The following is a 56111-nucleotide window of genomic DNA, read 5'->3' as shown; positions in this document are numbered from 1 at the left end:
TGCCGGACGGTCGCGGCGGGCTGGGCGCGGCCCGTGCTGACCGCTTCGAGCCGGGCCAGGGTGGAGATCAGCGACACGCCGCCTCCAGTGCCTCGGCGCGCAGGGCCGCCGCCCGCCTGAGGGCCGCCACCGCCGGATCGTCGGGGTCGCCGGCCTCCCCGCGGGCCGCCGCCAGGACGTCCTCCACGGTCGTCAGCCCGCCCAGCTCCGCCCGCACCGGCCGCCCGAGCGAGGTCACCGCGCCCGCCTCGCGGGAGCTGCCCCGGCAGTGGAAGGCCAGCTCGCACGCGGACAGGCACTCCGGCGCGTACGTCGCCGGGACCGACTCCACGTGGGCCGTCAGCTCGTCGGCGGGCAGCTCGGGGGAGAAGCACGTGCCCTCGGGGAGCGTCTCGGCGATGTCCTCGATGCGGGTCAGCCGGGTCAGCTGGCGGGCCGTCACCGCGCGCTGCTTGCGGATGTCGACGGCGGACGCGGCCGGCAGGTTGGAGAAGTCCCTGGGGCAGACGAGCAGGATCCGGTGCCGCACGCGCGGGGAGGGATCCAGACGGGCCGCGACCTCCTCCAGCGCCAGCACGTACACCGCAGCCTGCCGGGCCGCCGCCCCGACCTTCGCCGGGTCCGCCGAACCGTCCAGCAGCGGGAACGACTTGATCTCGACCACCGTCCAGCTGCCGTCCGGATGCACCACGACGGCGTCCGGCTCCAGGAACGCGGGGGAGCCCGCGACATCGAGCGCGAGCATCGGGTGGTCGAGCAGCGTCCACGCGCCCGGGTGCGCGGCGGCCTCCCGCAGCTCCAGCGCCGTACGGGCCGTACGCCCCTGGGGGCCGGTCGCGGTCAGGTCGGGCACGCGCGCCTCGGCGGGCGGCTCGGCCGTCCGGTCCAGCTTCTCGTGCACCAGCCGCAGCAGCTCCGCGCCGCCGTCGGCCTTGACCTTCGCCTCGAACGCGTTGCCCCGTGTGAGCGCGAACTGGGACTGCCCGAAGGCCGACGGCGAGCCCAGCGCGCTCGCCAGCGCCGCCTTGTTCACCCCGGCCCCGTCGAGGATCGCTCTGCGCGCACAACCGGGGTTGGCGGCCAGCGCCGCCAACGCGCGCGCGTCCAGGGCCTTCGCCGGTACGTCGGGACCGCGCAGCTCAGCGAGCCGGTGCCGGAGCGCCGTCCCCCGCGTCCTTGGGGGAGGCACCCGGCTCGGCTCCCGCTCCGAACCGCGACTCGCGCTGCCGTGGAATTCGCTCACCCGCGGAAGTCTGGCATCCGGCACTGACAATCGAGGAACCCGCGGCGGGAGATGCCGTCGTGACCGGTGCCGCCCGCGGCACGACACGCGCCTTGACCCGGTCCGCCGCGCGCAGCACGACCGGTGCCAGCAGCAGCCCGACGCCCATGACGGCCGCGCCCGCGACCGCGTCGAGGAAGTAGTGGTTGGCGGTTCCCATGACCACGATCGTCGTGATCAGCGGGTAGGCGACCCCGGCGGCCTTCGCCATGCGCGTACCGCCGTAGCGCCACAGCATCACCCCGCACCACAGGGCCCAGCCCACGTGCAGACTCGGCATCGCCGCGTACTGGTTGGTCATTCCGCCCATGCCGCGCGGGGCGCTCGCAGCGCCGCCCCACCAGCCGTACGAGCTGTACTGGGCCATCGTGTCCACGAAGCCGTGACTGGCGTCGAGGAGCCGGGGCGGGCAGGTCGGCAGCAGGGTGAAACCGATCAGGCCGATGAGGGTGGACGTCATCAGCCAGGTGCGCGCGGCGCGGTACCGCACCGCGCGGGAGCGGAAGAGCCACACGAGGATCGCCGGCGTGACCAGGTAGTGCAGCGACGCGTACCAGAAGTCCGCCGGGACGCCTATCCAGGCCTCCTGGGTGAAGAGGCGGTTGAGCGGGTGCTCGGCGTTGAGATACAGCGCCTTCTCGATGCGCAGGATCGCCAGACCGTGGTCGACCGCACCGGACACGTCGCCCCGGGCGAGGAGCCGGCCCGCCGTGTAGCACGCGTACACCAGCAGGATCAGCGGCAGCTCCGTCCACCAGCGGAGCCGGAGCGCAGGGGCCGCCCCGGTGCCCGGTGTCTCGGTGTGCGGCATCCGATCGCCCTCCCCCTTCGTCTCCACGCGGCATCCGGCCGGTCGTGCCACTTTACGGCGTACGTGCGCCCCCTGGAGGCGCCCTCCGGACCTCAAAGACGCAGAGATCGCCCCCCGGGTTGCCCGCGACCAGCGTGCGCGATGATGGTGGAGTTCCGCTCGCGATTTCCTCCCGGAAAGGTCCCCCATGGCTCCGCGCATCCTGCTGGCCCGGCACGGACAGACCGAGTGGTCGCTGTCCGGCAAGCACACCGGCAGGACCGACGTACCGCTGCTGGAGGAGGGCCGGCGCGGGGCCAAGCTGCTCGGGGAGCGCCTGCACCGGGCGCCGTACGACGGCCTGCCCGGCGTCGAGGTGCGCACCAGCCCGCTGGTACGCGCGCGTGAGACCTGCGAACTGGCCGGCTTCGGTGACCGCGCGCGGGCGTGGGACGCGTTGCTGGAGTGGGACTACGGGGCCTATGAGGGCATGACCCCGGCGGACATCCAGGCCGTCCGGCCCGGCTGGTTCATCTGGCGCGACGGTGTCCCCGAGGGCGAGACCCTCGCCGGGATCACGGCCCGGGCGGACCAGGTGGTCTCCTGGGCGCGTGCCGAGGACCGGGACGTCCTGATCTTCGCCCACGGGCACATCCTGCGCTCCATCGGGGCGCGATGGCTGGGCCTGCCGGTCGACTTCGCGGCGCGGATACGGCTGAATCCGACGTCGCTGTCGGTGCTCGGGTGGGCTTACGGGGAGCCGGCGATCGAGAGCTGGAACGACGTGGGGCACCTCGTCTAGCGGGCTGAGACGGTTCACACCATCCTCGGCATCGACGCATGCCTCTCCAGAAACGCCGACACCCCCGACGCCCGCCGGTGCGGCGAGAGCACCCGGGCCGTGGCCGCCAGCATCGTCTGGATCCGGGACGACTGGACCTCCTCCAGCAGATCCAGCACCCGCATCCCCGCCACGGCGGCCTCGTCCGGCCGGCCGCCGCGCGCGAGGTCGTCCGCCAGCTCCGCCGTGTACAGCGCGATGTTCCGCGTGAAGTGCGGATCCTGGAGCTCCGCCGCCCGCCGCGCGTGCCGTGCCGCCCGGCGCCAGTCACCGAGCGTGGACCAGCACTGCGCCTCGAGGCCTTCCAGTTCGGCCTCCCCGTAGAAGCTCATCCACTCGGGGTCGGCGTCCGAGGGGCCCCGTTCGAAGAGGGCCTGCGCCCGGGCCAGTGCCTGCTCACAGCCGACGCGGTCGGCGAGGCCGGCCCAGCCGCCCGCCTCGCGCAGCGCGAGCAGCGACATCAGCCGGGCCGAGCCGACCGGCCGGGCGACGCGCTGTGCGGCCTGGGCGGCCCGGACCGCCTCGCGCGGCCGGCCCGCGTCGCGCGCGAGGAAGGCCGTGTTGCAGAAGGCGTGCGCCTCCAGGCCCGGGTCGGCGGTCATCCGGGCGGTCGCCAGCGCCTCCGCGTAGTGGGAGCGGGCGTCGTCGAAGCGTCCCGAGTCGTGGGCCAGCCAGCCCACGGAGATGGCCAGTTCACCGGCGCCCGAGTAGAGCCGGTCCGCCGTCGTCTGCCGGGTCGTACCGGCGTCCAGCAGGGCGTAGGCGGCACGCAGCGGGGCCGCCGCACGGCGGTAGAGGCCGTCGGCCCCGTGCCGGTCGTCGAGCAGCCGGATGCGGCGGACGGCTTCTTCCAGGGCACCCGCGTCACTCGCCCCGGCGCGGCGCACGGGGCGCTGTGCCGCCGCGGCGTCGAGGGCGAGGCCGACGGGCCCCAGCGAGGCGGCGGCCACCGTGGCGCCCCCGCCGGTCATGAATGCGCGACGTAGCACGTCGCTCTCCTCGTAGGTGTCGTGCGGGTGGTACGGGTCGTACGGGTTCTGCGTTTCATACGGCTCGCACGCCCCGCTGGTCTCACTCGTGGCGTTCGCCGGGTTCGGGTTGCACGTCGGGGGCGTGTCCTCGGTGTCGCGCGCCCGGCGTCCGCGTACCGATGAGCGGGGCGCGAAGCCCAGGTCGGTGAGCGTGCGGCCAGGGAACATGTGCAGGAACACCCGTTCGTACGCGTAGTTGGGGCAGCGGATCTCGCCCGCCTCGACCCGGCCGATGTACCGGGCGTCGCAGCTGACCTGCTGGCCGATCTCCAGGGCCGCCCGGCGGATCGCCGCGGCGAACTCGGCCGGCGAGCGCTGTCCGCGCAGGTGCCGGAAGGCGAGGTTGGGCCGTGGTGGCCGGTTGGGTTGAGACGAGGTCACCGTTGACGACGCCATGGCCGGGTCCTCTCGTGCGAACCGTCGAACCATGCCGGGTTCGGGGCGAGTTGTACGTGTTGTCCCGTATGGTCTTCCCCGTGTCCGGCGGGCAAGAACGTACCTGCTGTGCCGGAGTCCTCACGCTGGGTTTGGCTACAAACCGGATATCTCATCCGTGATCTGCCATGAAGTGCCATCCTTTGCGGCTCACTTCCGCCGTAGCCGTTGACGGTCTGCCGCGTTGAACCCTGTGGACCGGGAGGCCCCCGACTCCCGACCGCTCGTCCAAGCAGGGGTTCCGTCGTGGAGGCCGGGATGGAGACCAGCCAGATCAACGATCCTCGTACACCGCCGGGTACGCCGCCGAGCACACCGTCGGCCGAATGTGATGTCGTGACGGTGCCGGCGCGGCAGGGGTTGGAGGCGGTCGACATCCTGCGGCGCGGGGCCGGGGAAGCGGTCGGGCCCGTCCTGCACGACGACGGCGGTGACACGCTGGGCTTCCTGGTGCCGCCGGGGACGGCCGCCGCGTGGGACGTGCCGGGGAGCACGTGCACTCGGACCGACGGACGCGGACCGACCCTGGCCCCCGAACCTCCGGTGGAGGGCTCGGACTGGCTGCTGCCGCCCGGCGAGGCGGACCTCGCGACGGACCCCACGGTGCTGCGCAAGGCCCTGGGGGAGGCGGCCCGGACGATCAGGGCGGCGGACAGCTGCCGCTAGACGCCGACGCGCTGACGTCCGGCGAGGCACTGGTCCCCCTGACGCCCGGCAGGGTGCCGGCGCCTGTCCGGGCACCGGCGCCCGGGGAGCGCACGTCCTGCTTAAGCGCACGTCCTGCTTAACAGCCCGCCCCTGATAATGACCCCATGGGAAAGTCCAGGAGCGGGAGGCGCAGGCAGGCCGGTGGGGAAGCCGTCGTCGAGAGCGTCGACGGCGGGCTCGCCGAGCTCATCCCCGACCGGGACCGGGCCCGGGGCTGGACCCTGGTGATCGACGGGGCCCCGCAGTCGCACGTCGACCTGGACGACCCGGCGTACCTCTCCTTCGAGTACCAGCGCCGGCTCGGGCATGTCATCGACCTCGTCGCCCCGCCGGGCCGGCCCGTGCATGCGGTGCACCTCGGCGGTGGCGCGCTCACCCTCGCCCGGTACGTCGCAGCCACCCGGCCGCGCTCCACCCAGCAGGTCGTCGAACGGGACGCCGGCCTCGTCCAACTGGTCCGCCGGGAATTGCCGTTGGACGCGAACGCGCGCATCAGGGTGCGGTCCGTCGACGCCCGCGAGGGGCTCGCCAAGGTGCCGGACGGCTGGGCCGACCTGGTCATCACCGATGTGTTCAGCGGGGCCCGGACCCCGGCCCATCTGACCTCGACCGAGTTCCTCGACGACGTACGCAGGGCCCTCAAGCCCGGCGGGATCTACGCCGCCAACCTCGCCGACGGACCGCCGCTCGCCCACCTGCGCGGCCAGATCGCCACAGCCGCCGCCCGATTCGAACAGCTCGCGCTGGTCGCCGACCCGACGGTGCTGCGCGGCAAACGCTTCGGGAACGCCGTCCTGGTCGCCTCCGACCAGCCGCTGCCCGTCGCCGAACTGACCCGCCGTGCCGCCTCCGACCCGCATCCGGGCCGGGTCGAGCACGGCAGGACGCTCACCGACTTCACCGGCGGGGCCACGCCTGTCACGGACATCGCGGCCGTGGCGTCGCCCGCGCCGCCCGCCTCGGTGTTCCGCTGAGCCCGCACGGCACTCAGTAGGTCCCGATCTCCACGCGCGGCGGTCCGTCGTGCCAGGTGCACACCGATACCCGGTCCGCGCCCGTGAGCCGCAGGGGCCACCGCGGGCCGGTGCGGCGCCGGCGGCGGGGCCGGCTGGTCGCTGCGTACAACCGCGCCCGGTCTCTCTGACCGCGTCCCGTCTCATCGACCGGCCCGCCCCTCCCAGGACGACCCGTGTTCACGGGACGGTCACATTTCGACAAATGAAGTCGACGGCTCTTGACGCATGACCGGACATACGGCTGTTATTGCGCCACCGTGTTCGGTCAAGTTGATTTCTGGTCGATTAAGACTGGATTTCACGCCACACCCTCGTGGCCGAACCCTGCCTCAGGAGCCGTTCATGCACGACCTCTCTCCTTCCGGACTCTCCCTTCCCGCTCCCAGCCGCCGCTCTCTCCTGCGCGGCATGGGCGGCGCGGCCCTGCTCGGCGCCGGCATACCCCTGCTGAGCGCATGCGGCGGCAGCGGCGCGGCCGCCGACACGAAGACGGTCAGCCTCGGCTCGAACTCCTCGGACGCGGTGCCGAAGAAGGCGTTCGCCGAGATCTACGCCGCCTTCACGAAGAAGTCCGGCATCAAGGTCGACGTGAACACCAAGGACCACAACACGTTCCAGGAGCAGATCAACTCCTATCTGCAGGGCACGCCGGACGACGTGTTCACCTGGTTCGCCGGCTACCGGATGCAGTTCTTCGCGGCGAAGAAGCTGGCCACGCCCATCGACGACGTGTGGGCGAAGATCGGGGGCAACTTCCCCGACGCGATGAAGAAGCTCAGCAAGGGCGAGGACGGCAAGTACTACTTCGTGCCGCTGTACACGTACCCGTGGGCGGTCTTCTACCGCAAGAGCGTCTTCGCCCAGCACGGCTACAAGGTCCCCACCACCTGGGACGACTTCGTCGCCCTGTGCAAGCGGATGCAGAAGGACGGGCTGGTCCCGATCGCCTTCGGCGACAAGGACGCCTGGCCGGCGATGGGCACCTTCGACCAGATCAACTTCCGCACCAACGGCTACGACTTCCACGTCGAGCTGATGGCGGGCAAGGCATCCTGGACCGACCCCAAGGTGCGCAAGGTCTTCGACCACTGGTCGGAGATCCTCCCCTACCACCAGGACGGCGCGGTGGGCCGCACCTGGCAGGACGCGGCCCAGACCCTGGTGGCGAAGAAGGCCGGCATGTATCTGCTGGGCACCTTCGTCGGCCAGCAGTTCACCAACAAGGCCGACCTGGACGACCTCGACTTCTTCGCCTTCCCGGAGATCGACCCGCAGTTCGGCCAGGACACCGTCGAGGCGCCCACCGACGGCTTCATGCTCTCCAAGGCTCCGAAGAACCGCGACGGCGCCGCCAAGCTGCTGGAGTACCTGGGCACCCCCGAGGCCGAGCAGATCTACCTCAAGGCCGACTCGAGCGTGGTGGCCGCCTCCACCAAGGCCGACACCTCCTCCTACACCGCGCTCCAGAAGAAGTCCTTCGAGATGATCTCCGGCGCGAAGAGCCTGACGCAGTTCATGGACCGCGACTCCCGCCCGGACTTCACCTCGACGGTGATGCAGCCCGCGCTGCAGAACTTCGTCCGCAACCCCAAGAACGTCGACAGCATCCTCTCGTCGATCGAGCGTCAGAAGAAGACGATCTTCGCGTCCTCATGAGCACCGACACCTCCACCGAGAACCCGGAGACGGCCCCCGCGCCGTCTCCGGGCGCCGCTCCCGCGAAGAGCTCTACGGGCCACCGCCGCCTGCTGACCCGCCGCGACCGCATCACGCTCGGCCTGATGGCGGGCGTGCCGACGATCCTGCACGTCGCCCTGGTGTGGCTGACGGCCCTCGCCTCCATCGCGCTGGCCTTCACCAGCTGGGACGGCATCGGCTTCGACTCGATCCACTGGGTCGGTCTGCAGAACTTCCAGCAGCTGTTCACCAGCAACCCGCAGTTCTGGCCCGCCGTCGAGCACAACGTCATCTGGTTCGTCGTGCTCATCCTGCTGCCCACGCCCTTCGGCCTGTTCCTGGCCGTGCAACTGGACAAGAAGATCCGCTTCAGCCGCGTCTACCAGACCGCGTTCTTCCTGCCGGTGGTGGTGTCGCTGGCGGTCACCGGATTCGTCTGGCAGCTCGTCTACAACCCCGACACCGGCCTGATCAACAGCCTCATCGGAGCCAACAAGCCCGGCCACTACATCGACTGGATCGGCGACCCGGACCTCAACCTCTGGGCCGTCCTGGTCGCCGCCTCCTGGCGGCACGCCGGCTACATGATGATCCTCTACCTGGCCGGCCTGAAGGGCGTCGACCCCGCCCTGCGGGAGGCGTCCTCGCTGGACGGCGCGAACGAGTGGCAGACGTTCAAGAACGTCGTCTTCCCGACCCTGCGGCCCACCAACACCGTCGTCCTGGTCGTCACGATCATCGAGGCCCTGCGCGCCTTCGACCTGGTCTTCGTCTTCAACAAGGGCGCCCAGGGCACCGAACTGCTGTCGATCCTGGTCACCAACAACATCATCGGCGAGTCCAGCCGGATCGGATACGGCTCCGCCATCGCCGTCGTCCTGCTGGTCATCTCGCTCGCGGTGATCATCCCGTACCTGATCGCCACCTTCCGGAAGGAGCGGCGCGCATGAGCCACGCCCTGGCGAGCAAGCAGCGCACCCCCGTCCGCCCGGCCCGGATCCTGCTGCACACCTTCCTCGTCGTCACGGCGCTGGCCTGGCTGGCGCCCCTGCTGTGGGCGCTGCTCGCGGCGATGCGGCCCTACTCGGAGACCAGCACGAAGGGCTATGTCTCCTGGCCCGAAAAACTCGGCTTCGACAACTTCACGAACGCCTTCCAGCAGTCGGACATGCTGCACTACTTCGGCAACACGCTGATCGTCGCCGTGCCGGCCGTGCTGCTGACGCTGCTGCTGTCGTCCATGGTCGCCTTCTACGTCGCCCGCTTCGACTTCCGCCTCAACCTGGCGCTGCTGCTGGTCTTCACGGCGGGCAACCTGCTGCCCCAGCAGGTCATCATCACCCCGCTGTACCGCCTGTACCTGCTGATCGACCTGCCCGGCATCACGATGAGCGGCAAGCTCTACGACTCCGCGCTCGGCCTGGTGCTGATCCACGTGGCGTTCCAGTCCGGCTTCTGCGCGTTCGTGCTGAGCAACTACATGCGCTCGCTGCCGCACGAACTGACCGAGGCCGCCCTGGTCGACGGCGCCTCCGTGTGGCGCCTGTACTGGCAGATCGTGCTGCCGCTGTGCAAGCCCGCGATGGCCGCCCTCGCCACCCTGCTGTCCATCTGGATCTACAACGACTTCTTCTGGGCCATCGTCCTGATCTCCACCGGCGAGAACATGCCGATCACCTCGGCGCTCAACAACCTCTCCGGCCAGTACTTCACCGACCCCAACCTGGTCGCGGCCGGAGCCCTGCTCACGGCCATCCCCACCCTCATCGTCTACTTCGTGCTCCAGCGCCAGTTCGTCAGCGGCCTGACGCTGGGCGCCAACAAGGGCTGACCCTTCCCGAAAGAGATCACCGTGCAGCACCCCTTCACGCCGCTGGCCTCCGTGCCCGTCGACCTCCGCCGCGCCCGAGTCCACGAGGAGGGCTGGCAGTCCTGGAGCCCCAGCGGCGCCTACGCCCTGGGCGCGGCGCCCCACCGTCCGGCCAACGCCAACTGGGCCACGGTCTGCTACCGGCCCGGCGTCACCGTCCCCGCGGGCGTCTTCCAGGGCGAGGGCCTGCTCGCGCTCGACCCCGGCGACGGCTCGCCGGTCCGCCTCTGGGCGGCGGCCGAGCCGACGCACGAGGTGCCGTCGATCCGGCTCGCCGTAGGGGGCGGGGTCGCACAGGTCGGTGCCGACGGCCCGGTGAAGGAGTGGACCGGCGAGGACATCCAGTCGGTGCTCGGCGACTGGGCCTCCGGTCTCGGCATCGCGGCCCCGCGCCCGGCGCCCACCGTCTGGTGCTCCTGGTACGAGTACTTCACGGAGGTCACCGAGGACGACATCCACGAGAACCTCCGCGCGATGGACACCCTCGACCTGCCCGTCGACGTCGTTCAGATCGACGACGGCTACCAGCGGGCCCTCGGCGACTGGCTCACTCTCTCCGGACGCTTCCGCTCCCGCGCCGGAATCGCCGAGAAGATCCGCTCCCGCGGCCGCCGCGCCGGCATCTGGACGGCTCCCTTCCTCGTCGACCCGGCGAGCGACCTGGCCGCCGAGCACCCCGACTGGCTGGTCCGCGACACCGCCGGCGGCTTCGCCCACGCCGGCCGCAACTGGGGCCACGACCTGCGCGTCCTGGACACCACCCACCCGGACGCGGCGGCGTACCTGACCGAGGTCTTCACCACCCTGCGCGCGGAGGGCTACGACTACTTCAAGACCGACTTCCTCTACGCGGGCGCCCTGGACGGCATCCGCCACGCGGACGCCGGCCCCCTCACGGCGTACCGCGCCGGCATCCGCCTGATCCGCGAGGCGATCGGCCCGGACTCCTACCTCCTGGGCTGCGGCGCCCCGATGCTCCCCTCCATCGGCCTGTTCGACGCCATGCGCGTCAGCCCCGACACGGCACCCCACCGCCGCCCCGAGGCCGACGACTACTCCCAGCCGGGCCAGGACCCGGCCGAGTTCACGGGCGCGGCCCGCCAGTGGCAGCACTCCCGGCTCTGGACCAACGACCCCGACTGCCTGATGGCCCGCCCGGCCGTCGAGACCCGCGAACAGTGGGCGGCACACGTGGAGTCCACAGGAGGCCTGATGGCCTCCAGCGACCGCCTGCTGTCGCTGGACGAGTGGGGCGTGACGACGACCCGCCGGCTGCTGACGCCACGCGGCGTCTCCTGACATGCCGGGGCGCGGCACTCCCCTATTAGTGCCGCGCCCCGTCCCCCCGCCTCCGCAGTGGCTAGACGGCCTCCACCTCCGGCAGCGTGCCCGTGCGGGCCGCGCGCGCGTACCAGTGGGCGCTGGACTTCGGGGTGCGTTCGAGCGTCGCGTAGTCCACGTACACCGCGCCGAAGCGCTTGCCGTAGCCGTACGACCACTCGAAGTTGTCCATCAGGGACCACAGGAAGTAACCGCGGACGTCCGCGCCGTCGGCGATCGCGCGCCGGACCGCCGACAGATGCCCGTGCAGGTAGGCGACGCGCTCCGGGTCGTGCACCCGGCCGTCCGAGTCGACCTTGTCGTCGTAGGCCGCGCCGTTCTCGGTGATGTACAGCGGCAGGCCCGGCGCCTCCCGGGTGTAGCGCATGATCAGCTCGTGCAGGCCGGTCGGGTCGATCGTCCAGCCCATCTCCGTGCGGTCGCCGGGCGTCTGGTGGAAGGCGACGTCGTCCGCGGCCGGCCAGGGCGAGTGCTCGCTGGAGCCGTGGCCGTCGGCGCGTGGCCCCTTCGCCGCCGGGTCGGCGGCCGAGACCAGCGCGGGCGTGTAGTAGTTGAGGCCCAGCGCGTCCAGCGGCTGGTTGATCAGCGCCAGGTCGCCGTCGAGGACGTAGTTCCAGTCCGTGAGCCCCGCCGTCGCCACGTACAGCGACTCCGGGTACGCGCCGTGCAGGACCGGGCCGTGGAAGACGCCGTTGGCCAGATCGTCGATCTTCCGGGCCGCCGCCAGGTCCGCCGGGCTCTGCGAAAGGGGCCTGACCACCGAGGAGTTGAGGCTGATCGCGACCGTGTTGCGGGCCGGCATCACCGACCGCAGGGCCGACGCGCCCAGCCCGTGCGCCAGGTTCAGATGGTGCGCGGCACGCAGCGACGCCGCGGGATCCGTCCGGCCCGGGGCGTGCACCCCGGAGGCATAGCCCAGGAACGCGCTGCACCACGGCTCGTTGAGCGTCATCCACTGCTCGACCCGGTCGCCCAGCGCCTCGCCGACGATCTGCGCGTACTCCGCGAAACGGTACGCCGTGTCCCGCTCCGGCCAGCCGCCCGCGTCCTCCAGCTCCTGCGGCAAGTCCCAGTGGTAGAGCGTGACGGCCGGCTTGATGCCCTTGGACAGCAGCTCGTCGACCAGTCGGCGGTAGAAGTCCAGGCCCTTCTGGACGGCCGGACCCCGCCCGGTCGGCTGCACCCGCGACCACGAGACGGAGAAGCGGTAGGCGCCCAGGCCCAGCTCCGCCATCAGCGCCACGTCCTCGCGGTACCGGTGGTAGTGGTCGACAGCGATGTCACCGGTGTCGCCACCGGCCGTCTTGCCCGGCGTATGGCTGAAGGTGTCCCAGATCGACGGCGTACGGCCGTCCTCCCGCACCGCGCCCTCGATCTGGTACGCGGAGGTCGCCGCGCCCCAGAGGAAGGCGGGAGGGAAGGTCACCGCAGTGGCCGGGTTCTCGGAGTCAGGCATGGAAGCGCTCCCATTGGAGGTCGTGGAGACCGACGGTGGAGGGGGAGGGGGAGGAAAGGGGGAGAACAGGGGCCGGAGCAGCGCCGGCCCGGCCCCTGGAGACAGGGCGTCAGCCCTTGACGGCGCCCTGCATGATGCCGCCCACGATCTGCTTGCCGAAGATCGCGAAGACCAGCAGCAGCGGCAGCGTACCCAGCAGCGCGCCCGCCATGATCAGGGACTGGTCGGGCGTGTAGCCGCGCCCCAGCCCGGCGACCGCGACCTGCACGGTCGGGTTGCCCATCTGGGTCAGCACCAGGAACGGCCACATGAAGTCGTTCCAGGTCTGCACGAACGTCAGCATCCCGAGCACGGCCATCGCCGGCCGCGCCGCCGGGAACACCACGTGCCACACCACACGCCAGCTGCTCGCCCCGTCGACCCGGGCGGCCTCGATGATCTCGTCCGGCAGCGCCTGGATCAGGTACTGCCGCATGAAGAACACACCGAACGCGCTCACCAGCGACGGCAGGATCACCGCCTGCAGCTGGTCCGTCCAGTCGAGCTTGGCGACCATCATGTACAGCGGGATCACGCTCAGCTGCGGCGGCACCATCATCGTGCCGACCACGATCAGCATCAGCGCGCCACGGCCCCTGAACCGCAGCTTGGCGAAGGCGAAACCGGCGATCGTCGACAGGAAGACGATGGTCGCCGCCGAAACCCCCGCCACGATCGTGGTGTTGAAGAACGCCTCACCCAGATTGGCGTCCTTCCAGGCGATCTCCAGCTTGTCGAACAGACCCGAGCCGAACCAGAACGGCGGCGGCGTCTGCGCGAGCCGCTGGTTGTCACGCGAGGCGGCGATCGCCGTCCACACCAGCGGGAACAGCGAGACGATCGTGAACACGATGAGGATCGCGTACGCGATCGGACCGCCGTGCAACGTCCCGCCGGCCCGCGCGGACTTCGGCAGGCGGGGGCGTTTGGACTCCTTCGCGGGCGCCGCGCCGGGCGGCGGGGCGTCCTGGGGCGTCACAGTCGTCGTCACGGCCGGAACTCCTAACTACTGGCGCGCAGCCGGCGCGAGATGACGTAGTTGACGATGCCGATGACGATCAGCATGAGGAACATCGTCCAGGCGATCGCCGAGGCACGGCCCAGGTGCTGGGCGACCCAGCCCTGCTCGTACAGATACAGACCGAGCGTCTGGAACTGGTGCTCCGCGCCGCCGGAGGTGCCCTTGTTGGCGTCGAACAGCAGCGGCTCGCCGAAGACCTGGCTCGCGCCGATCGTCGACACGACACAGGTGAACAGGATCGTCGGGCGCAGCGCCGGCAGCGTCACATGGATGAACTGCTGCCAGCGGTTGGCCCCGTCCAGCGCCGCCGACTCGTACAGGTCCTGCGGGATCGCCTGCATCGCGGCCAGGTAGATCAGCGCGTTGTAGCCGGTCCAGCGCCAGATGATGATCGACGAGACGGCGATCTGCGAGAACCACTTGTCGTTCTGCCAGTCGACCGGGTTGATGCCGACCATGTCGAGCAGCCAGTTGATCATGCCGTAGTCACGGCCGAAGAGCAGCACGAACACCAGCGAGGCGGCGGCGATCGACGTCGCGTACGGGGCGAGCATCGCGACCCGGAAGAAGGTCGAGGCCCGCAGCTTGTAGTTGAGGATGTGGGCGATGCCCATCGCCATCAGCAACTGCGGAACGGTGGAGATGATGCCGATGGTCAGGGTGTTCTTCGCCGCGTTCCAGAAGAACTCGTCGTCGAAGATCCGGGTGTAGTTGCGCAGCCCGACCCAGTTCATGTCGGTCGGCGCGGTCAGCTCCACCTGGTGCAGCGAGGCCCAGCCCGTGTAGATCAGCGGGAACAGGCCGAACGCGATGAACAGCAGGAAGAACGGCGAGACGAAGGCGTACGGGCTCCAGCGGATGTCCCGCTGCCAGCGGCGGGACAGCCGGTCCCGGCGCCGCCGCTCCTTCTCCGAGGCCGCGTCCCCGGGCGGGCGGCCCCGGGGCCGCGCCCCCCTCCACGGGGGGCGCGGCGGTGTCGTGACGGGTGGCCATACGGGTCACTGGTCCAGCTTGTTGTCGATGGTCTTGGTGGCGGAGTCCCAGGCCTCCTTGGCCGACTTGCCCTTCGTCGCCAGGATCACGCCGTTGTCCGTCAGGCCCTGCATGATGATCTGGTCCTTCGGGCCGATCACCTGGACCGGGGCGGCCTTGGCGGCCTCCGCGAAGATCGGGCCGATCTTCTGGTCACCGGTCATCTCGTTCGTCGCGCCGGTCACTTCGGGCATGGTGTAGGTGGACGGGGCGCTCGGGAAGCTGGCCTGCACCTTGAACAGCTTCGCCTGCTGCTCCGGCGCGGTCAGCCAGGTCACGAACTTCTGTGCTTCCTTCACGTGCTTGCCGCTCTTCGGCACGGTGAGGAAGGTGCCGCCCCAGTTGCCGCCCTTGGGCGCGGTGGCCACGGCCCACTTGCCTGCCGCGTCCGGCTTCGAGTAGCCCTTGATCGTGCCCAGCATCCACGGCGGGCAGGCGATGGCGGCGAACTTGTTGTTGGCGATCGAGGAGTTCCAGCCCGGCTGGAACTGCGTCTCGGACTGGACGAGGCCCTTCTTGGCGGCCTCCGCCGTCAGGTCGAAGGCGGCCTTGACGGCCGGGTTGGTCTTGTAGATGACGTTCCCGGAGGTGTCGTAGAACTTCTTCTCCTCGCTGCCCAGGACCGCCTGGATCAGACCGCCGGGGGAGTCCATGAAGAAGGTGCCCTTGGGGGCCTTCGACTTGTAGCGCTCGCCGACCTCGACGAGCTTGGCCCAGTCACCGGCCCACAGCTTGCCCACCTCGGCGGGGTCGGTGGGCAGACCGGCCTGCTTGAAGAGGTCCGTGCGGTAACAGATCGCCATCGGGCCGACGTCGGTGCCGAGGCCGATCGTCTTGCCGTCCTTGGTGGTGGCCTGCTGCCACTTCCAGCCCAGCCACTTGCTCTTGTCCACGCCCGAGACCTTGGACATGTCCTCGAGCTTGTCGGCCTGGGTGGCCGTGACCTCGGCGATGTTGGCCACTTCGACGGCCTGGACGTCCAGCAGACCGCTGTTGGTGGTGAGGTGGTTCAGCAGCGCCGGGTAGTAGTTCTCGTTCCGCTGGACGACGTTCTCGGCGATCTTGATCTTCGGGTTGAGCTTCTCGTACTCGGCGTAGAGGCCGGCTTCCTTGAAGCCCATGGTGCCGAAGAGCCCCACCGAGATCGTCGTCTTGCCCTTGCCGTCACCGTCCGACGAGCCGGAGTTGTCGTCGCCGCCGTCGTCGGCACAGCCGGCCAGCAGCCCGGCGCCCAGCGACGCGACGGCCGCGAGGACCATCGCCTTGCGGGCGGTTCGGATGCGTGCTCGCATGTCGTCCTCCTGTTGCCCTGACGTGCCGACCCCCCGGCCAACTGCATGGTTGGACCCGTTTTCACTCGCTGCGGCTCGGGCGGGGAACGTGCGGGTTGTGTATGTGTCAGGTACTGTGGGAGCGCTCCCACCAGTGATGTGTTGAAGGTTCTCCGGTCGGGGCGGGGGTGTCAAGGGACCGGACAGGGAGAGATGCGTTCAGTTATCGGGCTGTTAACTGGACCCGGGCCGCGGTCCCTTGCGGCCACGGACGGCGATATCGAGCCAGTCGGACCGGCCCGCGGGCCCAGGGCGGGTCCTAAGCGGAAGGCCGGGGGCGGCGGGCCCCGGTAGCGGTCACTACAGCTGACGAGCCTGTTAAATTCCAGGCCAGCCGCAGAGTGCGGGTGTGGACGGGAAGGCGGAGCCCATGGCAAGCCACGGAGCGCGGGGCCGAAGCGGTGGCCGGCCCACCCTCGAAGAGGTGGCGGCGCGCGCCGGTGTCGGCCGCGGCACGGTGTCCCGGGTGATCAACGGCTCGCCCCGGGTCAGCGACGCGACCCGCGCGGCCGTGGAGGCGGCGGTCGCCGAGCTCGGCTACGTCCCGAACACCGCGGCCCGCGCCCTGGCCGCCAACCGCACGGACGCGATCGCCCTGGTCGTGCCCGAGCCGGAGACCCGGTTCTTCGCGGAGCCGTACTTCTCGGACATGCTGAAGGGCGTCGGCGCGGCGTTGTCCGACACGGAGATGCAGCTGCTGCTGATCTTCGCGGGCAGCGACAAGGAACGCCGCCGTCTTGCCCAGTACCTGGCCGCCCACCGCGTGGACGGCGTCCTGCTCGTCTCGGTCCACGCGGACGACCCGTTGCCCGACCTGCTGTCCCAGCTGGACATCCCGGCGGTGATCAGCGGCCCGCGATCGGCGCAGGAGACACTGGCGTCGGTCGACTCGGACAACTACGGCGGCGCCCGTCAGGCCGTGGAGCACCTGCTGTCCCGCGGCCGCCGCCGGGTGGCACACATCACCGGCCGCCTCGATGTCTACGGCGCCCAGCGCCGCGTCGACGGCTACCGCGACGCGCTGAGCGACGCGGGCCACGAGGCGGACGAGGCGCTGATCGAGCCGGGCGACTTCACGGAGGAGGGCGGCAGCCGTGCCATGGCGGCCCTGCTGGAGCGCCGGCCCGACCTGGACGCGGTCTTCGCCGCCTCCGACGTCACCGCCGCCGGCGCCCGCCACGCGCTGCGCGAGGCGGGGCGCCGCATCCCCGACGACGTGGCGCTCGTCGGCTACGACGACTCCGCCATCGCCCGCCACATGGAACCGCCCCTCACCAGCGTCCGCCAGCCCATCGAGGAGATGGGCCGCCGCATGATCGACCTCCTCCTCACGGAGGTCGCCGACCGCCGCCCGCTGGCGTCCCGGGGACTGGACCGACGGCAGGTGGTCCTGGCGACGGAACTGGTGCCCCGGTCGTCGTCGTGACGCCGCATCCTCTGCTGGACGTCGCCGAGGTCGCTCGGACCGAGTCGTATCTGCGCACGGTGGGCGAGGTCTTCCGGGCCTTTCGTGACCAGGACTCGGGCTGTGTGTCGTACGGGGTCCGGCTCGCCGACGGGGAACGCTGGTTCGTGAAGGAGGCGACGACCGACGCCGCCCAGCACTCGCTGAACCGCGCCCGGGCCTTCCACCGGGCGGCACGGCATCAGTGCGGTTTCGTGCCGAACCAGCCAGGACAGGGCCAGCCGAAGCGGTACCCCTGGCACTTGGTCCTCGACGCCGCGCAGGACCTCGCCGGAAACTGATCAGCCGCAACGACATCCCGTTGGCGGCCGGCCGCCGGGGCATGCCGTCACCGGGCACCCGGCATGAGTTCGATGCGTACGTCGTCGGATTCGCGGAATACATACGTCGAGTCGGTGTCGTGCCGCCATCCCGTGGGCACGGCGTAGTAGCGCCCGCCGCGCTCGATGACGAGCCTCAGCTCGGTGTACCGATAGCGATAGTGCATCTGCTGCCCGAGGTCCTTCACCTTCAGGCCGCGGCCGGTCATGCTCAGTCGGTCGGTGCTGAAGACGACGACCGCCGTTCTGCCGACCAGGTGATCGGCGTCGCGCTCCGCATCGCGCAGACCGCGTTCGTGTGCGGCCAGGGCGACAGCCCAGAGCAGGCACAGACACACCGCCGCGAGCGGAGCGCCTCGTGCCCGGATGCCGCCCGAGCGGCTGCCGTCGCCGGCGGCGGGCGGCTGACCGCACAGGATGCCGACGGCCAGGAGAACGGGCACGAGCCATCCGTACGGCTGGATACGGCTCCAGCAGAAGAGCATGGCCACCGCCACGCCCAGAACGAGCAGGTGGAGACGGGCCAGGCCCCGGGCGACCCGTCGGAGCCGGCCGATCAGGGTGGGCGGAAGGAGACGCGAAAGCGAGCGGCTCGGCAGCTGCGGATCCCGTAGTACGACCACGGCCACCACGGCGGTAAGCACCACGGGAGCCGTCACCAGCCGCAGACTGCGCATGACGAACTCGGCGAAACTCAGGCCGAGCGCCAGCACGTCGATGTGGAAGTACTCGAAGTACGCCCGGGTGTGGACCGCTCCGGCATAGAACAGCAGCGCCGCGAGGAGCGACACGAGGGTGGCCAGGTCGGCCGGGAAGCCGGCGCCCGGAAGGCGGGAGACGGGCGGCTCCGGGGCACCGGTGCCGGATACGCGACGCAGGACCCGACGGCGCCGACGCCGGGCCCCGGCCTGCCGCGGACGACGTTCCGGCGGTGGCGCGGACGCGCGGGAGCGGGGAGCGGGAACGGCAGGCGGGTCGCTCATGACGGGGACGCCCCCGGGGACTCCGTCCCGGCCGGTGATGCCGTGGACGTGGAACCGCAGGAGGCCGAAGGGCTGCCGGGCGAGGGACCGGGAGACGCGGAGGGGCCCGGGGACGGATCGGGGGACGCGGAGGGGCCGGTGGACGGGCCGGGGGACGTGGACGGGCCGGGGGACGCGGAGGTGCCGGCGGACGGACCGGAGGGACACGCGGGTGCCGCGGGGTCCGGCAGCAGTTGGTCGCTGGGAGCCGGGCCCGGGGCGCGCGGTGGCGGCGGCACAGGGTCGACGGGGTCTCCACCGACGGACAGATCGGGCGAGGGCGTGCTCGACCCGTCTGCCGACTGCGAGGGAGCCGGCCTGCTCACGGGGGCGCTCGGCTCACCGTGCCCGGGGGGTCCGTCCGGAACGACAGGCCCCCGACTGGTGGTGGGCGAGTCGGCCGGGGCGCTCACGGACGCGCGCGGTGCTTCCGGGGTGGATTCCTGCACGGTCGACGAAGAGCAGCCTGCGGACGAGCCGAGCGAGGCGGCCACCGCGAGCACGAGGCATTGCGGTCTCAGATGCCGTGCCCGTGAACGCCCCATGTGCTGTCGTGCCCGCCCTGTCGCCCGATCCAGGCCCGACAGTCTGCCGGAGGCACGGGCTCCGGCAGGCCGATAGATCACTAATGACGATCTCTGCCCCCCGCCTGATCACAGGTGACGGAAGCGCGGCAGGCGTCATCCGGGTCAGGGGCGCCGCCCCACCAGCCGCCACCTGACCTCCCCGTCCTGCTCCTCCTCCGTCGCGGCGAGCCCGGCCCCCGCGGCCACCGCCGCCGAGGCCAGGTGGTCCGGATGGATGTGGGCTGTGATCGTTTGCACGCCCTGGCCCCGCAGCCAGGCGACGAGGCCCCGCGCCGCCTCGGAGGCGAACCCGCGCCCCTGCCACGGGCTGCCGACCACCCAGGCGAACTCGGCGCACCGGTCCTCGGCGACCGTGGCCTGGACCGTCCCCACGAGGCACGGCCCGGCGCGCGGCCGCAGTACCCAGTTGCACCAGGAGACGGCCGGGTCGGGGGACCCGGCGACGAGCCGCTCGTAATTCTCTTCTCCAACCCGGGCGGCCCGGGCGGCACCGGACTCGCCAGTACCCTCGCGCTCCGCCCGGCCGTGCGCTGCTCACCGGCCGGGCCGCAGCCCGCGCCCGGCGAGTCGACGTCCCCGCGCCAGGACTTCGAGAGGTCCGTGCGCGCCGCCCGGGATCTCGCCGAGCGCTGCCGTCCGGCGGCCGGCCTCCTGCCGCACGCCTCGATCCGTAACGTCGCCCGCGACCTGGACGCGATCCGCGCCGCGCTGGGCGAGCGCAGGATGTCGTACTACGGCGCCTCCTACGGCGCGGACCTGGGCGCCGTGTACACCCAACTCTTCCCCCGCCGCGTGGTCCTCGACTCCTCGACGGACCCGGCCCGCATCCAGTACGACCTGTTCCGCAGCGCGGGCGCGGCCCTGGAGGCGGGCCTCGACGAATGGGCCGGCTGAGCCGCCCGGCACCACGCCCGCTACGGGCTCGGCCGCACGGCCCGCGAGGTCCGGGCCACCGTGCAGCAGATACTCGCCGAGGCCGAACGGCGTCCGCTCCGGGTCGCGGGCACCCGTCTCGACGCCCCGGTCGTACGCCTGCGGCTCCGTCAGCTGATCCAGGATCAGGAGTACGACACGTCCCTCGCGTCCGTGGTCCGTGACCTGTCCGCGGCGGCGGCCGGGGACCTGGCCGAGCCGGGCCCGGACCTGTCCGCCCTGCTGGCCCTGCTGTCCTCCCCGGAGCTGGCGGACAGCCTGGCCGGCGGGGCGCTGTTCATGTGCGGCGACGGGGGCTGGCCGGCGGGCGGCTGGCCGGCCGATCCGGAGACGTACTGGCGCAACAGCGTCCGCAGCCGGGCCACCGAGCCGGTCTTCGGCCCGCTCGTCAACGGCATGATCGCTCCGTGCGCGTTCTGGCCCACCGCCCCGCGCGAGCCGGGGACCGGCATCGGGCCAACTCCGTGCCCGTGCTGATGGTGCAGGCCCGGTGCGACAACAACGTCCCCTACGCCGGTGCGCTGGAGCTCCACCGCCGGCTCACCGGCTCCCGTCCGGTCACGGCCGACATCCGGTCCCACGGCGTCTACGGCCGTGGGGCGGAGGGGCTGACGCCGGTGGCGTGTGCCGACCGTCTCGTGAACGACTACCTGGGGACGGGACGGCTCCCCGCCGGGGACGTGGAGTGCGCGGGAGAGGGTGCGCGGTCGTGACGCCCTCGTGAAAAGCCTTCAGCCGGTGGCTTCTACGCGAAGCCACCGGCTGATTACTCAGGGTGAGTGACGGGACTCGAACCCGCGGCATCCTGGACCACAACCAGGTGCTCTACCAGCTGAGCTACACCCACCATGACCGGCTTGGAGATCAGTGATGTCCCCGACCGGCCGAGAAAAAGTGTACAGGGTCCGAAGGGGTGCTCGCGCCCGGCTTTCGCGGCGCCCCTCCGCGGGCCCCCGGCACGGCTACTGCCCGGGCACCACGTGCTTCGCGGCGATCTTCTTCGCGGTGTCCGAGTCGGGCCCGGGCTGCGGGACGAAGACGGCCTCGCGGTAGTAGCGCAGCTCCGCGATGGACTCGCGGATGTCGGCGAGCGCGCGGTGGTTGCCGTTCTTCTGGGGGCTGTTGAAGTACGCCCGCGGGTACCACCGGCGGGCCAGCTCCTTGATCGACGACACGTCGACGATCCGGTAGTGCAGATAGTCCTCCAGCGTCGGCATGTCACGCAGCAGGAAGCCGCGGTCCGTGCCGACGGAGTTGCCGCACAGCGGGGCCTTGCCCGGCTCCTTGACGTGCTCCCTGACGTACGTCAGGACCTGCTCCTCGGCGTCCTTCAGCGTCGTGCCGTCCGGCAGCTCGGAGAGCAGCCCGGACGAGGTGTGCATCTGACGCACCACGTCCGGCATCGTCTCCAGCGCCCGGTCCGGCGGCCGGATGACGATGTCCACGCCCTCGCCGAGCACGTTCAGCTCGGAGTCGGTGACGAGGGCGGCCACCTCGATGAGCGCGTCGTCCGACAGCGAGAGGCCGGTCATCTCGCAGTCGATCCACACCATGCGATCGTTCATGTGTCTAACCTTACGGTGAGCCGCCCCGGGCCGGACCGGCCGTGCGGTGACCTTGTGGCCGAAGGCGCACCCGCCTCGCGGCCCCGGGTGCATCCGCCCCCTCCGAAACGGCACCGGGCCCGCGTGGAGGGTCACCTCCCCGCGGGCCCGGTCTCCGGCTCACGTCACATCACGTCGCGCTGCGCTGCCCCGGCAGACTCGCCCGGCTCGGCACGTACGCCTCCCGGCCGTTGTCCGGCGCGGCCGACGCCGACGCGGACATGGCGGGGGACGATCCGACCGCGCTCGCCGCCGCCGTACGGCGGGACTGGAGCGGGACCGGGTGCTCCGGATGCAGCGGGCCGGGCTGCTGGCCGGGATGCCCCGGGTGCCCGGACACGCCGGACCCCGGACCGCCCTGGGCGGCCTCGGTGTCCTGCGGCCGCTCGCCCTGCGGGCGCCGGGCGCGGTAGGCCGCCCGGTACGCGGCCGGCGACGAGCCCAGCTGGCGGCGGAAGTGCCCGCGCAGGGCGACCGGCGACCGGAAGCCGCAGCGCCCCGCCACCTCGTCCACCGAGTAGTCCGACGTCTCTAGCAGGCGTTGCGCCTGGAGCACCCGCTGCGTGATCAGCCACTGCAGCGGCGCGCTCCCGGTCAGCGAGCGGAAGCGGCGGTCGAACGTACGACGGCTCATGTACGCGCGTGCCGCCAGCGTCTCCACGTCGAACTGTTCGTGGAGGTGCTCCAGCGCCCAGGCGACGACCTCGGCGAGCGGGTCGGCGCCGATCTCCTCGGGTAAAGACCTGTCGAGATAGCGCTCCTGGCCGCCGCTTCGGCGCGGGGGCACGACGAGACGCCGGGCCAGGGCCCCCGCCGCCTCGTTGCCGTGGTCCGTGCGCACGATGTGCAGGCACAGGTCGATGCCCGCGGCGGTGCCTGCCGACGTCAGCACGTCGCCGTCGTCGACGAACAGCTCCCGCGGATCGACATGCACCGACGGATAGCGTTTCGCCAGCGTCGGCGCGTACATCCAGTGTGTCGTCGCGGGCCGGCCGTCCAGCAGGCCCGCCGCCGCCAGGACGAAGGCGCCGGTGCACAGCCCGACGATGCGGGCGCCCTCCTCGTGTGCCCGGCGCAGCGCGTCGAGCGCCTCGTCCGGTGGCGGAGAAGTGATCGAACGCCAGGCCGGCACGACGACCGTGCCCGCGCGTGAGATCGCTTCCAGGCCATGTGGCGCGGTGAGTTCCAGGCCCCCTGTGGTCCGCAACGGGCCGTCCTCGCCGCCGCACACCAGCAGTCGGTAGCGCGGCACGCCGGCGTCCTGGCGGTCGATCCCGAACACCGACAAAGGTATGGAACTCTCGAAGATGGGGCCGCCGCTGAACAGCAGCACCGCGACGATCTCCTTGCGACGTCGCCCGGATAGCTTCCGGGCTGCGGCTTCCGGCGCGGCAGTGGAGTCGTGGCTCATACTGCTAAGCCCCCCTCGGTGGTCGCGGCTCCTCGGTTGTGTCGCTCCTGCACGTTTCCCCTCGGTCCTGCACGAGTCCCCCGCCGTAGACAGTCAAGATCGAATCTACTGTGTCCCGTTGCGCCGCAGTGGCCGGTTCGGCACTCGGCACATTGTCGACTTGGCAACTTGGCGTGAAGCATTCGATCACGAAGCGTTGCACTCGTGGGGCGTGCAGGGAAGTGCGCCTTGTCGCAGTGGCCAATCCGCGTAGGGTGCGCAGCACCCCTGAGGCCCTTTCCGTGCAGGTCGAACGGGGGTTGGGGGGTGGTCAGGGAGGGTGATGCACAGGTGCGGGAAGTTGGCTGAAAAGCAGCGTGCGTGTGCGCGGAAACCGGTCAGCCGACCGGTGTATCCCCGCCAGTGTGCCGTCCGCCGCGGTGCGACCCCGTTCCGGTGCGGTGGTGCCGGCCCCGGTGGGGCGCCCGGTCCTCGGCCGCCAGCCGGGCCGCCCCGCGCTCGGACTGCCGCAGCAGGACCCGGCACGCGCCCGTGACGGCCGCGAGCCCGAGGGCCGTGCCGGCGGCGCCGGCCAGGGAGGCGCCGTACCCGAGGAGCACGAGGGGGACGAGCAGGCAGCTGAAGGCCGCCCAGCGAACCACGTCCGTCGCGGTGTCCCGCGGCGGCGGGGCCGCGCGGTCCGCCTCGGAGGCGGGGCGGGGTCCGGGCATGCGTGCTCCCTGTGGCGTGACTCACGGGGTTCAACGCGTGGCCGGCGAGCAGGTCACTGTGTGACCCGATCACCCCCACGGGTAAGTGAATCCTGTGCAAACCGCCTGTACAGCGCAGCAACCATTGCGTTACGGGCGCCGCCTCGTGCATGCTCCCTGGAACCCGCACGCACGGCGGGCGGGATCTGGGCTAAGGAGGCGTGCCGCCGTACCCTTGGGGGTATGGGGTTGGGAAGACCATTCCCGGACACAGCTCCGCCGCACACTGTTGTCCCACCCATAAAGGATCACAACGCCGAGACAGCCATGGCCGGTCACGAATTCTTCGAACACGCGGACCGCAAGCGGCCCGTCGCCGATCCCACGGCGGCCGAGCCCCTGGCGGCGGAAGAGCCACGCCACTCCTGCGATCCCGCCTTCAAGCACGGGGTCGTCGTCGGCTTCGACGGCTCCACGTCCAGTGAGCGCGCCCTGGCGTACGCGATCGGCATGGCCCATCGCTCCGGGTCGGGCCTGATCATCGTCCACGTCGCCAACCGGCTGCCGACCACGGTGTGGGCCGGCTGCGAGCCGCCGGTGTTCGTGGACGTGCCGGACCACCGGACCGAGGTGCTCGGTCTTGAGCTGGCCTGTGCGGACTACCTCGCCGAGGTGCCCTGGATCCTGGTCGAGCGCGGCGGCGACATCTGCCACGAACTCGAAGAGGTCGGCCGGGAGTACGAGGCCGACGCGATCGTCGTCGGGTCGACCCACGGCCTCGTCGGGCGGATCTTCGGCTCCGTCGCCGGGCGGCTCGCCAAGCGGGCGCAGCGGCCCGTCGTCGTCATTCCCTGAGCATTCCCTGAGTGCCAACTCCCTTGCGTCCCCTGTGCGATGCGTAAAGCTACTCGCGCGTAGAGGTGTTTGTGCCCTTGTGAAGGGCATATACGGGACACCGCACCACTGCACATGCACGAAGGGAGCCCGTCGTGGACAAAGACGTCTCCGCGGGAAGCGGAATCACGACCGTGGCCGGTCGACTCGCCCTCGGAATCACCCTGTTGGCCTTCGGGCTGGGGCATACCGCTGTGCTCGACGGGGTGTCAGCCACTGACGCCGTGTCAGTCGCCCAGTACGTGGGCGGCATCGCGCTCTTCGCCGCCGGGTTGCTGGCCCTGCGGGCCGGGGACACCGCCGGCGGGACGGCGTTCTCGGTGCTCGGGGCGCTGTGGTTCACCTGGGCCGTGTCGGCCGACGCGCAGGTCTCCGCCAACGCGGCAGGGCTGTTCCTGCTGTTGTTCGCGCTGGTGGCGTTGTCTTTGACGCTCGCCGGCGGGGACCAGCTCGGGCAGGGCGTGTACGGGCTGTTCTTCGTCTCGCTGCTGCTGCTCGCGATCGCAGCGTTCGCCGGGAACGGCGCGCTCGCGAAGGCCGGTGGGTGGTTCGCCGTGGCCGCGGGGGCTGTTGCCTGGTACGCGGCCACGGCGGTGCTCGCGCACTGGCCCACGGCGGTTCCGCGACGCGCTGCCGGCCGGGGAGTGACGGCTACCGGTTAGCTGCGCCGGCTGGGGAGTTGGGCGGCTTCCCGGCGATGAAAACGGACCCCCTGCGCTTGGTGGCAGCGCGTGGGGGTCCGTCCTCTTTGTTTGGCCTGTGCGGGTGGGTGGGGGCTTGTCGCGCAGTTCCCCGCGCCCCTGAAAGGGCCAGCTACTCCACCGTTACCGACTTGGCCAGGTTGCGGGGCTTGTCGATGTCGCGGCCCAGGGTCAGGGCCGTGTGGTAGGCGAGGAGTTGGAGGGGGATGCCCAGCAGGATGGGGTCGAGTTCGTCCTCGTTCTTCGGGACGATGATGGTCTCGTCGGCCTTCTCCTGGTGCTGGTGGGCCACCGCGAGGATCTTGCCGCTGCGGGCCTTGATCTCCTCCATGGCCGCGCGGTTCTTCTCCAGGAGGTCGTCGTCGGGGACGATCGCGACCGTGGGGAGGGCCGGCTCGATCAGGGCCAGCGGGCCGTGCTTGAGCTCGGAGGCGGGGTAGGCCTCGGCGTGGATGTAGGAGACCTCCTTGAGCTTCAGGGAGGCCTCGCGGGCCACCGGGTAGCCCCGCACCCGGCCGATGAAGAGCATCGAGCGGGCCTCGGCGAACTGCAGGGCCAGCTTCTTGACGTCCTCCTCGTGCTCCATGATCTCGGCGATCTGGGCGGGCAGCTTGCGCAGGCCCTCGATGATCCGCTTGCCGTCGCGGACCGAGAGGTCGCGGGTGCGGCCCAGGTGAAGGGCGAGGAGCGCGAAGGCCACCGTGGTGTTCGTGAAGCACTTCGTGGAGACGACGCAGACCTCCGGGCCCGCGTGGACGTAGATGCCGCCGTCGGCCTCGCGGGCGATCGCGGAGCCGACCACGTTCACCACGCCCAGAACCCGCGCGCCCTTGCGCTTGAGCTCCTGCACGGCGGCGAGGACGTCGTAGGTCTCGCCGGACTGGGAGACGGCGATGTAGAGGGTGTCGGGGTCGACCACCGCGTTGCGGTAGCGGAACTCCGAGGCCGGCTCGGCGTCGGCGGGGATGCGCGCCAGCTCCTCGATCATCTGGGCGCCGATCATGCCCGCGTGGTACGAGGTGCCGCAGCCGAGGATCTTCACGCGGCGGATGCGGCGGGCCTCGCGGGCGTCGAGATTGAGGCCGCCCAGGTGCACGGTGGAGAAGCGGTCGTCGATGCGGCCGCGCAGCACGCGGTCCACGGCCTCGGCCTGCTCGTGGATCTCCTTGTGCATGTAGGTGTCGTGGCCGCCCATGTCGTAGGAGGCCGCCTCCCACTCCACGGTGGTGGGCTCCGCGGTGGTGCGGGTGCCCTCCGTGGTGTACGTGCGGAAGTCGTCGGCCTTCAGGGTGGCCATCTCGCCGTCGTCCAGCGTGACGATCTGGCGGGTGTGGGCGACCAGGGCGGCGATGTCCGAGGCGACGAACATCTCCTTCTCGCCGATGCCGAGGACGACCGGGGAGCCGTTGCGGGCGACGACGATCCGGTCGGGGAAGTCGGCGTGCAGCACGGCGATGCCGTAGGTGCCCTCGATGAGCCGGAGAGTCTCGCGGACCTTGTCCTCCAGCTTCGTCGCCTGGGAGCGGGCGATGAGGTGGGTGAGGACCTCGGTGTCGGTCTCGGAGAGGAACTCGACGCCGTCCGCCTCCAGCTTGCGGCGCAGGTCGCCGGCGTTGTCGATGATGCCGTTGTGGACGACGGCGACCTTGCCCTCGGCGTCGAGGTGCGGGTGGGCGTTGACGTCGGAGGGGGCGCCGTGGGTGGCCCAGCGGGTGTGGGCGATGCCGGTCGTGCCCTTGAAGCGGGCCGGGACCTTGGCCTCCAGATCGCGGACGCGGCCCTTGGCCTTGACCATCTTCAGGCCGGAGGCCTTCGGGGACGTGATGACGACGCCCGCGGAGTCGTACCCGCGGTACTCCAGGCGCTGGAGGCCCTCCAGGAGGAGGGGAGCGACGTCACGCTTCCCGATGTAACCGACAATGCCGCACATATATACGCATTCCTAGCCGTAGACGATGCGCCGCAGCTGCCGGAGCGAGAGCTCCGGCGGTGCCACCGCGCGATATTTGAGATCCGCCTCGATCCGATCGAAGATCGCCGCGTTCACCAGGCCCTGGGCCTGGAGCTCGCGGTGGCGGCGACGGACGTACTCCTCGGTCGTCTCGTCGAAGTAGGCGAGCACGTCCTGGATCACGCGCAGCGCCTCGCCCCGACTGAGGGGCGTGGACCGCGTCAGATGATCAACGAGTTCGTCGTGCACCCGGTAGATCCTGAGGCACCGGCGGCACTTACGCAAGAATTCTGCCCGTTTTCGGGCAGAGGGCTGTGGGGATCCCTTGGGGGAACGTTGAACCTGTCATGAGCGCCTGTTCGTGAGGCGTCCACCGGGCGGCCGGTGTCCCGTTGCCCGAGGCGTCGATTTTTGGACGCCATGGACATTCCTCGTATGGGCGTACCCGAGCGGCTCGCCGAGCGCATGAGCATGGCCGAGCAGCACGAGTACCTGCGCGCCAGATTCTCCCGGCGCACGATGATCAGAGGCGGTGCCGTCACGCTCGGCGCCGTCACCGGTGGCGCGTTCGTGCCGGGCGCCACCGCCCAGGCAGCCGTGCCGAGCGGACGGACGGGCACCGAGAGCGTCGACGGTGCCCATGTGGCCCCCTTCGGCCGCCACCTCGCCTACGGGACCGACCCGCGCACCGAGATGACCGTCTCCTGGCAGGTCCCGGTCGCCGTCAAGAAGCCGTTCATCCGGATCGGCGCCCACCCCACGAACCTCTCCCGGAAGATCGACGCCGAGGTCCGCACCCTCTTCACACCGGCCGGTGTCGGTGCGAGCGGCAACCACACCCAGTACTACGTCCACGCCGAGCTGACCCACCTGCGCCCGGGCCGGACGTACTACTACGGCGTCGGCCACCAGGGCTTCGACCCGGCCGAACCCCACCTGCTGGGCACCCTCGGCACCTTCACCACCGCCCCCGCGCACAGGACGCCGTTCACCTTCACGGCCTTCGGCGACGAGGGCGTCAGCTACCACGCGCTCGCCAACAACAGCCTCCTCCTCGGCCAGAACCCGGCCTTCCACCTGCACGCCGGCGACATCGCGTACGGCGACCCGGCCGGCCAGGGCCGGACCGACGACACCGGCTTCGACTCGCGCGTGTGGGACCAGTTCCTCGCCCAGACCGAGTCCGTCGCCAAGTCCGTGCCCTGGATGCCCGCCTACGGCAACCACGACATGGAGGCCTGGTACTCGCCCAACGGCTACGGCGGCGAGGAGGCCCGCTGGACCCTCCCGGACAACGGCCCCGACAAGAAGAACCTCCCAGGCGTCTACTCCTTCGCCTACGGCAACACGGCCGTCATCTCGCTCGACGCCAACGACATCTCCTTCGAGATCCCGGCCAACCTGGGCATCTCCGGCGGCACCCAGACCAAGTGGCTGGAAGCCCGGCTGAAGAAGTACCGGGCCGCACCCGACATCGACTTCATCGTCGTGTTCTTCCACCACTGCGCCTACTGCACCTCCACCTCCCACGCCTCCGAGGGCGGGGTCCGGCAGGAGTGGGTGCCGCTGTTCGAGAAGTACACCGTGGACCTGGTCATCAACGGCCACAACCACCAGTACGAGCGCACCGACGTGATCAAGGGCGACAAGGTCACCAGGAAGCTCCCGATCGGCGGCACGGCCTACCCCGAGACCGACGGCGTGGTGTACGTGACGGCCGGCGCGGCGGGCCGCAGCCTCTACGCGTTCAGCGCCCCGCTGTCGTACGAGGGCAACGAGCACGACGTGGACTCCGTGTCCTCGTTCGTCAACGTCAAGGGCGGCAAGCAGAACGAGACCGTCACCTGGTCGCGGGTGCGCTACCTCGACTACTCCTTCCTGCGCGTGGACGTCACCCCCGCGCCGAAGGGGCACCTGGCCATGATGACGGTGCGCGGCATCGCCGAGACCGGTGACCAGGTGGACCACTTCACGGTGGCGCGCCGGGCGAAGTAGCGCCCCAGGGCGTCCCGGATTGTCCCGGGGTGCTACATCCGCTTGAGGATCGCCTGCTTGGCCAGGACGAACTCGTCGTCCGTCAGGACGCCCGTGCGGTGCAGGTCGCCGAGCTCGCGCAGGCGGCGCAGCAGGGCGTCGTGATCGTCCTCGGCGGACGCGACCGGGGGAGAAGGCAGTTCCGGTCGCGCGTCCGGTACGTCGGCGGCGGCCCGGGCCGGGTGCGGAAGCCTGGCCTGGACCGCCGCCGCGACCAGCGCCATCAGCGGGTCCTTCCTGAAGCCCCACAGCTCCACGGCGTTGGGGTCGTACTTGGGCGGGGCCTTGGTGGGCGCGTTCCGCACAATGAAGCGGAGGTAGCCGTTCTCCAGGCCGGCCGCCGGCTGCCACTCCACGTCCGTGATGTCGGCGAGCAGGAGCGTGCGGACACCGGCGGCGGCCTTGGCGTCCTCCGTCTTCCAGTTCCACTCCAGGCGTATGCGCTCGCCGTCGAAGCCGGCGGTGCCGTCGCCGGCGGAGACCGACAGGGGGACGGAGGGGCCCGGCAGCAGGTACGTGTCGACCGGGTCGGCGGGGACCTGGTCCAGGAGCAGGGCGCCCCGGACCTCGTCCGTGAAGTACTCGGCGACGCCGTAGCGGTCGGACTCGACGATCAGCTGGTACGGGTCGTGGGGCTCGGTGAGCCGGCCACCGCTGGCGTGCAGCAGCGGGTCGGCGCCGTCGCGCAGACGGAGCCTGAGCCGCCCCGCCTTCTTGCCCTGCTCGAAGGAGATCCCTGCCAACGCCCCCAGCGGGACGACCAGTTCACCCAGCTCCCTGCGCAGGAGACTGACATTCCTGTCCCGCCCGGGGGTCAGCCGCAGGGCGTCGCCGTCGAAGGCCCATGTGCCGTCCTTCTGGATGATTTCCGCCATGGGTTGACATCCTCCCCCTCTGAAAGAGCGAGATTCCAACCTATTTGGGTTGAGGTTCACGGGCGCTCGAACGGCTGGTGGCCGTTGTCACCCCTCCGGCACCGGCTGAGCGCCGGGGGCGGGGGATCCCGCCCTGTCCTGCCGCGACGTTGATACTGGCGTTGGTGTCTGCGTTGCACGTGAAGCCGCAGGAGGAACAGACGAACTCGGCTTGGCTCTTGCGCGAGTTCTTGTCGATCCATCCGCAGCTACTGCACCGCAGGCTGGTGTAGGGGGCGGGCACGTCTTCGACCCGGCCGGGGGCTTTGTTGCCGGTGCGCTGCCGGAGCAGGCCCCAGCCCTGGGCGAGGATCGCCCGGTTCAGGCCGGACTTCTGGGCGACGTTCTGGCCGGGATGCTCCACGGTTCCCTTCGCGGAGCGGGTCATGTTGTGGATGTTCAGCTTCTCGAACCGGACAAGGCCATAAGAGCGAGCGAGCATGGTGCTGGTCTTCTCGCACCAGTCCTTGCGCCGGTTCGCCTCCCGCGCCTTGAGCCTGGCGGCCTTCGCGTACTCGGCCGCCTTCTGGGGGCTGTCCTTCCTCGCTCTGGCCGCCCGCCGCTCATGCTTTCGGATCTGGGCGCGTTCCTTGACGGTGAGCTGTGGGCAGTTCAGCTTCCGGCCGTCCGAGAGGGCAGCAGTGATCGTGACACCTCGGTCGATGCCGATCACCTCGCCCGTGCCGGGCGCCGGGATTGGCTCAGGGATGACTGCGAACGCGATGTGCCACTGCCCGCTGCGGAAAGTGACCCGGAACGTCTTCGCCTCGGGCAGCTTCGCGCACTTGCCCTTGGCGCTGAGACGGAACCGGACCCAGCCGCAGCCGGGCACTTTGACCTGAGCCCACCGCCGGTTGAGCCTCTGCACCACGACCGACCGGCCCATGACCTGCCTGCCGGTCTTCGCGTTCCGCTTCGGCGACCCGTCCGCGTGATATTCCGGTACGCGGTCGGTGCCGATGACCCGAAAGCCCTCGTGTACATGCTTCCTGCGCCAGGTCGGCTCACCGAACCCGGACGTGAACCTGGCGTTCTTGGCCCTGGCGAAGTCCTTCAATGCCTGCTGCTGCACATCCGCGTTCCCCGAGCTGAGCCACTCGTTCTCCCGCCGGGCCTCGGTGAGCTGACGGCACTGCTCCGCGAAACCGGGCGCGCTCCTACGCCACCGGCGCCAGTGCGAGTGTTGCTCCACGGCAAGATTCCACACGTACCGGGCGTGCGCGCAGTGCGTGAGCATCCGCTCAACCTGCACAGGCGACGGGTACATCCGGAAACGTGACATGCCACGAACCTAGCCACCCCTTTCCCCTCCCGCGCACGTCTTCGATCAACATCACCCATCAGAGTGACCGGCGACGCTTTCACCTTCCACGACCCTCAACCAACACCACGAACGGCTCAAGGCCAACCTCACCACCGTCCGTCCCGACACGCCGAATCGCCCCGGCGGCGATTCGGCTCCCCTCTGCCCGCTACGCGACAGCGGGCATTCGCCCCGGCCCTGAAGGACCGGGCACCCTGCCCGGCAAGCAAGGTGGAACGTCCTGGGGATCGAGTGGTATCGGTCGCCGCAGGTTCCGTGGGGTGCGTCCAACGGTCGGTGATCCGGCTGCGGGTGCGTGGGGGGGGCTTGTCGCGCCCGCAGCGGCGGAGCCGCACATTGATACAGCCCCGCGCCCCTGAAAGAAGGCCACATGACGGGCACCCCGGAGGACCGTACTCCGGGGTGTCCGTCTGTCTGTGGTTCAGAACTCCGCGATCGGGTTCTTCAGGGTGCCGGCCAGTTGGAGGGCGCCGGACGGGTCCGCGAGGTCGACCATCTGTTCGTTGTTGCGGAGTTGGAGGCGGTTGAGGCAGGACAGGGCGAACTCGGGGGTGAACATGTCGTACTGCTTGAACTTGTCGGCGAGTTCGGGCATCGAGTCCTGGTAGGCGCGGGTGACCTCCGCGACCGTGCGCCAGAAGTCGTCCTCCTCCAGGATGCCCTCGGAGGCGAGGTTCGCCGCGAGGAAGCGGAAGAAGCAGTCGAAGACGTCCGTGAAGACCGACAGGAGTTTCTTGTCCTCCGGGACCTCCACGCGCAGCCGCTCCACCGCAGGCGGCAGTACCGCCTCCGGGTCCATGACGGCGATCTCCTCGGCGATGTCCTTGTAGATCGCGCGCTGCACGACCCCGTCCTTCAGCACGAGGATGACGTTCTCGCCGTGCGGCATGAAGACCAGGTCGTAGGCGTAGAAGCTGTGCAGGAGGGGCGTGAAGTAGGCCTGGAGGTAGCGGCGCAGCCATTCGGTCGGGGTGAGGCCCGACTGCTCGATCAGCGCCCCCGCGACCGACGCCCCCTCGTGGTCGACATGGACCAGGGACGCCATGGTGGCCAGGGACTCGCCGTCCTTCAGGGACGGTACCGGGCTCTCCCGCCACAGCGCGGCGAGCATCTTGCGGTACGGCGAGTAGCGGTCCGTCGCCTGCTCGTACTCCAGGTGCCGGTAGCCGACGGCGGCGCGCTCACGGATGATCGACAGGCCGGTCGACGTCAGGACCGGGTCGTTGTCGATGAGCTGGGCCAGCCAGTCGTTGATCGCGGGCGTGGCCTCCATGTAGGCGGCCGACAGCCCGCGCATGAAGCCCATGTTGATGACGGACAGGGCCGTCTTCACGTAGTGCTTCCCGGGGCTGGACCGGTTGAAGAACGTCCGGATGGACTGCTGGGCCAGGTACTCGTCGTCGCCCTCGCCGAGGCACACCAGGTGCCCCCGGGCGACCTCGGCGGCGAAGGTGACGGTGAGCTTGTTCCACCACTGCCAGGGGTGGACGGGGATGAGGAGGTAGTCGGCCGGGTCCAGGTCCTTCTCGCGCAGGACGCCGTGGAAGCGGTCGACGGTCTCCGCGCCCAGTTCCTCGCGCAGGAACGACTCGTACTCGATGCCGACACCGGCCGTGAACGCCGCGCGCGAACGGTGTGCCGCGAGCCAGACGAGCCGGACCGGGCTCGCGGTCTCCGGCGCGTACGACAGGTACTCGTGGATGCCGAATCCGAGCCGGCCGTTGTTGGCCACGAAGCAGGGGTGGCCCTCGGTCATGCCGGTCTCGATGGTCTGGAAGTCGCTGCGCGCGAGCTCGGCGGCCGTGGTCTGCGGTTTGGTGAGCTTGTAGCAGGTGCCCGAGAGGGTGGAGGAGATCTCCTCCAGGTAGACGGGCAGGATGTCGTCGCTCAGGCCCAGGGACTTCTGCATCTCGATGAAGAAGTCCAGGGCGGCGAGCGGGAGTTCGGCGCCGTCCCGGTGCCGGGTGATCGACTCGGCGTCCACCTGCCAGTGGTCGAGGGCGCGGAGCGTGGCCGTGAAGGTGTACCGGGTCTGGCCGTCGTCGCTGCGGACGACGTAACCGTCCCCGTCCTGCTCGGGGGTGATCAGGCGCTCGTGCGCGAACTCGGCGAGTGCCTTGCGGATCAGGAGGCGGTTGGCCCGCGCCCAGCGGTGGGGGGACAGATGCGCCACGGCGTCGGACAGGGTCATACGGCTACTCCTCGGGCGGCCAGGAACTGATCGCGCGTGCAGAAGCTCAGCAGCGCGCGTTTCTCCGGCTTGTCGATCTCGCGCACGGGCACGAAGCCGACGGCCTCGTTCAGCGCGTGCACGGCCTTGTTGCTCACGTCGGGCTCCACCACGACCCGCCGGGTGTGCGGGTCGGCGAACAGCTCGTCCATCACGGCGGTGATGACCGCCCGGGTGAAGCCGTGGATCGGCCGGTCGGTCGGCGCGACCAGGAAGTGCATGCCGACGTCGCCGGGCTCCGGGTCGTACAGCCCGGTCAGCTCGACGTACCGGGGGTCGTACTTCTCCATCAGGAACGCCGGCCGGCCCTCGTGCAGGCCGAGGCAGGCGTGGTGGTGCTCGTGCGCCGCGATGCGCATGTACTCGCGCTCGACGTCCTGGAGTTCCGCGTCCTGCATCATCCAGTAGGCCGCCTTGGGGTGGGTGACCCAGGAGTGCAGCAGCTCGGCGTCCTTCAGGGGGTCGAGCGGGCGGATGGTGAACGTGCCGATGCCGGTGGTGCTCATACGGAGAACTCCTGGAACGCGATCGTCTTCTCGACCGGGTAGTACTCGGTGCCGAGCAGCTCGCGGATGATGTACGCGTTCCGGTACGGGCCCATCCCCAGGTCGGGGCTGGTGATGCTGTGGGTGTGGACGCCGGCGTTCTGGAGGAAGATGCCCCGGCCGGTGACGTCGATGGCGTAGTTGCGGGCGACGTCGAAGTTGCCCCGGGAGTCGTGGACCAGGCGGTCGCGGACGGGCTTGAGGAACTCCGGCTCGGCGTACCGGTAACCCGTGGCCAGGACCAGGCCCTCGGAGGTCAGCTCGAAGTCCTTGCCCTGCTCCTCCTGGCGGAAGCCGAGCGTGTACGTGCCGTTCTCGTACGCCGCGCTGGTCAGCGAGGAGTTGGTGAGCAGCCGCGTGGGCACGGGACCGCCGAGGTTCTTCTGGTAGAGCAGGTCGAAGATCTCGTTGATCAGGTCGCCGTCGATGCCCTTGAACAGGCCCTTCTGCTCGGCCGTGAGGCGGTAGCGGGTGTCCTCGGGCAGCTCGCGGAAGTAGTCGGCGTACTCCGGCGACGTCATCTCCAGCGTGAGCTTGGTGTACTCCAGCGGGAAGAAACGCGGGGAGCGGGTGACCCAGTTCAGCCGGTAGCCGTGGACGTCGATCTCGCTGAGCAGGTCGTAGTAGATCTCGGCGGCCGACTGGCCCGAGCCGACGAGCGTGATCGAGTCCTTCTTCTGCAGCTCCGCCTTGTGGCTCAGGTAGCGGGAGTTGTGGATGAAGTCGCCGCCCAGGTTCTCGCAGGCCTCGGGGATGTGGGGCGGGGTGCCCGTGCCGAGGACGAGGTGACGGGCGCGGAGGACGTCTCCGGCTTCCGTGTGCACGACGTAGAGGTCGTCCTCGTACCGGACTTCCGTCACCGTCGTGTTGAAGCGGATGCTGCTCAGCCGGCTCGCGGCCCAGCGGCAGTAGTCGTCGTACTCGACGCGCAGCGGGTAGAAGTTCTCGCGGATGTAGAACGAGTACAGCCGGCCCTTCTCCTTGAGGTAGTTCAGGAAGGAGTACGGGGACGTCGGGTCGGCGAGGGTGACCAGGTCCGACATGAACGGGGTCTGGAGGTGGGCGCCGTCGAGGAACATCCCCGCGTGCCACTCGAAGTCGGGCTTCGACTCCAGGAAGACGCCGTCGAGTTCGTCGATCGGTTCGGTGAGGCAGGCCAGGCCGAGGTTGAAGGGGCCGAGCCCGATGCCCACGAAGTCATGGATTCTGTTCGGGTTTTCAGGACGCGCGGTCAAGGGACTCTCCCAGGTACTGCTCGGCGTGGCCGGCGATCAGATCGAGGACGGCGGCGATGTCGGACGCCTGCGTCTCGGGGTTGAGCAGGGTGAACTTCAGGTAGTGGCGGGCGCCGACCTTGGTGCCCGCGACGATGGCGTCACCGGAGGCGAACAGGGCCTTGCGGGCGTAGAGGTTGGCGCGGTCGATCTCGGCGGGGTCGGTGACGGACGCCGGGATGTAGCGGAAGACCAGGGTGGACAGGCTCGGCTCCACGACGACGTCGAAGCGCGGGTCGGCGGCGAGCAGCTTCCAGCCCTCCCGGGCCAGCTCGCACACCTCGTCGAAGAGCTGCCCGATGCCGTCGGCGCCCATGGTCCTCAGCGTCATCCACAGCTTGAGGGCGTCGAAGCGGCGGGTGGTCTGCAGGGACTTGTCCACCTGGTTGGGGATACGTTCCTGCACCATGCGGCGCGGGTTCAGGTACTCGGCGTGGTACGTGGCGTGCTGGAGCGTGGCGGCGTCACGGACCAGCACGGCGGACGAACTCACCGGCTGGAAGAAGGACTTGTGGTAGTCCACGGTGACGGAGTCGGCGCGCTCGATGCCGTTCAGCCGGTCCCGGTGCTTCAGGGAGGCGAGCAGGCCGCAGCCGTAGGCGGCGTCGACGTGCATCCAGGTGGCGAACTGCTCGCACAGCTCCGCGATCTCGGGCAGCGGGTCGATCGAGCCGAAGTCGGTGGTGCCGGCGGTGGCGACGACGGCCATGGGCACGAGGCCGTCCTGCTTGCAGCGCTCCAGCTCGCGGGCGAGGGCGACGGTCTGCATGCGCTTGTCGTGGTCGACGGGTATGGAGACCACGGAGTCCTGGCCGAGGCCCAGCAGTTTCGCGGACTTCTTCACGCTGAAGTGGCTGACCTCGGAGGCGAAGATGCGCAGTTTGGCCAGGGTGTCCGTCTTGGCCTCCTCGCGGGCGAGCAGCAGTGCCTGGAGGTTGGACTGGGTGCCGCCGGAGGTGAACACGCCGTCGGCGGCGGGGCCGAGGCCGATGCGCTCGGTCGTCCAGTCGATCAGTTTGCGCTCGATGAGGGTGCCGCCGGCCGACTGGTCCCAGGTGTCCAGGGAGGAGTTCACGGCGGACAGCACGGCCTCGCCGAGCACGGCCGGGATGACGACCGGGCAGTTGAGGTGGGCCAGGTAGCGGGGGTGGTGGAAGTAGACCGCGTCCCGGAGGTAGACGTCCTCCAGTTCGTCGAGCACCGCGGCGGTGTCGTGCAGCGGCTTGTCGAGGTCGATCGCGTCGATGGCGGGAGCGAGGGCGTCGACGGTGACGCCGGTGAACGGCCGTTCGGTGGTGGCGATTCTGGCGGCCACCCGCTCGACTCCGTCGGTCACGGAGCGGCGGTACTGCTCCGCGGTGGTGTCGTTGAGCAGGTGCGAGCGCATGTGGGGGTCCTCCGGTGGGGACAGTCCGGTGCGGGACGGGGCGGGCTGAACCGCGGGTTCAACTTAGGCAAGGCTAACCTAAGTTAATTTCCCAGAGGATCATTCCCTGCCGTGACTGTGGTCACTTGCCGGCGGGCTACCCCTCCGCCCGCAACTGCTCCTCGCTCACGCCGCGACGCCAGTAGCCGACGAACGTGACCCGGTGGCGGTCGATTCCGCGCTCGCGCACGAAGTGCCGGCGCAGCTCCTTCACGCAGCCGGACTCACCGGCAATCCAGACGTACGGCCGCTCGGCCGGGGGCAGTTGGGCCTCGCGGAGGGCGTCGAGGACCATGGCGGAGCCCTCGTGACCCTGCTCCTCCCGCACGAGCCAGGTGATCTCGGCGTCCGCCTCGGTCGCCAGGTCCTGGATGTCCCCGGCGTGCGGCACCTCCAGCCAGACCCGGGCGCGGGTACCGGCCGGCAGCGACTCGACGATGGCCGAGGCGGCGGGGACGGCGGTCTCGTCGCCCCAGACGACCACGAGGTCGGTGTCCTCGGGCGGCCGGAAGCGGATAGCCCGGTTGTCGGCGACGGCCGGGCCGAGCAGCAGCACCCGGTCGCCGGCGGCGGCCCCGGCGGCCCAGCGGGAGGCGGGACCGGCCTGGACCGAGGCGCCCGGTTCGATGCCGTGCAGGGCGAAGTCGATGTCGATCTCGTCCGGGTCGCGGCGCAGTTCCCGCAGGGTGTACGACCGCATCACGGCCCGTACGCCGTCCGGCAGTTCACGCCAGCCCTGCCACCACCCGTCCCCGAGTTCCAGCGGGACGACCGGCTCGGGCTGCCCCGGGTGGGGCAGGAACAGCGACAGCGACTGGTCGCGCCCGTCGGAATGGAAGGCGTGCAGATCGGGCCCGCCGAAGGTGACACGGACCAGGGACGGACCGAGCCGCCTCGTCCGCACGACCTGAAGCGAGAAGAAACGGAACGGGGCGGCTACGGCTGTAGTCATGCGGGCTCCTGAGTGATGGTCAGGGGGCGAGGTGAGGTACTTCAGGGGCGCGGGGCCGTGTCGACATGCGGCTCCGCCGCGTGGGCGCGACCAGCCACACCCGACCCGCACGCGCCACTCAGCCCATCCGGCAGCCTGCTCAGGCGACCTTCTTGGCCGTCTCGATGGCCTTCGCCAGGTTCTCCACCAACGGCACGCACTTGTCGTACGACAGAATCGGCTCGGCAGAACGCGAGATGACCTGCCTGGCCTTCACCGCCGGCAGCTTCTTCCACGTCGCCTCGGTGATGTTCGCCGGCTGGATCGCCGAGGACCGGTCGTCCATCATGATGATGTCGGCCGCGTACTTGTCGACGTTCTCCCAGCTCAGGCTCTCGAACCAGCCGCCGCCCTTCGCCTTGGCCTTCTCCGGCGGCTCGACGAAGTTCACGCCGAGGGCCTTGAAGTACTCCAGGTCGACGGAGAGGTTGGTGCCGGAGACGTAGAAGAGCTCCTGGCTCGCGGAACCGGCCATCACCTTGATGTCGGGGTGCGCCTTGGCGGCCTTGCGCAGCCGCTCGGAGGCCTCCTCGAACCGCTTCTTGGCGTCGGTGACCTTCGCGGCCTTCATGTCGCCGCCGAGCGACTCGGCCAGCTCCCACATGCGCTGGAGCGGGGCGGTGAGCTGACGGTCGTAGACGGAGATGCCGACGCTCGGGGCGAGCTTGGCGATCTTGTCCTTGGAGGCCTCGGGGACGTACCAGAGGGTGCCGGCGGAGTCGAACATGGTGCTGATCAGTACGTCGGCGGCGAGGGCGGCGTACTTCTCGACGTTGAACTGGTCCCAGGAGTTGCCGAGGATGGTCACCTTGCTGATGTCCATGTCGCCGGCCTGGACGTCGGGCTTGCCGTCCTGCGTCTTGGTGGGACCGAAGACGCCCTTCACGGAGACGCCGTAGTCGTACAGGGCGGCCGCGACGCCGGTGAAGGCGACGATGTTCGCGGGGACGTTGTCGAGCTGCACGTTCTTGCCGCGGTCGTCCTTGAAGGACCACGGGCCGGACTTGGCGGACGCCTTCGAGTCCGAGCCGCCGTCCGTCGAGTCCTCACTGCCGCACGCGGTCACGAGCGCACCGAGTCCGAGGGCACCGCCGGCGGCGAGGATGCCGCGGCGGGAGAAGCGGGCGGTTCTGGCGTTCGACATCGCTGGGTCTGCTTTCGTACGTACGGAGCCACTGCGGGCACGGCTGACAGCCAGTTGGCTGGATTTAGCTTAGGTTAGCCTAACCTCATGCCGTGTCCAGGGGGGCCCTGGTACCTGTGCCCGGGGGAGGGGGCGGGGATGCGGACGGGCGCGGTGATCCGGATCACGAAGGGACGTGCCGAAGCCCCGGCAAGGACGCTGCCTACGGCTTGAGACGGCGCGTCACGGCCCGGAGCAGATCGATACGAGCGACCTGAAGGGCGAACTCCCGTCCGCGTCCCGGTGCGGGCTTCGCGAACCAGGGGAGGCCGCGGCGACGCCACTTGGCGGGCGTGAGGTTCCCGGGAATCGGCGGCAGGTCCAACGACCAGGCAGTCAACCGCAGTTGCCCTGTCCAGAGCCCGGCCGTCAGCTCGGTGACCGGCACCCGTACGACGGCCGCGAAGTACTGGAACAAGATGGACAAGGCCTGGGCCCTGATCAAACGCATCGGGGGCCTGAGCCGCAGGCTCTGGGAGAGCTTCCAGGACTGGCGCAAAAGCAGCAAGGCAGCGGACGAGGCGACGGAAGCCGTGACCTGCAAGGTGGGCAACAGCTTCACGCCCGATACCAAGGTGTTGATGGCCGACGGTTCCACCAAGAGGATCAAGGACGTCGACATCGGCGACAGGGTCTTGGCGACCGACCCGGAGACGGGCGAGACCAAGGTCGAGTGCCACTGAAGCAACCGTGACGAAGCTTCAGGGGCTGCACGGATGCGGTTGATGGAGGAACGGTTTGTCTGGTGACTACTGGGAAGAAGAGGTATTCTCCGTGCCGCCTCTAGGCCGTGTTTTAGAAGTCCCCGTGGAAGAGGGAGCGGCGTTCGGTGCGTGCTCTCGGCGTGCCGGGCGTCGCGACGCTGGGGGTCAATGAACCTACGCCCTGGCCGCCGTCCACGCCCTGTTCGAGCACGGGCTTCGCGCACCTGAGGAACTGGTGTGCGCTGGCCAAGGGGCGTCCCGTAAGCCGCGCAAAGCAGGCGCCTATGGGTCTATCTCGTCCCTTCAAATTGGTTGACATTCAGGGGTGGAATGTCGGACGTTCAGCCGTGGCCCACCGAACAGGGACGGAGAGATGGCACGCAGATGACTTTCCGAGGAGGGAACCCGAACCCAGGGCGCGGGCGGCGCCCGGCGGCGCCTGCCGCGGTGGACGCGGGCTCGTGGCATGAGCTGAGGCAACTGGTCCCCGTGAAGAGTGTCTCGGCGCAGGTGCACACCGCAGGGCGGGTGAAGGACCTAGGAAAGGCGGTGCAGTTCAGCTGGCCTGGGGTGTACTTCGAGGGCCGCTTCCGCGGGACCGGGCTCGGGGTGGTACTCGACTGCGCGGCCGCCGACTACGACGTCCAGGTTGACGGGGCCACCGTCGCCACCCTGTTCACACCCGGCGACACCACGCACTGGATCAACGGCCTGCGGGACGGCGAGCACACGGTCCGGGTCGTCAAACGCAACGACACTCCGGGGGACACCAGCACGTTCGGAGGCTTCGTCGCCGCACCCGGGGGCGCCGTACTGAGCAAGCCAGCGCCACGGGACCGCCAGATCGAGTTTATCGGGGACTCCCTCACGGTGGGCTACGGCAATGTCTCGGGCACCCGGGACTGCAATCCGGAGCAGCTCAAGCGGAACACCAACACCGACGTGAGCCACGGTGCCCTCACCGCCCAGCGGCTGGAGGCCGATTACCAGATCAACGGCTTGTCCGGCCTCGGAATGGTGCGCAACGTCGCTGGCATCTGCCCGGACGTCACGTACCGGACCTATTACGACCGCGCTTTGCTGAACGTGGACGGCGATGTCTGGCAGAACCCGGGGACGTGGCGCCCCCAGATCGTGGTGGTCAACCTTGGCTCCAACGACTTCTCCGACCTCACCCCCGGTGAACCGTGGACGCCTGACAGCCTCGCGGCCGCTTACCGCACCGCCTACGGCAAGTTCCTCCGGAAACTGCGGACGCGCTACGGTGTCGGCACCACGCTCGTGGCTGTCGGCTTCGACAGAAACGCCGAGCATGTGCGGCAGGTCGTCGAGGCGCGCAACGATGCTGGCGACAGCGGGGTCCGCTACTGGTTCCTCGATCAGGCGGGCCTGGACTTCCTCGGATGTGACGGGCACACCTCGGCTCACGACGACCGGGTGATCGCCGACCGCCTTGCCCCGTTCCTCAGGAGCCTGCGAACGGGATGGTGAGGGACATGGCCACCCGTGAACCGGGCCAGGGAAGACTGCTGCCCCCCGCCGTAGCCTCCGGACCCTCTGCGTGCCCTGCCGCTGGGCAACTTGATCACCTGGGTCGAGGCCAGCAGCACGGGCGACGGGGGGTCCGCTGTGGGACAGGCCACCTCGGCAGCGGTCCCCGGCCTCGGCCCCGCTGTTGGGGCTGCCGCCAGGCGAGAAGCTGATCTCGTAGCCGAACTGGACGTCGCCTTATGCAGCGCCCATCGCCTCTGTCTCCCGTCGATCCTCTGACCTGATCGCGGCAGAGGGACATGTGGGACCGAGACGTCCGACACAGGTCACAGCCACTCGTTGATCGCGGCGATGAGGACGGTCGCTTTGAAGCGGACCGCGAGCTTGTCGAACCGTGTGGCCACGGCCCGGTTCCGCTTGAGCCGGTTGATGCCGCACTCGACCGCGTGCCGGGCCTTGTAGTCCTCGCGGTCGAAGGCCGGAGGACGCCCACCGGCCGCTCCCCGTCGTTCGCGGTGGCCTGCCTGGTCGGCAGGTTCTGGGATCGTGCAGCGGATCCCGCGGCGCCGCAGATAGGCACGGTTCGCCCGTGATGAATACGCTTTGTCGCCTCGCACCCGCAGCGGACGAACCCTGGGCCGCCCCAGTCCGAGACGAGGAACCCGGATGGCTTCCAGCACGGCCGTGAACTGCGGGCTGTCACCCCGCTGCCCTGCTGTGACCAGCAGCGACAACGGCCGCTGCCCTTGCTCACAGGCCAGGTGAATCTTCGTGGTCCAGCCGCCGCGGGACCTGCCCAAGCCGTGATCGTCAGGCTCGCTCTGGTGGCCGCCCGGCGGTTCCTTCTGTGCTTGACCGTCCCGCCGGGCACCGGCCGCGTGCTGATGTGCCCGGCAGATCGTGGAGTCGACGTTCACCTCCCAGGTGATCAGCCCGACTGCGTCCGCCCGCGCTTGCAGTCTGCTCAGTACCGACGACCAGACCCCATCGCGTTGCCAGCGGCGGAAGAGCCCGTAGACCGTCTGCCACGGACCGTACTCCGCCGGCAGATCCCGCCACGGGGACCCAGTCCGAACCCGCCAACGGATCCCATTGATCAGCTTCCGCTGGCACACCGACGGCCTGCCCAACCCCGCGACCGGCAGCAACGGGCACAACACTGCCCACTGGTCATCAGAAAGATCCCCTCGCCCCACACCGAGATCATCACGGCACGATGCAAGACACTGGAAGCACTTCTAAAACACCGCCTAGCTGCCCTGAAGAAAACGAGCGCGTCAGATATATTCGACTGGTTGGAACTCCACTTCCCCTTCGTTGGAGGGAAGATTGATTGGCGTCGCGTGGATGGGAGGCATAGCCATTGGAAATTCGACGATGAGCAGCTTCTCGCAGCGAGTGCATCGAGGGAAATCTGTGCGCGAACCAGGCCCGGCTCTGTAGTCGAGCATGTAGGAGACGGGATTTCGCCCTACTGCGTGCGTTTTTCTGAGGGCCAGGCCGCTTCGGTTACGGCTGCACTTCTTGAGGTGCCAGAGCATCACTACTTCCTAGCAGGGGATCGAGCGTGGATCGTGGTGGTCTCCTTCGAAGGCGATTTGGATGTCTTGGATCGGTTCGGCACCTAATCGGGTTCCGGGAAGGCTGGACGTGCCCCCCAAAAGACACGCAACTGCGAATAGCGGACTCTCGGGAATCCCGTTTCCGTCATTGTGGGGTTTGCGCCCTTCGTTCTGAGTGAATCACCTCTGCAGCCCAACGCACGGCGGTGGGCTGCAGAGGTGATTGACGGCAAACTGGGGCGGAACAGGTCCCGTCGCTCAGCCCACCAGCCCCAACTCCCGCGCGATCAGCATCCGCTGGACCTCGCTCGTGCCCTCGCCGATTTCGAGGATCTTGGAGTCGCGCCACATGCGGGCGACCGGGTACTCGTTCATGAAGCCGTAGCCGCCGTGGATCTGGGTGGCTTCGCGGGCGTTGTCCACGGCGATGGTGGAGGAGTGGAGCTTGGCCAGGGCCGCTTCCTTCTTGAAGGGGGCGCCGGTCACCAGGCGGACCGCCGCGTCGCGCCAGGCGAGGCGGGCCGTGTGGGCCTTCATCTCCATGTCGGCGATCTTGAACTGGATCGCCTGGTTGGCGGCGATCGGCTTGCCGAAAGCGTGGCGTTCCTTGGCGTACTTGACCGACTCGTCCACGCAGCCCTGGGCCAGGCCCGTCGCAAGGGCCGCGATGGCGATGCGGCCCTCGTCGAGGATGCGGAGGAACTGGGCGTAGCCGCGGCCCTCCTCGCCCAGGAGGTTCGCCGCCGGGACCCGCACGTCCGAGAAGGACAGTTCGCGGGTGTCCGAGGCGTTCCAGCCGACCTTCGAGTAGGGGGCCGCGATCGTGAAGCCCGGGGTGCCGGACGGGACGATGATCGAGGAGATCTGCGGCTTGCCCTCCGGGGTGCGGCCCGTGACCGCCGTGACCGTCACCAGGCCCGTGATGTCCGTGCCCGAGTTGGTGATGAAGCACTTGGTGCCGTTGATCACCCACTCGTTCGTCGAGGGGTCGAGGCGGGCCGTCGTGCGGGTCGCGCCCGCGTCGCTGCCGCCGTCCGGTTCCGTCAGGCCGAACGCGCCCAGGAGTTCGCCGGAGCAGAGGCGGGGGAGCCACTCCCGCTTCTGGGCCTCCGTGCCGTAGCGGAAGACGGGCATCGCGCCGAGGGAGACGCCGGCTTCGAGCGTGATGGCGACCGAGGAGTCGACCCGGGCCAGTTCCTCCAGCGCCACGCCCAGCGCCAGGTAGTCGCCGCCCATGCCGCCGTACTCCTCGGGGAACGGCAGGCCGAACAGGCCCATGCGGCCCATCTCCCGGACGATCTCGTACGGGAACTCGTGCCGCTCGTAGAGGTCGCCGATCTTCGGCGCCACGACCTCGTGCGCGAACTCCTCGACCGTGCGGCGGAGTTCCTCCAACTCGGGGGAGAGGCGGTAGTCCATGGTGATCATCGCTCCTCGGTGTCCTCGTGGGACAGGGCTCGGACGGTGCGGGAGGGGCTGGGTCGGCCCAGGTGGGTGGCCATCCACGCGCTCGTGGCGACGAGGCGGCCGAGGTCGATTCCGGTGTCGATGCCGAGGCCCCGCAGCATCCACACGAGGTCTTCGGTGGCGAGGTTGCCGGTCGCCGACTTGGCGTACGGGCAGCCGCCCAGGCCGCCCGCTGAGGCGTCGACCGTCGTGACGCCCTGCTGGAGGGCCGCGAGCGTGTTGGCGAGGGCCTGGCCGTAGGTGTCGTGGAAGTGGACGCCGAGGGCGGACGGCGGGATTCCTGCTTCGTCGAGGGCCGCGAGGAGCGCGACCACGTGGCCCGGGGTCGCCACGCCGATCGTGTCGCCCAGGCTCAGCTCGTCGCAGCCCATGTCCAGGAGCGCCTTGCAGACCCGGACCACCTGGGGGACCGGGACCTCGCCTTCCCAGGGGTCGCCGAAGCACATGGAGAGGTAGCCGCGGACGTGGACGTCGTCCGCCTTCGCCCGGGCCACCACCGGGTCGAACATCGCCAGGGCCTCGTCCACCGTGCGGTTGAGGTTGGCCTTGGCGAAGGACTCCGTGGCACTGGCGAAGACCGCGACCCGCCGGGCGCCGAGCGTCAGGGCGCGGTCCAGGCCCCTTTCGTTCGGGACGAGCACCGGCAGGGCCACCGGGAGGTCGCTGACCAGGGGGTAGAGCTGTTCCGCGTCCGCCAGTTGGGGGACCCATCTGGGGTGGACGAAGCTCGTCGCCTCGATCGTGGTCAGGCCCGCTTCGGCCAGGCGGCGGATGAACTCCGCCTTGACCTGCGTCGGGACTGTCGCCTTCTCGTTCTGCAGGCCGTCGCGTGCGCCGACCTCGTGGATGCGGACGCGGGTGGGCAGGTCCGTGGTCGGGACCACCATCGGGAGACCGTCGACCGTCATTCCTCCGCCTCCTCCTGCGCCTCCTCGTGCGGTGCGATGACCGCCAGCACCTGGTCCATGGCGACCGTCGAACCCGGGGTCACGTCCAGTTCGGTGACCTTGCCGGCGTGCGGGGCGGAGATGACGTGCTCCATCTTCATCGCCTCCACCACCAGCAGGCTCTGGCCCGCGGTCACCTCGTCGCCGACGGCGACCTTCACCACTGTCACCGTGCCCGGCATGGGCGCGGTCAGCGAGTCGGCGCCCGCGTGGGCCGCGCGGCTCAGGGAGGCGGCCACCGGGTCGTGGTCGCGTACGTGCCAGGCGTCCCCGTCGCGGCCGAGCCAGTCGGCGGCGCGGTGGAAGGTGTGCCGGACGCCGTCCAGCGTGACGGAGACCCGTTCGTCGGTGACCGTGGCGGTGCCGCGCGGGGTGTACTCCACCGGGTCCTGCACCCGCAGGTGGAAGGCGGGCGGCTTCCGGGCCCCGCCGAGCCGCCAGCCGCTCGGGACCGAGAAGGGGTCCGTCCAGCCGCCCGGCTCGGGCCGCAGGGCCTCCAGGCGTACGGCCGCCGCCGCCTCGTACACCTCCTCCGGTACGTCCGTGGGGACCAGGCCCTCCACCTCGCGCTCGACCAGGCCGGTGTCCAGGTCGCCGGCGACCACCGCCGGGTGGGCGAGCAGCCGGCGCAGGAAGCCGGCGTTGGTCTGCACCCCGAGCGTGACCGTCTCCGCCAGGGCCGAGCGGAGCTTGCGCAGGGCGGTCGCGCGGTCGGGGCCGTACGCGATGACCTTCGAGAGCATCGGGTCGTAGAGGCTGCCGACCTCCGTGCCCTCCGTGAGGCCCGAGTCGGTGCGGAGGCCGTCGCCCTGCGGTTCGCTCAGCTTCAGGACCGTGCCACCGGAGGGGAGGAAGCCGCGGGCCGGGTCCTCGGCGCAGATGCGCGCCTCAACCGCGTGACCCGTCAGCCGTACGTCCTCCTGGGTGAAGCCGAGGGGCTCCCCGGCCGCCACCCGCAGCTGCCACTCGACCAGGTCCAGGCCGGTGATCAGCTCCGTGACCGGGTGCTCCACCTGGAGGCGGGTGTTCATCTCCATGAAGTAGTACGACGACGGGTCGACGCCGGGGACGATGAACTCCACCGTGCCCGCGCCCCGGTAGCCGCAGGAGCGGGCCGCCTGGACCGCCGCCTCGCCCATCGCGGAGCGCGTCTGTTCGTCGAGGAGCACGCTCGGCGCCTCCTCGATGATCTTCTGATGGCGGCGCTGGAGGGAACACTCGCGTTCCCCGAGGTGGACCACGTTCCCATGGCCGTCGGCCAGGACCTGGATCTCGATGTGGCGGGGGCGGTCGATCCAGCGCTCCACCAGGAGCGTGTCGTCGCCGAAGGAGGCGCGGGCCTCGCGGCGGGCCGCGGCGATCTCCTCCTCCAGCCGGGTCAGGTCCCGCACCAGGCGCATGCCCTTGCCGCCGCCGCCCGCGCTCGGCTTCAGCAGCACGGGCGCGCCCAGCTCGCGGGCCGCCTCGGCCAGGTCCGGGTCGCGTCCGCCGGGGACGACCGGGACCCCGGCCGCCTCGACCGTCTCCTTGGCGCGGATCTTGTCGCCCATGAGGGAGATCGCGTCCGCCGGAGGGCCGATGAAGACCAGGCCGGCCTCGGCGCAGGCGCGCGCGAAGGCGGCGTTCTCGGCGAGGAAGCCGTAGCCGGGGTGGACGGCCTGGGCGCCGGTGCGGGCCGCGGCCTGCAGCAGGCGCTCCACCGACAAGTAGCTCTCGGACGCCGGGGCCGGGCCGATCCGGACCGCCGTGTCCGCCTCGCGGACGTGCCGGGCGTCGGCGTCCGCGTCGGAGAAGACGGCCACCGAGCGCACGCCCATCGACCGCAGCGTACGGATCACCCGTACGGCGATCTCGCCCCGGTTGGCCACCAGCACTGTCTCGAACATCGTCGTCCGTCCCCTCACATCCGGAAGACGCCGAACTGGGGGTCACCCAGGGGCGCGTTGGCGCACGCGGTCAGGGCCAGGCCCAGGACCTGGCGGGTGTCCAGCGGGTCGATCACACCGTCGTCCCAGAGGCGGGCCGTCGCGTAGTAGGCGCTGCCCTGGCGCTCGTACTGGGCGCGGATCGGGGCCTTGAAGGCGTCCTCGTCCTCGGCCGGCCAGGACTCGCCGCGCGCCTCCAGCTGGTCCCGCTTGACGGTCGCGAGGACCGACGCGGCCTGCTCGCCGCCCATGACGGAGATCTTGGCGTTCGGCCACATCCACAGGAAGCGGGGGGAGTACGCCCTTCCGCACATCGAGTAGTTGCCGGCGCCGTAGGAGCCGCCGACCACGACCGTGAGTTTCGGTACACGCGTGCAGGCCACCGCCGTGACCATCTTGGCGCCGTGCTTGGCGATGCCGCCCGCCTCGTAGTCCTTGCCGACCATGAAGCCCGAGATGTTCTGCAGGAACACCAGCGGGATGCCGCGCTGGTCGCACAGCTCGATGAAGTGGGCGCCCTTCTGGGCGGACTCGGAGAACAGGATGCCGTTGTTGGCGACGATGCCCACCGGGTGGCCGTGGATCCGGGCGAAGCCCGTGACCAGGGTCTGGCCGAACTCGGACTTGAACTCGGCGAAGCGGGAGCCGTCGACGACCCGGGCGATGATCTCGCGCACGTCGTAGGGGGTGCGGGAGTCGACCGGGACCGCGCCGTAGAGGCTGTGCGGGTCGACCTTCGGTTCCGTCGCCTCCGTGACCTCCCAGGGGAGCGGTCCTCGTGCGGGGAGGGTGGAGACGATCGTGCGGACGATGCGCAGGGCGTGCGCGTCGTTCTCCGCGAGGTGGTCCGTGACGCCCGAGACGCGGGAGTGGACCTCGCCGCCGCCGAGCTCCTCCGCCGTGACGACCTCGCCCGTGGCCGCCTTCACCAGCGGCGGGCCGCCCAGGAAGATCGTGCCCTGATTGCGGACGATCACCGCCTCGTCGCTCATCGCCGGGACGTACGCCCCGCCGGCCGTGCAGGAGCCGAGGACGGCGGCGATCTGGGGGATGCCGGCGCCGGACATGCGGGCCTGGTTGTAGAAGATCCGGCCGAAGTGGTCCCGGTCCGGGAAGACCTCGTCCTGCATGGGGAGGAAGGCGCCGCCGGAGTCCACCAGGTAGACGCAGGGGAGGCGGTTGTCGAGGGCGACCTCCTGGGCGCGGAGGTGCTTCTTGACCGTCATCGGGTAATACGTGCCGCCCTTGACCGTGGCGTCGTTGGCGATGATCACCGTTTCCCGGCCGCTGACCCTGCCGATGCCGGCGATGACACCGGCGGCCGGGGCCTGGTCCTCGTACAACCCGTCGGCCGCGAGCGGGGCCAGCTCCAGGAAGGGCGAGCCCGGGTCGAGGAGGGTGTCGACGCGGTCGCGGGGGAGCAGCTTGCCGCGCGCGGTGTGGCGGGCGCGGGCCTTCTCGCCGCCGCCCTGCGCGGCTGCGGCCAGCTTGGCGCGCAGCTCCTCCACGAGCGCGTGGTGCGCCGCCTCGTTGGCCCGAAAGGCCTCCGACGCGGGGTCTGCCGCGCTCGTGAGCTCCGGTGCCTCGTGCATCCTGCGGTCCCCTCACCTTGTTAATGAGCGTTAACGCATTTCCTTCAGGTTAACGACCGCTAACCTCCCTGTCTAGAATTGATTTCATGGCCACGAGAACCGACGCCCCCACCCGACGCGAGCAGATCCTCAAGGAGGCCGCCCGGCTCTTCGCCGAGCGGGGCTTCCACGGGGTCGGAGTCGACGAGATAGGTGCCGCTGTCGGGATCAGCGGGCCCGGGTTGTACCGGCACTTCGCGGGCAAGGACGCGATGCTCGCGGAGCTGCTGGTGGGGATCAGCGGGCAGCTGCTGACCGGGGCGAAGCGGCGGGTGGCGGAGGCGGACGGGGGTGCGGGGGCGGAGGCGGTCCTCGACTCGCTGATCGAGGGGCACATCGACTTCGCGCTCGATGACCGGCCTCTGATCACCCTGCACGATCGGGAGCTGGACCGCCTCCGGGACAGCGACCGGAAGATGGTGCGGCAGCTGCAGCGGCAGTACGTGGAGCTGTGGGTGGGGGTGGTGCGGGAGGTGTATCCCGGGCTGGGGGAGCCTGCGGCGCGGTCGGCTGTGCACTCGGTGTTCGGGCTGCTGAACTCGACGCCGCATCTGGGGAGGGCGGGGTCTTTGCCCGGGCGGGGGGCTACGGCGGAGCTGCTGCATCGGATGGCCCGGGGGGCGTTCGCGGCGGCGGGGGTTTAGCGGGGGGTTTGCCCACCCGCCCGCCCGAACCTGTTGGGCAAGAGGTGCCCTCGCCTCGGGGCTCCGCCCCGGACCCCGGCGGGGCTTCGCCCCTGCGCCCCGGTGTTCGCCCACCCGCCCGCCCGAATCTGTTGAGCAAGAGGCTGGCCTCGCCTCGGGGCTCCGCCCCGGACCCCGGCGGGGGCTCCGCCCCCTGCACCCCCGGGGGTTACCCGCCCGCCCGCCCGAATCTGTTGGGCAAAAAGCTGGCCTCGCCTCGGGGCTCCGCCCCGGACCCCGGCGGGGGCTCCGCCCCCTGCACCCCCGACAGGCTGTCCCCCCTGCACGCCCGACGGGCTGTTCCCCCTGCACGCCCGACGGGCTGTTCCCCCTGCACGCCCGACGGGCTGTTCCCCCTGCACGCCCGACGGGCTGTTCCCCCTGCACGCCCGACGGGCTGTTCCCCCTGCACGCCCGACGGGCTGTTCCCCCTGCACGCCCGACGGGCTGTCCCCCCTGCACCCCCGACGGGCCGTCCCCCCTCCACCCTCGGCGGGCCGTCCCCCTGCCGGCGCCTTCCTCGTCGAGCAGGAGGCGATGACCCGGTCGAGTGCGTCGCCTCATGCGGGGGCTAGGCGGTCGTTCTCACCCGCAGTGCGTAGAAGCGGGTCGTCTGGGTCTCGTTCTCGTTGTCGTCGCTGGCCAGGAGGACCTTCAGGGTGTTCTTCGTCCGGCCCGTGATCGTCATGGCCTCGATGTTGTCGAGGAGCGGGTTCGGCTGGGGTTGCCTGGCCGTCGATCCGAGGGAGGGGCAGGTCGCCAGGTCGGTCAGGAGGGTCTTCTCGATCAGGCGGGCCTCGGGGTGGGCCGGCAGGGTCTCGGTGCCGCTCGTGTCCGTCGCCCCGCGCGGGTCGGCCAGGTAGAGACGGACCGTGTTGCCCACGCCGGAGGTGAAGCCGCGCTCCAGGACCAGGAGGCGGCCGTCGGGGGTCGCCCGGACCTCGGGGACGCCCAGGCCGGGATCCGTGCGGTAGGCGTACTGGGCGCCGAGGGCGAAGGTGCCGTGCGGCGTCCTGCGCCAGGTCTGGAAGCGGACGATCGTCGCGTCGTCGCCGGAGAGCGCGTACTCCATGGAGGCCAGCAGGGTGCGGCCGCCGGGGAGCAGGGTCAGGCCCTCGAAGGTGCCGTTGGGCCGGGCGCGGCCCGCGGGGCTCACGCGCAGGGCGTCCGGGACCGGGAGGCGGTCGAGGAGCCTGCCGGTGCGGGAGTAGCGGCGGATGGAGGGCTCCGTCTCGGAGGAGACGAGATACGTGCCGATGGGGGTCCCCCCGCTCGAGCGAAGCCGAGAGTGGCGGAGGTCGGCGACCAGGCCCTCGGAGTCGAGCGCGGTCCCGTTCTCGTCGGCGAGCGGGACCACGGACCGGGGCTTCAGCGTCCGCGCGTCCAGGCGGAAGAGGGACGAGCGGTCGGAGAGGGCGGCCAGGGAGCCGTCGCCGTCCATGGCGAGGGCCGAGAGGTTGCCGACGTAGGTGTTCTCGTACGTCGTCTTGTCGAGCGCGTCGGAGAAGCCGTCGATGGAGACGGACGGCGAGCAGGCGTGCCGGGTGTCGTGCGCCTGGGCCGGGATGGCGGCAGTCAGGCACGTGGCCGCCGCCAGGGCTGTGGTGAGGAGGGCGAGAGGGGTTCTGAGGGGCATGGGCGTCACCGTAGGGCGGGCCGGTGACGCCGGGTAGGACGCGCGGTGAAGGGTCAGCTCGCGGCCAGGTCCTTGTGGATGACCTTGGCCACGGCCTGGATGGTCGCGATGCCGTAGTTCATGGTGCTGTTGCCGTGGGTGAGCACGGTCATCATGTAGTCGTGGCCGCCGCCCTTGAACGCGCCGACGCTGTGCACCCGCCAGCCGTTCGTGGAGCGTTGCAGCCAGCCGTTCTTCACGGCCACGGTGACGCCGGACGGCACTCCGTACGGCGTGCCCCAGCGCTGGGACGAGACGACCTGCCCCATCAACTTGAGGATGTACGCACGGGAGTTGTCGCTCAGGACCGTGTTCTTGGCGGTGAGGAGCTTCAGCAGCTTCTGCTCGTCGGTGACGGTGATCTGCGTCAGGCCCCAGTAGCCGTTCGCGCCGGGCTTGGTCTGGGTCATGCCGGCGGCGGTGAGGAAGCCCTTGATCTTCGTCATGCCGAGCTGCTTCCACAGGGTGGAGGTCGCGGCGTTGTCCGACTTGGTGATCATGGCCTTGGCGAGGGTGTTCTCGCGGTCGGTGAGATACCGGTTGTGCTTCTTCGCGTCCCACAGCAGCGTGGCGAGGACGGTGACCTTGACGACGCTGGCCGAGTCGTAGGCGGAACTCGCGCGCAGGGTGCAGGTCGTGTTGGTGCTGCGGTCGTAGAGGCCGACGGCGACGGTGCCCTTGCGGGTCGCGAGCGCGGCGGTGATGTCCTGCTTCAGCTTGGCGGCCAGCCCGGCCTTGGCGGACGTACAGGTCACGGCCGGAGTGGCGGCGGCTGCGGGCGTGGCGGCGGCGACGAGCGGCACGAGCACACCCGTACCCACGGCCGCCGCCAGCACTCTCGCGCGGCGGGATATCCCAGAAGTCATGCACACCATGACTCACCGGAAGGGGGCAAAGGTTGTAGCGATTGGCGAAGACTTGTACGAGTTGTTACCGCGCGCTGAGCGGTTTCACAGGATGGGGCCAGCTTCGTCACAGCGGCCACAAACCAGGGCTGTTCACGATGCCGGAGTGACATCTGCCACCGAACCCCAGCTCCGCACTCCCGTGCCGCCCTCACCCCCGCGGGAGGAGAGGGCCGCCCCGCGCTGGTCGCTCCCCGTGCTGCTCGCGATCCTCGCCCTGGCGGCGGTGCTCTACTCCTGGAACCTGTCCGGCTCCAGCCTGAACAGCTTCTACAGCGCCGCCGTGCTGAGCGGCACGCAGAGCTGGAAGGCCTGGTTCTTCGGCTCGTTGGACGCCGGGAACTTCCTCACCGTCGACAAGCCGCCGCTCGCCCTGATGGTCATGGGCCTGTCGTGCCGGGTCTTCGGTTACGGCACCTGGCAGATGATGGCGCCGATGGTCGTGGCCGCGCTCGCCACGATCTGGATCCTGCACGCCTCGGTGAAACGGGCGTTCGGGCACGCGGCGGCGGCCGTCGCGGCTCTCGTCCTGGCCCTCACTCCGATCACGGTCGCCATCAACCGGGACAACAACCCCGACACGCTGCTGGTGTTCCTGATGGTGTCCGGCGCGGCGCTCGCCCTGCGCGCGGTGCGGAGCGGGCGGCTGCTGCCGCTGCTCGGCTCGGCGGCCTGCTTCGGGCTTGCCTTCAACACCAAGATGCTCCAGGGCTACATCGCGCTGCCCGCCGTCTTCGCCGTGTACGTGTACGCGTCCCGGCTCGGCTGGCGCAAGAAGGCCGTGAACCTGGCCCTGGCCGCCGTAGCCCTGGCCGTCTCCAGCTTCTGGTGGGCCGCGGCCGTGTCGCTGGTGCCGGCCTCCGAACGGCCGTACATCGGCGGTTCCACGGACGGCACCGCCTGGAACCTGATCATGGGCTACAACGGCCTCGGCCGGATCCTCGGCGGCGAGGGCAACGGCGGAGGCGGCGGTGGTGGTGGCGGATTCTCCGGCACCGCCGGTCTCGGCCGGATGTTCAACGACATTCTCGGCGGCCAGATCTCCTGGCTGATCCCCTTTGCGGGCATCGCGCTCGTCGGCGGACTCGTCCTGTGCGGGCGCGCTCCGCGCACGGACCTCACCCGGGCCGCACTCGTGCTGTGGGGCGGCTGGACCGCCCTGCATTACCTGACGTTCGCCCTGGCCGAGGGCACGATGCACCCGTACTACACGACCGCGCTCGCCCCGGGCATCGCGGCGCTGTGCGGAGGCGGCGGTGTGCTGTTGCTGCGGGCCTTCCGTACGGACCGTCGGTGGGTGTGGGTGCTGCCCCTCGGGCTGGGAGTCACAGCGGTCTGGGCGGCGGTGCTGCTGCGGCGGGCCTCCGGCTGGAACACCTGGCTGTGGCCTTCGATCCTGGTCGTCATGGCCCTCGCTCTCGTGGGCCTGTTCGTCTTTCGCTCGAGCTCCTCGGGGCTTCGGCTGCGGCTGCTGGCCGTGTCCGTGGCCGCGGCTGTGGTCGCGGCGGTGGCGGGACCGGCGGCGTACGCCTGGTCGGTGCCGGCCGGGTCGGGCGGGTCGGGCGGCATGGGTGGCACGAACCCGACGGGCGGGGCCGTCGACGGGGAGCGGCTTCGGCGGGCCCGGGGGCCGGGGCGGTGGCAGTCGGGGCGTCCCGGGCGGCGGCTTCCCGAGCGGTGAGGCGCCCCCCGGTGGGCAGAACGGGCCGAGTGGACAGGACGGGCCGAGTGGACAGGCCCCCGGTGGCACGGGCCGTGCCCCTGGCGGTGGCGGCATGGGCGCAGGCGCGAGCAGCGAGCTCGTCTCGTACCTGAAGAAGCACCAGGACGGTGCCGAGTGGCTGCTGGCCGTGTCCAGTTCGCAGAGTGCCGCCCAGCTCATCGTGAGCAGCGGACAGCCTGTCATCTCCATGTGGGGCTGGTCCGGCAGCGACAAGGCGATGACGCTCGCCAAGCTGAAGGAACTGGTGAAGAACGGCGAACTGCACTACGTCCAGCTCGGCGGCGGCATGGGTGGCGGCCCCGGCGGTGACTCCTCCCTCAACGCGGAGGTCACCGCGTGGGTGCAGAAACACGGCACGGCGGTGAAGGGCGCGGATTCCGGCCAGTCGACGGTCTACCGTCTCGACCCGTCCGACGTCAGCTGATCCCCGTCACACCGCGAACGGCCCCTGACTCCCGGTCAGGGGCCGTTCCACTGACCTCTGCCGAAACTCTTGACGCCGTCTTTCCCACCGGGATACTTGCGGTCGGCAGCGCGCCAACTGCCGTACCAGTGAAGAGATTTGGTTCTACTGTCCGAGATCCCGAACGTCGTGCGAAGTTTCGCAAGCTTTCGACGGCCCCCCACAGGAGGATCCGCAATGAGCCCACGCAAGGCCCTCATCGCCGCCCTGACGGCCGCACTCCTGGCCGGCCCGGGTGTCGCCCAGGCAGCCACCACCCAGACCACCACCCCCCAATCCGCTCCCGCCCCGGCCCGCGAACGCGCCGCCGCGGCCACCATCACCTGGTCCCTCGTGCGGGCGAGCAACCCCACCGAGGACCAGCGCACCGCCTACGACGCCATCACCCGGGCCATGAACGCGGCGGTGGCCCGGTACAACAACCTCAGTGACCTGGGCAAGACCATCACCGTCCGCTACGAGCCGGGCGTCCCCACCGCCGACGGCAATATCAACGGGACCATACGCTTCGGCAGCAACCGCAGCTACATGACCGAGCGGACGGCCCTGCACGAGATCGCCCACACCATCGGCGTGGGCACCAGCTCGGGCTGGTCCCGCCTCGGAGGCGGCGGCACCTGGACCGGCGGGCAGGCGACCGCGCTGGTCAAGCAGTACGACGGCTCCGGCGCGAAGATCTCCACCGGCGGCGGCCACTTCTGGCCCTACGGCCTGAACTACGACAACGAGTGGTCGAACACGGCCGCCGACCGCCATGTCCACATCGTCGCCGCGATGGTCCGCGACGGCCTGTAAGCCCTGTTCGGGTCGTGCTCGAGAGGTAACTGGCGTGTGGGGTGGGCCGGCCGGAAAGTCGCGGGCGGCCCACTGCACCGTGTCTGTCGAGGAGGACGCCGGGTACACGGTTCGTGCACGTGTGTGGGGTCGAGGGAGAGGAGGTCGGGGCGGTGGCGGTGAAGGCGATGGGATGGGCGCACTCGTTCCCCGTGTCCGAGGGAGTACGCGCCGGGCGGGAGTGGACACGCAGGCGTCTCGGATCCCTGCCCTGGGCCGCTGCGGAGCCGGACACGGTGGACGCCATCGTGCTGGCCGTGTCCGAGCTGATCACCAATGCGCACATCCACGCGCACAGCGACGTGCACCTGGTCCTCACCTGGGACGGCGACTGCCTTCATGTGAGCGTCCACGACGAGGACCCGACGCTGCCGCGCCGGCGCGAAGCGGAGCCGGGGGAGATCTCCGGCCGCGGAGTGGCGATCGTGCAGAAGCTCGCCGATGAGTGGGGGATGCGGTGCCGGCGGAACGGCAAGACGGTGACGGCATGCTTCCGCCCCGCCGATACCGATACCGGCAACGACCGGCATGACGTCGGCAGCAACTGAGTTCTGCTCACCGGTGCGCCGTGCGGGTCCGGATGGGAGGGAGGGGCTCGTGAGCGTCAGTCGGTCCCGGGGTGCTTGCCCGGCCCGTCGCTGGCGGAGGACAACGGAGTGGGTGACAGTGCGGTGTCCTCCTCGCCGGGCTCCAGAAGGGTGTCGGCGGCGCCGACGATGAGGGAGTCGGGTGT

General features: G+C 70.3%; 49 protein-coding genes, 1 tRNA gene and 4 pseudogenes (2 of these 54 cut by a window edge). 21 read left to right on the top strand and 33 right to left on the bottom strand.

Annotated features, from left to right (window positions below; all coding sequences use genetic code 11):
• The 3 genes in view from QF034_RS14635 to QF034_RS14625 are tightly spaced (each overlapping or abutting the next) and all read right to left on the bottom strand, a layout consistent with a single transcriptional unit that may run on beyond the window.
• Window positions 1-77, bottom strand: partial view of an amino acid adenylation domain-containing protein gene (locus QF034_RS14635; protein WP_307175377.1) — the start only. 1516 nt of this gene lie to the left of the window's left edge; 77 of the gene's 1593 nt are visible here — the first part of the coding sequence; the start codon lies at window positions 75-77; its stop codon lies beyond the left edge, outside the window.
• Entirely contained in the window at window positions 68-1189 is a 1122-nt protein-coding gene (locus tag QF034_RS14630; protein WP_307175376.1) for a hypothetical protein, read from the bottom strand. Before QF034_RS14630 ends, QF034_RS14635 begins: the two co-directional genes overlap by 10 nt.
• Window positions 1140-2093, bottom strand: coding sequence for a phosphatase PAP2 family protein (locus tag QF034_RS14625; RefSeq protein WP_307175375.1), 954 nt, complete (start codon window positions 2091-2093; stop codon window positions 1140-1142). Before QF034_RS14625 ends, QF034_RS14630 begins: the two co-directional genes overlap by 50 nt.
• 187 nt (window positions 2094-2280) lie before the next feature.
• On the opposite strand from QF034_RS14625, the gene QF034_RS14620 reads away from it, so the two are divergent.
• Window positions 2281-2874 (top strand): histidine phosphatase family protein, encoded by a 594-nt coding sequence (locus QF034_RS14620; protein WP_307175374.1) that lies wholly within the window; start codon window positions 2281-2283, stop codon window positions 2872-2874.
• Window positions 2875-2888: 14 nt separating this feature from the next.
• Here the strand turns inward: QF034_RS14620 and QF034_RS14615 are convergent, their stop codons facing one another.
• Window positions 2889-4340 (bottom strand): NsdA family TPR-like regulatory protein, encoded by a 1452-nt coding sequence (locus QF034_RS14615; protein ID WP_307175373.1) that lies wholly within the window; start codon window positions 4338-4340, stop codon window positions 2889-2891.
• Window positions 4341-4637: 297 nt separating this feature from the next.
• Here QF034_RS14615 and QF034_RS14610 point away from each other — a divergent pair, with 297 nt between their 5' ends.
• The 6 genes from QF034_RS14610 to QF034_RS14585 all read left to right on the top strand — a co-directional run bounded on the left by QF034_RS14610 (window position 4638) and on the right by QF034_RS14585 (window position 10949).
• The gene (locus QF034_RS14610) at window positions 4638-5045 is read left to right on the top strand and encodes a hypothetical protein (RefSeq protein WP_307175372.1); all 408 of its coding nucleotides are present in this window, start codon (window positions 4638-4640) and stop codon (window positions 5043-5045) included.
• Window positions 5046-5191: 146 nt separating this feature from the next.
• Window positions 5192-6061 carry a spermidine synthase gene (locus QF034_RS14605; RefSeq protein ID WP_307175371.1) on the top strand — a complete coding sequence of 290 codons (870 nt, stop codon included), beginning with the start codon at window positions 5192-5194 and terminating at the stop codon, window positions 6059-6061.
• 384 nt (window positions 6062-6445) lie between these two features.
• The gene (locus tag QF034_RS14600) at window positions 6446-7759 is read left to right on the top strand and encodes an ABC transporter substrate-binding protein (RefSeq protein WP_307175370.1); all 1314 of its coding nucleotides are present in this window, start codon (window positions 6446-6448) and stop codon (window positions 7757-7759) included.
• Window positions 7756-8730 (top strand): carbohydrate ABC transporter permease, encoded by a 975-nt coding sequence (locus QF034_RS14595; RefSeq protein ID WP_307175369.1) that lies wholly within the window; start codon window positions 7756-7758, stop codon window positions 8728-8730. Before QF034_RS14600 ends, QF034_RS14595 begins: the two co-directional genes overlap by 4 nt.
• Window positions 8727-9611, top strand: a complete 885-nt coding sequence (locus QF034_RS14590; RefSeq protein ID WP_307175368.1) for a carbohydrate ABC transporter permease — start codon at window positions 8727-8729, stop codon at window positions 9609-9611. The genes QF034_RS14595 and QF034_RS14590 overlap by 4 nt, the downstream gene beginning before the upstream one ends.
• 21 nt (window positions 9612-9632) lie before the next feature.
• On the top strand, window positions 9633-10949 hold the full coding sequence (locus QF034_RS14585; protein WP_307175367.1) for a glycoside hydrolase family 36 protein: 1317 nt from the start codon (window positions 9633-9635) through the stop codon (window positions 10947-10949).
• 61 nt (window positions 10950-11010) lie between these two features.
• On the opposite strand, the gene QF034_RS14580 is transcribed toward QF034_RS14585, so the two are convergent.
• The 4 genes and pseudogenes from QF034_RS14580 to QF034_RS14565 form a co-directional block, all read right to left on the bottom strand.
• Window positions 11011-12447 carry a GH1 family beta-glucosidase gene (locus QF034_RS14580; protein WP_307175366.1) on the bottom strand — a complete coding sequence of 479 codons (1437 nt, stop codon included), beginning with the start codon at window positions 12445-12447 and terminating at the stop codon, window positions 11011-11013.
• 109 nt (window positions 12448-12556) lie between these two features.
• Entirely contained in the window at window positions 12557-13477 is a 921-nt protein-coding gene (locus tag QF034_RS14575; RefSeq protein WP_307175365.1) for a carbohydrate ABC transporter permease, read from the bottom strand.
• An 11-nt stretch (window positions 13478-13488) separates the two neighbouring features.
• Window positions 13489-14500 (bottom strand): annotated as a pseudogene (locus tag QF034_RS14570) (carbohydrate ABC transporter permease).
• 5 nt (window positions 14501-14505) lie between these two features.
• Entirely contained in the window at window positions 14506-15831 is a 1326-nt protein-coding gene (locus tag QF034_RS14565; protein ID WP_307175364.1) for an ABC transporter substrate-binding protein, read from the bottom strand.
• Window positions 15832-16240: 409 nt separating this feature from the next.
• On the opposite strand from QF034_RS14565, the gene QF034_RS14560 reads away from it, so the two are divergent.
• Together QF034_RS14560 and QF034_RS14555 are read left to right on the top strand one after the other, a co-directional pair.
• Window positions 16241-17296: a LacI family DNA-binding transcriptional regulator gene (locus QF034_RS14560; protein ID WP_307175363.1), complete on the top strand. Its 1056-nt coding sequence runs from the start codon at window positions 16241-16243 to the stop codon at window positions 17294-17296.
• On the top strand, window positions 17293-17616 hold the full coding sequence (locus tag QF034_RS14555; RefSeq protein ID WP_307175361.1) for a hypothetical protein: 324 nt from the start codon (window positions 17293-17295) through the stop codon (window positions 17614-17616). Before QF034_RS14560 ends, QF034_RS14555 begins: the two co-directional genes overlap by 4 nt.
• 47 nt (window positions 17617-17663) lie before the next feature.
• Here QF034_RS14555 and QF034_RS14550 read toward each other — a convergent pair whose 3' ends face one another.
• Both QF034_RS14550 and QF034_RS14545 read right to left on the bottom strand, forming a co-directional pair.
• Window positions 17664-18638: a hypothetical protein gene (locus tag QF034_RS14550; RefSeq protein WP_307175360.1), complete on the bottom strand. Its 975-nt coding sequence runs from the start codon at window positions 18636-18638 to the stop codon at window positions 17664-17666.
• 728 nt (window positions 18639-19366) lie between these two features.
• A pseudogene (locus QF034_RS14545) lies at window positions 19367-19756 on the bottom strand (GNAT family N-acetyltransferase); the annotation flags it as partial.
• A gap of 33 nt (window positions 19757-19789) precedes the next feature.
• On the opposite strand from QF034_RS14545, the gene QF034_RS14540 reads away from it, so the two are divergent.
• Genes QF034_RS14540 through QF034_RS14530 form a run of 3 tightly spaced genes read left to right on the top strand, consistent with a single transcriptional unit; the run spans window position 19790 to window position 20910 of the window.
• Window positions 19790-20158 (top strand): alpha/beta hydrolase family protein, encoded by a 369-nt coding sequence (locus QF034_RS14540; RefSeq protein WP_307175359.1) that lies wholly within the window; start codon window positions 19790-19792, stop codon window positions 20156-20158.
• Between the two features lie 60 nt (window positions 20159-20218).
• On the top strand, window positions 20219-20674 hold the full coding sequence (locus QF034_RS14535) for a hypothetical protein (RefSeq protein ID WP_307175358.1): 456 nt from the start codon (window positions 20219-20221) through the stop codon (window positions 20672-20674).
• Window positions 20674-20910 carry an alpha/beta hydrolase gene (locus tag QF034_RS14530; protein WP_307175357.1) on the top strand — a complete coding sequence of 79 codons (237 nt, stop codon included), beginning with the start codon at window positions 20674-20676 and terminating at the stop codon, window positions 20908-20910. The genes QF034_RS14535 and QF034_RS14530 overlap by 1 nt, the downstream gene beginning before the upstream one ends.
• Before the next feature lie 61 nt (window positions 20911-20971).
• Here the strand turns inward: QF034_RS14530 and QF034_RS14525 are convergent.
• The 4 genes from QF034_RS14525 to QF034_RS14510 all read right to left on the bottom strand — a co-directional run bounded on the left by QF034_RS14525 (window position 20972) and on the right by QF034_RS14510 (window position 23922).
• Window positions 20972-21044: transfer RNA gene (locus QF034_RS14525), tRNA-His, on the bottom strand.
• A 115-nt stretch (window positions 21045-21159) separates the two neighbouring features.
• On the bottom strand, window positions 21160-21762 hold the full coding sequence (gene orn / locus QF034_RS14520) for an oligoribonuclease (RefSeq protein ID WP_307175356.1): 603 nt from the start codon (window positions 21760-21762) through the stop codon (window positions 21160-21162).
• 169 nt (window positions 21763-21931) lie between these two features.
• On the bottom strand, window positions 21932-23212 hold the full coding sequence (locus tag QF034_RS14515; protein ID WP_307175355.1) for a helix-turn-helix domain-containing protein: 1281 nt from the start codon (window positions 23210-23212) through the stop codon (window positions 21932-21934).
• 377 nt (window positions 23213-23589) lie between these two features.
• Entirely contained in the window at window positions 23590-23922 is a 333-nt protein-coding gene (locus QF034_RS14510) for a hypothetical protein (protein WP_086562593.1), read from the bottom strand.
• Window positions 23923-24228: 306 nt separating this feature from the next.
• On the opposite strand from QF034_RS14510, the gene QF034_RS14505 reads away from it, so the two are divergent.
• Window positions 24229-24756, top strand: coding sequence for a universal stress protein (locus QF034_RS14505; RefSeq protein WP_306966820.1), 528 nt, complete (start codon window positions 24229-24231; stop codon window positions 24754-24756).
• A gap of 134 nt (window positions 24757-24890) precedes the next feature.
• On the top strand, window positions 24891-25457 hold the full coding sequence (locus tag QF034_RS14500; RefSeq protein ID WP_307175354.1) for a GPR1/FUN34/YaaH family transporter: 567 nt from the start codon (window positions 24891-24893) through the stop codon (window positions 25455-25457).
• A gap of 151 nt (window positions 25458-25608) precedes the next feature.
• Here QF034_RS14500 and glmS read toward each other — a convergent pair whose 3' ends face one another.
• Both glmS and QF034_RS14490 read right to left on the bottom strand, forming a co-directional pair.
• On the bottom strand, window positions 25609-27426 hold the full coding sequence (glmS, locus tag QF034_RS14495) for a glutamine--fructose-6-phosphate transaminase (isomerizing) (RefSeq protein WP_307175353.1): 1818 nt from the start codon (window positions 27424-27426) through the stop codon (window positions 25609-25611).
• Between the two features lie 12 nt (window positions 27427-27438).
• A complete protein-coding gene (locus QF034_RS14490; protein WP_307175352.1) occupies window positions 27439-27696 on the bottom strand; it encodes a hypothetical protein in 258 nt (85 codons plus the stop codon).
• Window positions 27697-27882: 186 nt separating this feature from the next.
• Here QF034_RS14490 and QF034_RS14485 point away from each other — a divergent pair, with 186 nt between their 5' ends.
• The gene (locus QF034_RS14485; RefSeq protein ID WP_307175351.1) at window positions 27883-29442 is read left to right on the top strand and encodes a purple acid phosphatase family protein; all 1560 of its coding nucleotides are present in this window, start codon (window positions 27883-27885) and stop codon (window positions 29440-29442) included.
• A gap of 32 nt (window positions 29443-29474) precedes the next feature.
• Here the strand turns inward: QF034_RS14485 and QF034_RS14480 are convergent, their stop codons facing one another.
• From QF034_RS14480 to QF034_RS14440, 9 genes are all read right to left on the bottom strand, one after another.
• The gene (locus QF034_RS14480) at window positions 29475-30356 is read right to left on the bottom strand and encodes a DUF4429 domain-containing protein (protein ID WP_307175350.1); all 882 of its coding nucleotides are present in this window, start codon (window positions 30354-30356) and stop codon (window positions 29475-29477) included.
• A 40-nt stretch (window positions 30357-30396) separates the two neighbouring features.
• Entirely contained in the window at window positions 30397-31677 is a 1281-nt protein-coding gene (locus tag QF034_RS14475) for an RNA-guided endonuclease InsQ/TnpB family protein (protein WP_307175349.1), read from the bottom strand.
• Between the two features lie 463 nt (window positions 31678-32140).
• A complete protein-coding gene (locus QF034_RS14470) occupies window positions 32141-33910 on the bottom strand; it encodes an IucA/IucC family protein (RefSeq protein ID WP_307175348.1) in 1770 nt (589 codons plus the stop codon).
• Window positions 33907-34455: a GNAT family N-acetyltransferase gene (locus tag QF034_RS14465; protein WP_307175347.1), complete on the bottom strand. Its 549-nt coding sequence runs from the start codon at window positions 34453-34455 to the stop codon at window positions 33907-33909. Before QF034_RS14465 ends, QF034_RS14470 begins: the two co-directional genes overlap by 4 nt.
• A complete protein-coding gene (locus QF034_RS14460) occupies window positions 34452-35729 on the bottom strand; it encodes a lysine N(6)-hydroxylase/L-ornithine N(5)-oxygenase family protein (protein WP_307175346.1) in 1278 nt (425 codons plus the stop codon). Before QF034_RS14460 ends, QF034_RS14465 begins: the two co-directional genes overlap by 4 nt.
• On the bottom strand, window positions 35713-37155 hold the full coding sequence (gene desA, locus QF034_RS14455) for a lysine decarboxylase DesA (protein ID WP_307175345.1): 1443 nt from the start codon (window positions 37153-37155) through the stop codon (window positions 35713-35715). The genes QF034_RS14460 and desA overlap by 17 nt, the downstream gene beginning before the upstream one ends.
• A gap of 136 nt (window positions 37156-37291) precedes the next feature.
• A complete protein-coding gene (locus tag QF034_RS14450; RefSeq protein WP_307175344.1) occupies window positions 37292-38146 on the bottom strand; it encodes a siderophore-interacting protein in 855 nt (284 codons plus the stop codon).
• 139 nt (window positions 38147-38285) lie between these two features.
• Entirely contained in the window at window positions 38286-39329 is a 1044-nt protein-coding gene (locus tag QF034_RS14445) for an ABC transporter substrate-binding protein (RefSeq protein ID WP_307175343.1), read from the bottom strand.
• A 202-nt stretch (window positions 39330-39531) separates the two neighbouring features.
• Window positions 39532-39795 (bottom strand): hypothetical protein, encoded by a 264-nt coding sequence (locus tag QF034_RS14440; RefSeq protein WP_307175342.1) that lies wholly within the window; start codon window positions 39793-39795, stop codon window positions 39532-39534.
• Between the two features lie 124 nt (window positions 39796-39919).
• Between QF034_RS14440 and QF034_RS41495 the strand changes: the two are divergent.
• Window positions 39920-40036, top strand: a pseudogene (locus QF034_RS41495) (Hint domain-containing homing endonuclease); the annotation flags it as partial.
• A 420-nt stretch (window positions 40037-40456) separates the two neighbouring features.
• Complete coding sequence (locus tag QF034_RS14430; RefSeq protein ID WP_370880944.1) at window positions 40457-41563, top strand: SGNH/GDSL hydrolase family protein; 1107 nt, start codon at window positions 40457-40459, stop codon at window positions 41561-41563.
• A gap of 326 nt (window positions 41564-41889) precedes the next feature.
• Here the strand turns inward: QF034_RS14430 and QF034_RS14425 are convergent, their stop codons facing one another.
• From QF034_RS14425 to QF034_RS14405, 5 genes are all read right to left on the bottom strand, one after another.
• Entirely contained in the window at window positions 41890-42759 is an 870-nt protein-coding gene (locus QF034_RS14425; RefSeq protein WP_307175339.1) for an IS5 family transposase, read from the bottom strand.
• Window positions 42760-43383: 624 nt separating this feature from the next.
• Entirely contained in the window at window positions 43384-44544 is a 1161-nt protein-coding gene (locus QF034_RS14420) for an acyl-CoA dehydrogenase family protein (protein WP_307179879.1), read from the bottom strand.
• A gap of 5 nt (window positions 44545-44549) precedes the next feature.
• Complete coding sequence (locus QF034_RS14415) at window positions 44550-45500, bottom strand: hydroxymethylglutaryl-CoA lyase (protein WP_307175338.1); 951 nt, start codon at window positions 45498-45500, stop codon at window positions 44550-44552.
• A complete protein-coding gene (locus QF034_RS14410) occupies window positions 45497-47425 on the bottom strand; it encodes an ATP-binding protein (RefSeq protein WP_307175337.1) in 1929 nt (642 codons plus the stop codon). The genes QF034_RS14415 and QF034_RS14410 overlap by 4 nt, the downstream gene beginning before the upstream one ends.
• A gap of 14 nt (window positions 47426-47439) precedes the next feature.
• Window positions 47440-49056 (bottom strand): carboxyl transferase domain-containing protein, encoded by a 1617-nt coding sequence (locus QF034_RS14405; protein ID WP_307175336.1) that lies wholly within the window; start codon window positions 49054-49056, stop codon window positions 47440-47442.
• 86 nt (window positions 49057-49142) lie between these two features.
• Between QF034_RS14405 and QF034_RS14400 the strand changes: the two genes are divergently transcribed.
• Window positions 49143-49739, top strand: a complete 597-nt coding sequence (locus QF034_RS14400; RefSeq protein WP_306966836.1) for an SACE_7040 family transcriptional regulator — start codon at window positions 49143-49145, stop codon at window positions 49737-49739.
• A 610-nt stretch (window positions 49740-50349) separates the two neighbouring features.
• Here the strand turns inward: QF034_RS14400 and QF034_RS14395 are convergent.
• Together QF034_RS14395 and QF034_RS14390 are read right to left on the bottom strand one after the other, a co-directional pair.
• Window positions 50350-51414, bottom strand: coding sequence for an esterase-like activity of phytase family protein (locus QF034_RS14395; protein ID WP_307175335.1), 1065 nt, complete (start codon window positions 51412-51414; stop codon window positions 50350-50352).
• Between the two features lie 53 nt (window positions 51415-51467).
• Window positions 51468-52319 carry a serine hydrolase gene (locus QF034_RS14390; protein WP_307175334.1) on the bottom strand — a complete coding sequence of 284 codons (852 nt, stop codon included), beginning with the start codon at window positions 52317-52319 and terminating at the stop codon, window positions 51468-51470.
• Window positions 52320-52464: 145 nt separating this feature from the next.
• On the opposite strand from QF034_RS14390, the pseudogene QF034_RS14385 reads away from it, so the two are divergent.
• The 3 genes and pseudogenes from QF034_RS14385 (at window position 52465) to QF034_RS14375 (ending at window position 55926) form a co-directional block, all read left to right on the top strand.
• Window positions 52465-54505, top strand: a pseudogene (locus QF034_RS14385) (ArnT family glycosyltransferase).
• Between the two features lie 216 nt (window positions 54506-54721).
• Complete coding sequence (locus QF034_RS14380; RefSeq protein ID WP_307175333.1) at window positions 54722-55339, top strand: hypothetical protein; 618 nt, start codon at window positions 54722-54724, stop codon at window positions 55337-55339.
• A gap of 152 nt (window positions 55340-55491) precedes the next feature.
• Window positions 55492-55926, top strand: a complete 435-nt coding sequence (locus QF034_RS14375; RefSeq protein ID WP_307175332.1) for an ATP-binding protein — start codon at window positions 55492-55494, stop codon at window positions 55924-55926.
• A 56-nt stretch (window positions 55927-55982) separates the two neighbouring features.
• Here the strand turns inward: QF034_RS14375 and ppk2 are convergent, their stop codons facing one another.
• Window positions 55983-56111, bottom strand: partial view of a polyphosphate kinase 2 gene (ppk2, locus tag QF034_RS14370; RefSeq protein ID WP_307175331.1) — the 3' portion only. The gene runs 828 nt beyond the window's last position; 129 of the gene's 957 nt are visible here — the last part of the coding sequence; its start codon lies beyond the right edge, outside the window; it ends in the stop codon at window positions 55983-55985.

Origin of the sequence: Streptomyces africanus (genome assembly GCF_030816955.1) — a bacterium.
Taxonomy (GTDB): Bacteria; Actinomycetota; Actinomycetes; order Streptomycetales; family Streptomycetaceae; genus Streptomyces; species Streptomyces africanus.
This window is presented reverse-complemented; position numbering and strand designations above follow the sequence as displayed.

Excerpts from the sequence above, each read along its gene's own strand:
- QF034_RS14605 (WP_307175371.1), top strand. The coding sequence starts at position 5,192 with ATGGGAAAGTCCAGGAGCGGGAGGCGCAGGCAGGCCGGTGGGGAAGCC.
- glmS (WP_307175353.1), bottom strand. The coding sequence starts at position 27,426 with ATGTGCGGCATTGTCGGTTACATCGGGAAGCGTGACGTCGCTCCCCTC.
- QF034_RS14445 (WP_307175343.1), bottom strand. The coding sequence starts at position 39,329 with ATGTCGAACGCCAGAACCGCCCGCTTCTCCCGCCGCGGCATCCTCGCC.
- QF034_RS14470 (WP_307175348.1), bottom strand. The coding sequence starts at position 33,910 with ATGACCCTGTCCGACGCCGTGGCGCATCTGTCCCCCCACCGCTGGGCG.
- QF034_RS14405 (WP_307175336.1), bottom strand. The coding sequence starts at position 49,056 with ATGCACGAGGCACCGGAGCTCACGAGCGCGGCAGACCCCGCGTCGGAG.
- QF034_RS14560 (WP_307175363.1), top strand. The coding sequence starts at position 16,241 with ATGGCAAGCCACGGAGCGCGGGGCCGAAGCGGTGGCCGGCCCACCCTC.
- QF034_RS14390 (WP_307175334.1), bottom strand. The coding sequence starts at position 52,319 with ATGACTTCTGGGATATCCCGCCGCGCGAGAGTGCTGGCGGCGGCCGTG.
- QF034_RS14395 (WP_307175335.1), bottom strand. The coding sequence starts at position 51,414 with ATGCCCCTCAGAACCCCTCTCGCCCTCCTCACCACAGCCCTGGCGGCG.
- QF034_RS14430 (WP_370880944.1), top strand. The coding sequence starts at position 40,457 with ATGACTTTCCGAGGAGGGAACCCGAACCCAGGGCGCGGGCGGCGCCCG.
- QF034_RS14480 (WP_307175350.1), bottom strand. The coding sequence starts at position 30,356 with ATGGCGGAAATCATCCAGAAGGACGGCACATGGGCCTTCGACGGCGAC.
- QF034_RS14450 (WP_307175344.1), bottom strand. The coding sequence starts at position 38,146 with ATGACTACAGCCGTAGCCGCCCCGTTCCGTTTCTTCTCGCTTCAGGTC.
- QF034_RS14400 (WP_306966836.1), top strand. The coding sequence starts at position 49,143 with ATGGCCACGAGAACCGACGCCCCCACCCGACGCGAGCAGATCCTCAAG.
- QF034_RS14625 (WP_307175375.1), bottom strand. The coding sequence starts at position 2,093 with ATGCCGCACACCGAGACACCGGGCACCGGGGCGGCCCCTGCGCTCCGG.
- QF034_RS14565 (WP_307175364.1), bottom strand. The coding sequence starts at position 15,831 with ATGCGAGCACGCATCCGAACCGCCCGCAAGGCGATGGTCCTCGCGGCC.
- QF034_RS14485 (WP_307175351.1), top strand. The coding sequence starts at position 27,883 with ATGGGCGTACCCGAGCGGCTCGCCGAGCGCATGAGCATGGCCGAGCAG.
- QF034_RS14550 (WP_307175360.1), bottom strand. The coding sequence starts at position 18,638 with ATGAGCGACCCGCCTGCCGTTCCCGCTCCCCGCTCCCGCGCGTCCGCG.
- QF034_RS14600 (WP_307175370.1), top strand. The coding sequence starts at position 6,446 with ATGCACGACCTCTCTCCTTCCGGACTCTCCCTTCCCGCTCCCAGCCGC.
- QF034_RS14475 (WP_307175349.1), bottom strand. The coding sequence starts at position 31,677 with ATGTCACGTTTCCGGATGTACCCGTCGCCTGTGCAGGTTGAGCGGATG.
- QF034_RS14530 (WP_307175357.1), top strand. The coding sequence starts at position 20,674 with ATGGTGCAGGCCCGGTGCGACAACAACGTCCCCTACGCCGGTGCGCTG.
- QF034_RS14515 (WP_307175355.1), bottom strand. The coding sequence starts at position 23,212 with ATGAGCCACGACTCCACTGCCGCGCCGGAAGCCGCAGCCCGGAAGCTA.
- QF034_RS14380 (WP_307175333.1), top strand. The coding sequence starts at position 54,722 with ATGAGCCCACGCAAGGCCCTCATCGCCGCCCTGACGGCCGCACTCCTG.
- QF034_RS14510 (WP_086562593.1), bottom strand. The coding sequence starts at position 23,922 with ATGCCCGGACCCCGCCCCGCCTCCGAGGCGGACCGCGCGGCCCCGCCG.
- desA (WP_307175345.1), bottom strand. The coding sequence starts at position 37,155 with ATGCGCTCGCACCTGCTCAACGACACCACCGCGGAGCAGTACCGCCGC.
- QF034_RS14610 (WP_307175372.1), top strand. The coding sequence starts at position 4,638 with ATGGAGACCAGCCAGATCAACGATCCTCGTACACCGCCGGGTACGCCG.
- QF034_RS14410 (WP_307175337.1), bottom strand. The coding sequence starts at position 47,425 with ATGTTCGAGACAGTGCTGGTGGCCAACCGGGGCGAGATCGCCGTACGG.
- QF034_RS14620 (WP_307175374.1), top strand. The coding sequence starts at position 2,281 with ATGGCTCCGCGCATCCTGCTGGCCCGGCACGGACAGACCGAGTGGTCG.
- QF034_RS14505 (WP_306966820.1), top strand. The coding sequence starts at position 24,229 with ATGGCCGGTCACGAATTCTTCGAACACGCGGACCGCAAGCGGCCCGTC.
- QF034_RS14590 (WP_307175368.1), top strand. The coding sequence starts at position 8,727 with ATGAGCCACGCCCTGGCGAGCAAGCAGCGCACCCCCGTCCGCCCGGCC.
- QF034_RS14615 (WP_307175373.1), bottom strand. The coding sequence starts at position 4,340 with ATGGCGTCGTCAACGGTGACCTCGTCTCAACCCAACCGGCCACCACGG.
- orn (WP_307175356.1), bottom strand. The coding sequence starts at position 21,762 with ATGAACGATCGCATGGTGTGGATCGACTGCGAGATGACCGGCCTCTCG.
- QF034_RS14595 (WP_307175369.1), top strand. The coding sequence starts at position 7,756 with ATGAGCACCGACACCTCCACCGAGAACCCGGAGACGGCCCCCGCGCCG.
- QF034_RS14420 (WP_307179879.1), bottom strand. The coding sequence starts at position 44,544 with ATGGACTACCGCCTCTCCCCCGAGTTGGAGGAACTCCGCCGCACGGTC.
- QF034_RS14415 (WP_307175338.1), bottom strand. The coding sequence starts at position 45,500 with ATGACGGTCGACGGTCTCCCGATGGTGGTCCCGACCACGGACCTGCCC.
- QF034_RS14465 (WP_307175347.1), bottom strand. The coding sequence starts at position 34,455 with ATGAGCACCACCGGCATCGGCACGTTCACCATCCGCCCGCTCGACCCC.
- QF034_RS14580 (WP_307175366.1), bottom strand. The coding sequence starts at position 12,447 with ATGCCTGACTCCGAGAACCCGGCCACTGCGGTGACCTTCCCTCCCGCC.